The sequence below is a fragment of the Rhodanobacter sp. FW021-MT20 genome (assembly GCF_041107475.1).
In the GTDB taxonomy this organism is placed as follows: domain Bacteria; phylum Pseudomonadota; class Gammaproteobacteria; order Xanthomonadales; family Rhodanobacteraceae; genus Rhodanobacter_A; species Rhodanobacter_A glycinis.
In genome coordinates this window covers 1-49,540 of record NZ_JBGBPX010000025.1, presented here as the reverse complement: position 1 = coordinate 49,540, position 49,540 = coordinate 1, and the positions used below count along the sequence as shown (strand labels likewise).

Annotated in this window: 47 protein-coding genes; 14 read left to right on the top strand and 33 right to left on the bottom strand. The window is 63.8% G+C overall.

The window, feature by feature from the left end; translation table 11 throughout:
• Nucleotides 1-360 (top strand): hypothetical protein (locus AB7849_RS18180; RefSeq protein ID WP_369501493.1); only part of this gene is annotated, 360 nt, incomplete at its 5' end.
• 611 nt (nt 361-971) lie between these two features.
• Here the strand turns inward: AB7849_RS18180 and AB7849_RS18175 are convergent.
• The 23 genes from AB7849_RS18175 to AB7849_RS18065 form a co-directional block, all read right to left on the bottom strand.
• Entirely contained in the window at nt 972-2,129 is a 1,158-nt protein-coding gene (locus AB7849_RS18175) for an isovaleryl-CoA dehydrogenase (RefSeq protein WP_147626808.1), read from the bottom strand.
• A 256-nt stretch (nt 2,130-2,385) separates the two neighbouring features.
• Nucleotides 2,386-3,114 carry a 3-oxoacyl-ACP reductase FabG gene (fabG, locus tag AB7849_RS18170; protein ID WP_008209185.1) on the bottom strand — a complete coding sequence of 243 codons (729 nt, stop codon included), beginning with the start codon at nt 3,112-3,114 and terminating at the stop codon, nt 2,386-2,388.
• Nucleotides 3,111-3,569 (bottom strand): ApeP family dehydratase, encoded by a 459-nt coding sequence (locus tag AB7849_RS18165; protein WP_008209183.1) that lies wholly within the window; start codon nt 3,567-3,569, stop codon nt 3,111-3,113. The genes fabG and AB7849_RS18165 overlap by 4 nt, the downstream gene beginning before the upstream one ends.
• Entirely contained in the window at nt 3,566-4,759 is a 1,194-nt protein-coding gene (locus tag AB7849_RS18160; RefSeq protein WP_369501492.1) for a beta-ketoacyl-[acyl-carrier-protein] synthase family protein, read from the bottom strand. The genes AB7849_RS18165 and AB7849_RS18160 overlap by 4 nt, the downstream gene beginning before the upstream one ends.
• Nucleotides 4,756-5,478, bottom strand: coding sequence for a class I SAM-dependent methyltransferase (locus AB7849_RS18155; RefSeq protein WP_008209179.1), 723 nt, complete (start codon nt 5,476-5,478; stop codon nt 4,756-4,758). The genes AB7849_RS18160 and AB7849_RS18155 overlap by 4 nt, the downstream gene beginning before the upstream one ends.
• Nucleotides 5,479-5,595: 117 nt before the next feature.
• Nucleotides 5,596-6,072 (bottom strand): acyl-CoA thioesterase, encoded by a 477-nt coding sequence (locus tag AB7849_RS18150; RefSeq protein ID WP_008209177.1) that lies wholly within the window; start codon nt 6,070-6,072, stop codon nt 5,596-5,598.
• Complete coding sequence (locus AB7849_RS18145) at nt 6,065-7,030, bottom strand: LpxL/LpxP family acyltransferase (RefSeq protein WP_008209174.1); 966 nt, start codon at nt 7,028-7,030, stop codon at nt 6,065-6,067. Before AB7849_RS18145 ends, AB7849_RS18150 begins: the two co-directional genes overlap by 8 nt.
• Nucleotides 7,027-7,383, bottom strand: coding sequence for a 3-hydroxyacyl-ACP dehydratase FabZ family protein (locus AB7849_RS18140; protein WP_008209171.1), 357 nt, complete (start codon nt 7,381-7,383; stop codon nt 7,027-7,029). Before AB7849_RS18140 ends, AB7849_RS18145 begins: the two co-directional genes overlap by 4 nt.
• On the bottom strand, nt 7,380-7,946 hold the full coding sequence (locus AB7849_RS18135; RefSeq protein ID WP_008209168.1) for a membrane protein: 567 nt from the start codon (nt 7,944-7,946) through the stop codon (nt 7,380-7,382). The genes AB7849_RS18140 and AB7849_RS18135 overlap by 4 nt, the downstream gene beginning before the upstream one ends.
• Before the next feature lie 30 nt (nt 7,947-7,976).
• Nucleotides 7,977-8,267, bottom strand: coding sequence for a phosphopantetheine-binding protein (locus AB7849_RS18130; protein WP_008209166.1), 291 nt, complete (start codon nt 8,265-8,267; stop codon nt 7,977-7,979).
• Nucleotides 8,264-9,070, bottom strand: coding sequence for a lysophospholipid acyltransferase family protein (locus AB7849_RS18125; RefSeq protein ID WP_369501490.1), 807 nt, complete (start codon nt 9,068-9,070; stop codon nt 8,264-8,266). Before AB7849_RS18125 ends, AB7849_RS18130 begins: the two co-directional genes overlap by 4 nt.
• The gene (locus tag AB7849_RS18120) at nt 9,031-9,780 is read right to left on the bottom strand and encodes a beta-ketoacyl synthase chain length factor (RefSeq protein WP_092703210.1); all 750 of its coding nucleotides are present in this window, start codon (nt 9,778-9,780) and stop codon (nt 9,031-9,033) included. Before AB7849_RS18120 ends, AB7849_RS18125 begins: the two co-directional genes overlap by 40 nt.
• 130 nt (nt 9,781-9,910) lie before the next feature.
• On the bottom strand, nt 9,911-11,158 hold the full coding sequence (locus AB7849_RS18115) for a beta-ketoacyl-[acyl-carrier-protein] synthase family protein (RefSeq protein ID WP_008209162.1): 1,248 nt from the start codon (nt 11,156-11,158) through the stop codon (nt 9,911-9,913).
• Between the two features lie 19 nt (nt 11,159-11,177).
• On the bottom strand, nt 11,178-12,401 hold the full coding sequence (locus AB7849_RS18110; RefSeq protein ID WP_008209161.1) for a beta-ketoacyl-ACP synthase: 1,224 nt from the start codon (nt 12,399-12,401) through the stop codon (nt 11,178-11,180).
• A gap of 295 nt (nt 12,402-12,696) precedes the next feature.
• Nucleotides 12,697-15,060, bottom strand: a complete 2,364-nt coding sequence (locus AB7849_RS18105) for an MMPL family transporter (protein ID WP_157618024.1) — start codon at nt 15,058-15,060, stop codon at nt 12,697-12,699.
• A 14-nt stretch (nt 15,061-15,074) separates the two neighbouring features.
• The gene (locus AB7849_RS18100; RefSeq protein WP_008209159.1) at nt 15,075-15,719 is read right to left on the bottom strand and encodes a LolA family protein; all 645 of its coding nucleotides are present in this window, start codon (nt 15,717-15,719) and stop codon (nt 15,075-15,077) included.
• Nucleotides 15,707-16,480 (bottom strand): glycosyltransferase family 2 protein, encoded by a 774-nt coding sequence (locus AB7849_RS18095; RefSeq protein WP_037098749.1) that lies wholly within the window; start codon nt 16,478-16,480, stop codon nt 15,707-15,709. Before AB7849_RS18095 ends, AB7849_RS18100 begins: the two co-directional genes overlap by 13 nt.
• Before the next feature lie 16 nt (nt 16,481-16,496).
• Nucleotides 16,497-16,766 carry an acyl carrier protein gene (locus AB7849_RS18090; protein ID WP_008209157.1) on the bottom strand — a complete coding sequence of 90 codons (270 nt, stop codon included), beginning with the start codon at nt 16,764-16,766 and terminating at the stop codon, nt 16,497-16,499.
• 483 nt (nt 16,767-17,249) lie between these two features.
• Nucleotides 17,250-20,465, bottom strand: a complete 3,216-nt coding sequence (locus AB7849_RS18085; RefSeq protein ID WP_008209156.1) for an autotransporter outer membrane beta-barrel domain-containing protein — start codon at nt 20,463-20,465, stop codon at nt 17,250-17,252.
• Between the two features lie 332 nt (nt 20,466-20,797).
• The gene (locus tag AB7849_RS18080) at nt 20,798-21,898 is read right to left on the bottom strand and encodes a Glu/Leu/Phe/Val dehydrogenase dimerization domain-containing protein (protein WP_092703201.1); all 1,101 of its coding nucleotides are present in this window, start codon (nt 21,896-21,898) and stop codon (nt 20,798-20,800) included.
• Between the two features lie 536 nt (nt 21,899-22,434).
• Nucleotides 22,435-22,803 (bottom strand): YXWGXW repeat-containing protein, encoded by a 369-nt coding sequence (locus tag AB7849_RS18075; RefSeq protein WP_008210595.1) that lies wholly within the window; start codon nt 22,801-22,803, stop codon nt 22,435-22,437.
• Between the two features lie 110 nt (nt 22,804-22,913).
• Nucleotides 22,914-23,246: a YXWGXW repeat-containing protein gene (locus tag AB7849_RS18070; RefSeq protein WP_008210596.1), complete on the bottom strand. Its 333-nt coding sequence runs from the start codon at nt 23,244-23,246 to the stop codon at nt 22,914-22,916.
• A 609-nt stretch (nt 23,247-23,855) separates the two neighbouring features.
• Nucleotides 23,856-24,653: a M48 family metallopeptidase gene (locus tag AB7849_RS18065; protein ID WP_008207651.1), complete on the bottom strand. Its 798-nt coding sequence runs from the start codon at nt 24,651-24,653 to the stop codon at nt 23,856-23,858.
• Nucleotides 24,654-24,807: 154 nt separating this feature from the next.
• Here AB7849_RS18065 and AB7849_RS18060 point away from each other — a divergent pair, with 154 nt between their 5' ends.
• The 4 genes from AB7849_RS18060 to AB7849_RS18045 all read left to right on the top strand — a co-directional run bounded on the left by AB7849_RS18060 (nt 24,808) and on the right by AB7849_RS18045 (nt 31,570).
• Nucleotides 24,808-25,035: a ChaB family protein gene (locus tag AB7849_RS18060; protein ID WP_008207654.1), complete on the top strand. Its 228-nt coding sequence runs from the start codon at nt 24,808-24,810 to the stop codon at nt 25,033-25,035.
• A 439-nt stretch (nt 25,036-25,474) separates the two neighbouring features.
• Nucleotides 25,475-29,149 (top strand): methylmalonyl-CoA mutase family protein, encoded by a 3,675-nt coding sequence (locus AB7849_RS18055; RefSeq protein WP_369501489.1) that lies wholly within the window; start codon nt 25,475-25,477, stop codon nt 29,147-29,149.
• A gap of 42 nt (nt 29,150-29,191) precedes the next feature.
• Complete coding sequence (locus AB7849_RS18050) at nt 29,192-30,466, top strand: hypothetical protein (protein WP_157617974.1); 1,275 nt, start codon at nt 29,192-29,194, stop codon at nt 30,464-30,466.
• A 3-nt stretch (nt 30,467-30,469) separates the two neighbouring features.
• Entirely contained in the window at nt 30,470-31,570 is a 1,101-nt protein-coding gene (locus AB7849_RS18045; RefSeq protein ID WP_369501488.1) for a hypothetical protein, read from the top strand.
• 79 nt (nt 31,571-31,649) lie between these two features.
• Here AB7849_RS18045 and AB7849_RS18040 read toward each other — a convergent pair whose 3' ends face one another.
• Nucleotides 31,650-32,855, bottom strand: coding sequence for an IS4 family transposase (locus tag AB7849_RS18040; protein WP_369501487.1), 1,206 nt, complete (start codon nt 32,853-32,855; stop codon nt 31,650-31,652).
• 176 nt (nt 32,856-33,031) lie between these two features.
• Between AB7849_RS18040 and AB7849_RS18035 the strand changes: the two genes are divergently transcribed.
• Nucleotides 33,032-33,754: an rRNA pseudouridine synthase gene (locus tag AB7849_RS18035; RefSeq protein WP_008207665.1), complete on the top strand. Its 723-nt coding sequence runs from the start codon at nt 33,032-33,034 to the stop codon at nt 33,752-33,754.
• A 223-nt stretch (nt 33,755-33,977) separates the two neighbouring features.
• Here AB7849_RS18035 and AB7849_RS18030 read toward each other — a convergent pair whose 3' ends face one another.
• Nucleotides 33,978-34,994, bottom strand: a complete 1,017-nt coding sequence (locus tag AB7849_RS18030; RefSeq protein ID WP_369501494.1) for an alpha/beta fold hydrolase — start codon at nt 34,992-34,994, stop codon at nt 33,978-33,980.
• A 293-nt stretch (nt 34,995-35,287) separates the two neighbouring features.
• Between AB7849_RS18030 and AB7849_RS18025 the strand changes: the two genes are divergently transcribed.
• Complete coding sequence (locus AB7849_RS18025; RefSeq protein ID WP_008207670.1) at nt 35,288-35,632, top strand: YciI family protein; 345 nt, start codon at nt 35,288-35,290, stop codon at nt 35,630-35,632.
• A 126-nt stretch (nt 35,633-35,758) separates the two neighbouring features.
• Here AB7849_RS18025 and AB7849_RS18020 read toward each other — a convergent pair whose 3' ends face one another.
• The 5 genes from AB7849_RS18020 to AB7849_RS18000 form a co-directional block, all read right to left on the bottom strand.
• The gene (locus AB7849_RS18020; protein ID WP_008207672.1) at nt 35,759-36,268 is read right to left on the bottom strand and encodes an SRPBCC family protein; all 510 of its coding nucleotides are present in this window, start codon (nt 36,266-36,268) and stop codon (nt 35,759-35,761) included.
• A gap of 54 nt (nt 36,269-36,322) precedes the next feature.
• A complete protein-coding gene (locus AB7849_RS18015; protein ID WP_008207674.1) occupies nt 36,323-36,679 on the bottom strand; it encodes an ArsR/SmtB family transcription factor in 357 nt (118 codons plus the stop codon).
• 355 nt (nt 36,680-37,034) lie between these two features.
• Complete coding sequence (locus tag AB7849_RS18010; RefSeq protein WP_008207677.1) at nt 37,035-37,439, bottom strand: GFA family protein; 405 nt, start codon at nt 37,437-37,439, stop codon at nt 37,035-37,037.
• A 115-nt stretch (nt 37,440-37,554) separates the two neighbouring features.
• Nucleotides 37,555-38,436 (bottom strand): DUF929 family protein, encoded by an 882-nt coding sequence (locus tag AB7849_RS18005; RefSeq protein ID WP_192810799.1) that lies wholly within the window; start codon nt 38,434-38,436, stop codon nt 37,555-37,557.
• 47 nt (nt 38,437-38,483) lie between these two features.
• Nucleotides 38,484-38,921, bottom strand: coding sequence for a DUF2231 domain-containing protein (locus AB7849_RS18000; RefSeq protein ID WP_008207680.1), 438 nt, complete (start codon nt 38,919-38,921; stop codon nt 38,484-38,486).
• A gap of 331 nt (nt 38,922-39,252) precedes the next feature.
• On the opposite strand from AB7849_RS18000, the gene AB7849_RS17995 reads away from it, so the two are divergent.
• From AB7849_RS17995 to AB7849_RS17985, 3 genes are all read left to right on the top strand, one after another.
• Nucleotides 39,253-39,738: a DUF3761 domain-containing protein gene (locus AB7849_RS17995; protein WP_369501486.1), complete on the top strand. Its 486-nt coding sequence runs from the start codon at nt 39,253-39,255 to the stop codon at nt 39,736-39,738.
• Nucleotides 39,739-40,022: 284 nt separating this feature from the next.
• A complete protein-coding gene (locus AB7849_RS17990; RefSeq protein ID WP_008208280.1) occupies nt 40,023-40,865 on the top strand; it encodes a class I SAM-dependent methyltransferase in 843 nt (280 codons plus the stop codon).
• Nucleotides 40,866-40,968: 103 nt separating this feature from the next.
• Nucleotides 40,969-41,193 carry a hypothetical protein gene (locus tag AB7849_RS17985; protein ID WP_008208276.1) on the top strand — a complete coding sequence of 75 codons (225 nt, stop codon included), beginning with the start codon at nt 40,969-40,971 and terminating at the stop codon, nt 41,191-41,193.
• Between the two features lie 49 nt (nt 41,194-41,242).
• Here the strand turns inward: AB7849_RS17985 and AB7849_RS17980 are convergent, their stop codons facing one another.
• Complete coding sequence (locus tag AB7849_RS17980) at nt 41,243-42,130, bottom strand: hypothetical protein (RefSeq protein ID WP_237711752.1); 888 nt, start codon at nt 42,128-42,130, stop codon at nt 41,243-41,245.
• Nucleotides 42,131-42,535: 405 nt separating this feature from the next.
• Between AB7849_RS17980 and AB7849_RS17975 the strand changes: the two genes are divergently transcribed.
• From AB7849_RS17975 to AB7849_RS17960, 4 genes are all read left to right on the top strand, one after another.
• Nucleotides 42,536-43,732 (top strand): RDD family protein, encoded by a 1,197-nt coding sequence (locus tag AB7849_RS17975; RefSeq protein ID WP_369501485.1) that lies wholly within the window; start codon nt 42,536-42,538, stop codon nt 43,730-43,732.
• Nucleotides 43,733-43,856: 124 nt separating this feature from the next.
• Complete coding sequence (locus tag AB7849_RS17970; RefSeq protein ID WP_081491691.1) at nt 43,857-44,621, top strand: dienelactone hydrolase family protein; 765 nt, start codon at nt 43,857-43,859, stop codon at nt 44,619-44,621.
• Nucleotides 44,622-44,881: 260 nt separating this feature from the next.
• Nucleotides 44,882-45,541 carry an NAD-dependent epimerase/dehydratase family protein gene (locus AB7849_RS17965; protein ID WP_008208269.1) on the top strand — a complete coding sequence of 220 codons (660 nt, stop codon included), beginning with the start codon at nt 44,882-44,884 and terminating at the stop codon, nt 45,539-45,541.
• A gap of 151 nt (nt 45,542-45,692) precedes the next feature.
• Nucleotides 45,693-46,832, top strand: a complete 1,140-nt coding sequence (locus AB7849_RS17960) for an aminotransferase class V-fold PLP-dependent enzyme (RefSeq protein WP_008208267.1) — start codon at nt 45,693-45,695, stop codon at nt 46,830-46,832.
• Between the two features lie 54 nt (nt 46,833-46,886).
• Here AB7849_RS17960 and AB7849_RS17955 read toward each other — a convergent pair whose 3' ends face one another.
• Nucleotides 46,887-47,684, bottom strand: a complete 798-nt coding sequence (locus tag AB7849_RS17955) for a MipA/OmpV family protein (protein ID WP_008208266.1) — start codon at nt 47,682-47,684, stop codon at nt 46,887-46,889.
• 1,020 nt (nt 47,685-48,704) lie between these two features.
• Nucleotides 48,705-49,391 carry a hypothetical protein gene (locus AB7849_RS17950; protein ID WP_008214073.1) on the bottom strand — a complete coding sequence of 229 codons (687 nt, stop codon included), beginning with the start codon at nt 49,389-49,391 and terminating at the stop codon, nt 48,705-48,707.
• Between the last annotated feature and the right edge of the window lie 149 nt (nt 49,392-49,540).

Here is a 49,540-nt window from a genome sequence, read left to right as displayed (position 1 = left end):
GCCGAAAAACCCGTGGACGCATGCGGCTCAACAGGTGGTCGGGTAAAGGTCAACCACACGAATCGAGAGAGAGCCCACTTTTATAGAAACGGTCTTGCTGGCATGGGAATGCTGGCTGGGTTTGCTATTGGAACTACCGCAGTAGTGGCTTTAATGACTACACCTGAAACAGGAGGTGCGTCCGATTTGGCTGCTGAAAACGTTATCAAATGGTTAATAACTGAGGCGCCTGAACCCTACGCTACCGCCTCCATTGTAGGCGGTAGCCGTGGTGCCGCAATAGGTGGAATACTCGGCGGAGTTGGTGGCGCCATGTTAGACAGCCCCAATGTTGGCGGCAAATCGTGTGAGTGTAAATGATAAATAATGGCGAGCATAGACATGAAACTTTTCGGACAGAATTCCTATAAAACCAGATCGTCAGCCTTGATCAGGATTCTTGTGGTTTCACAATTATTTATGGCCACTCCAATGTTTTTATTTTTTATAGTCACTCAAGTATTTCGCCAACAACTAACTACTACATCAGCAATTTACGCAGCCTTCACCTGTGCTTCGATTGGGGTTGTTTTTGCATCATTATTCTGGCTCATCTTTCTATTGCCATTAATGGGGGTTGCGGCAACGAAAAAAAGGTGGCGTCATAGCCTAAAGAAGTAATTATATTATTTTCTAATTGGTGGCATTAAAGAGCGCAAAAAACGGTTCCAGGTTCACTTGCGGTCGTTTGAATCGTGTTCGGTCAACCGGTCTTCTGTGCGGAACGGGGGGCTCAGCTCAAAGCGAGTGACCGTTTCTGGCTGATTCCTATCCGTGACGGACGGACAGTAAGCCATCAATCGTGATCGCGGCAGCATGCTGACCGCAGTTTGCTCGAACGGTGATGATGTTCGACGGAATGTGCACTTGCTGCGCTTCCTGTGAAAACGGCCCGCATGGCGGGCCGTTTTCAATTCAGTGGTGCGTATCGCTTACGCCTTGCCGTGGAACAGCTCGCGGCCGATCAGCATGCGGCGGATCTCGTTAGTGCCGGCGCCGATCTCGTACAGCTTTGCATCGCGCAGCAGGCGGCCGGCGGGGAATTCGTTGATGTAGCCGTTGCCGCCCAGCGACTGGATCGCCTCCAGCGCCACTTTCACCGCATTGGTCGAGGCGTTGAGCAGGCAGGCGGCCGGGTCCACGCGCGACTTCACGCCGTTGTCGAACTGCTGCGCCACCATGTAGGCGAAGCCGCGCGAGCTCTGCAGTGCGGTATACATGTCGGCCACCTTGGCCTGCATGATCTCGAAGGTGCCGATCGGTGCGTTGAACTGCTTGCGCTCGCGCACGTAGGGCAGGGTGAGGTCCATCGCCGACTGCATCAGGCCGATCGGGCCGCCGGAGAGCACCAGCCGCTCGGTATCCAGGCCGCTCATCAGCACGCGCACGCCTTCGTTCACTTCGCCGACGATGTTCTCGGCGGGGATCTCGCAATCCTCGAACACCAGCTCGCAGGTGTTGGAACCGCGCATGCCCAGTTTGTCCAGCTTCTGCGCGGTGCTGAAGCCCTTCATGCCCTTTTCGACGATGAAGGCGGTCATGCAGCGGCTGCCGGCGGCACGCGGCGCGGTGCGCATGTAGACCAGCAGCACGTCGGCGTCGGGGCCGTTGGTGATCCACATCTTGGTGCCGTTGGCGACCCACACGTCGCCCTTCTTCTCGGCCTTGCAGCTCATCGAGCCGACCACGTCGGAACCGGCGCCCGGCTCGCTCATGGCCAGCGCGCCGATGTATTCGCCCGAGCACAGCTTGGGGATGTATTTCTTGCGCTGCGCTTCGTTGCCGTTGTGGAAGATGTTGTTGACGCACAGGTTGGAATGCGCGCCGTAGGACAGGCCCACCGAACCGGAGGCGCGGGAGATTTCCTCCATCGCCACCATGTGCGCGAGATAGCCCATGCCGGTGCCGCCGTACTCGGTCGGAATGGTCATGCCGAGCAGGCCCATCTCGCCGAATTTCTTCCATAGGTCGGCCGGGAACAGGTTGTCGTGATCGATCTGGGTCGCGCGCGGGGCAATCTCCTTTTCCGCGAAGGCGTGCACGGTGTCGCGCAGCAGGTCGATGTCTTCTCCGAGCGGGAACGGGCGCATCACGAACTCCTTGGGGACTTAGCCGGGCAATGGTAACCGAGTGGCGCCGGCTTGCCCTGACGCGCCGCACCAGTGCGATGGCCGTCGTCGGTTGTGGCATGGCAGGCCCGGGGTTGGTGTAGGAGCGCACCCTGTGCGCGAATGCTCTAATGCCGGTCCTCGGCGAAAAGCATTCGCGCACAGGGTGCGCTCCTACGGTAGCACCGGGATCAATGCACCTTGACGAGCTTCGCCATCAGGTCCACGTCGGACATCGTCAGCACAGCCCGCCATTCACCGCCAGCACCTGGCGGGTGATGTAGCCGGCGTCGGGGCCGAGCAGGAATTGCACGGCGGCGGCGACTTCCTCCGGCGTGCCCATGCGTTGTGCGGGGATGGCCTTGAGGATTTCCTCGACCGGCACGTCCTCGTCCAGCATGTCGGTGTCGATCAGCCCCGGCGCCACGCAGTTCACCGTGATCTTGCGCTTGGCCAGTTCCACCGCCAGCGCCTTGGCGGCGCCGATCACGCCGGCCTTGGAGGCGCTGTAGTTGACCTGGCCGCGGTTGCCGATCAGGCCCGAGACGGAGGCGATGCAGACGATGCGGCCCGGCTGGCGGCGACGGATCATCGGCATCACCAGCGGGTGCAGCACGTTGTAGAAGCCGTCGAGATTGGTGCGCAGCACACTGTCCCAGTCGTCGTCGGACAAGGCCGGGAAGGCGCCATCGCGGGTCAGCCCGGCATTGCAGACCACTCCGTAGGGTGCGCCGTGTTCGGCCACGTCAGCTTCCAGTGCGGCGCGACAGGCGGCGCGATCGGAAATGTCGAATTGCAGGATGCGTGCGTGGCGGCCCAGCGCTTCGATTTCAGCGGCGACGGCTTCGGCCTCGTCACGGCGCGAACGGCAATGCAGCACTAGGTCGTAGCCGGTTTGCGCCAGTCGCACGGCGATGGCGCGGCCGATGCCGCGGCTGGAGCCGGTGACCAGGATGGTGTCCGTCATGTGGGTTCTCCCGCGGAGGCCGTGAAAAACACCTCCGCGTCGGTTGGGCTGAAAACGTTGAGCAAGGCCTCGGCGCTGCCGATGGCCGATTCGATGTGGCAGGCGAACACGGCCATGCCGCTGTCGTCGTGGAAACTGCGTGTTGCTTCCACGCGCAATTCGGTGCCTGGCGGAAAGCTGTCCACGTCGCAGCGATAGTGCCGGGTGCCCAGCAGAAAGCCCAGGCGCACCGGTTGCCGTTCCTGCCGGGCCTGGTGGCCGGCCCAGGCGGCGACGGCCTGGGCCATCAGTTCCACGCCGGCCCAGGCGGGCAAGCCGTTGGCATCTTCGAACAGGCCTTCGCTGCGTACGCGGCGACGGCAGGCGATGCATTCGTCCCCGGCTTCGACCACGCCGTCGAGCAGGATCATCTCGCCGGCGTGTGGCAGCAGTTCGGCGATCGGTCGCGCTGTCATCGCGGGTCCCCGAGAATCAGGCAGGCATTGTTGCCGCCGAAGGCGAAGGAATTGCTCATCAAACGGCACGGGCGGCTGGCCGGTAGATGCTCGCCGACGCGGACGAAGCACAGCGGAGGCAGTTCCGGATCGGCTGCGCCATCCCATGCCTGTGGTGGCAGGCGGCGTGCGATGCGGTCGTCGGTCAGGCTCAGCCAGCAGAACGCCGCTTCCAGCGCGCCGGCGGCGGCCAGCGTGTGGCCGGTGAGCGACTTGGTCGATGCGCACGGCACGCCATCGGCGAACACCTCGGCCACCGCGCGGCTTTCCATGCAGTCGTTGTGTTCGGTGGCGGTGCCGTGCAGGTTGAGGTAGTCGATCTGCGCCGGTTGCAGCCCGGCATCGGCCAGTGCAGCACGCATCGCCTGCATCGCGCCGCGACCATCCGGATCGGGCGCCGACATGTGGTGGGCATCCGAACTGGCGCCACTGCCCAGCAGCTGTACCGGACCGCGCTCGCGGGTCATCAGGAACAGTGCGGCGGCCTCGCCGATATTGATGCCGTGGCGATGCCGCGAGAACGGATTGCAGCGCGCCGGGTCCAGCGCTTCCAGCGCATGGAAGCCGTTGATCGGCAGCCGCGCCAGCGTGTCCACGCCGCCGCATAGCACGGCATCGCAGACGCCGGCCTGCAACAGTCGTTGCGCGCTGATCAGCGCGCGTGCGCCGGAGGTGCAGGCGGTGGAGATGACGTAGCAGGGACCGGCCAGCCCCAGCCATTCGGCGAGACATTCGGCCGGGCCAGCCAGTTCCTGGTGGGCGTATCGATATTCAGACGGCCATGTGCCATCGCGACGCCAGGCGGCGAGGCCATCGGTGGCTTCCTCGATACCGCCGGTGCTGGTGCCGAGCACGATGCCGATGCGCTCGCTGCCGTAGTGTGCGATGGCGGTGCGAATATCGCCCTCGATCTCCATCGCGGCGGCCAGCAGCAGGCGATTGCAGCGGTTGTCGCGGCTGGCCGCCAGGGATTCGGGCATGGCCGGCAACGGCGTGCGCACCGCACCGAGTGACGGCGCATGGCCGGGAATCCAGCCGGACTCGGGTTGCAGGCAGCGATCGTCGCCGGCAAACAACGCCTCGGCCACCGCGGCCTTGCCGCTGCCGAGCGTGCAGGTCACGCCAAGTGCGTTGAGGTAGGCGTGGCTCATGCGCGTTCCATCGGTTTGCGCGCGGCCACGTTCACCAGGGTTTCCTCGCGCTGGCCCGGCGGTGGCGGCGCTCGCAGCCCCCAGCGTTCAAGCAGGCCGAAATCCTTCGAACGGCTCCACCACAGATAGGGCAGCGAAACGTGGGCGTCATCGAACACGAAACCCTGTGTGCGCAGCATGGCGAGATAGCCGTCGGCACTTTTCTGCACGTGCATCGGGTGACGAAAGAACCAGCGGATCACCCACGTGTCGATATACGCCTTGGTCGATTCGGCGAACAGCAGCCGGCCGCCGGGTTTCAACACGCGCCAGAACTCGGCCAGCGCCTGTTCCTGTTCCACCAGGTGATGGAACGTCTGGTGGCAGAACACGATGTCCACGCTGGCATCAGGCAACTCGATGCGGGCGCAGTCGGCAACGTGCAGCTCCACGTCGATGCCCTCGCGCTGCGCTTCGATGCGCGACAACTCGACGCTGTGCGGGTCGGCATCCAGCCCGATCAATCGGCGGGGCGCGAAGGCCTCACGCAGCAGCCGGAACGAGCGCCCCTGGCCGCAACCGACGTCAAGCAGCACGCCGCCTTGCGGCAGCGAGTCGCCGATCAGGCGCTTGAGGTCATTGATCGCCACGCGCAGCACATGGTGCTGCCAGGTGTGGGTGGCGAGGAAGCGGAAACCGATGCGGGTTTCCTCGACGTAGGTAGGGCTGGCGTAGGTCATGGTCAATAGGTTCTTTGTTCGTCATTCCTGCGCAAGCAGGAATCCAGTGTCTTTTGTTCAATGGCTCGGAGGCACTGGATCCCAGCTTGCGCTGGGATGACGAGCAGAATCCGGATGCTAGGAGCGGTCATGAGCGCTCACTTGTTCATGTGCTCGGTCAGCATGACCAATGGAAATACTTTGCTCCACGGCATCAATAAAAATCTGCGGCGAAACCAGCTGCATCTCGCCATCGGTCAAGCACACGGCCACCTGCACGGTGCTGGCGCGGGTCATGCGCTCGCCGCTGGCGGCATCGCTGACGAGGTAGTGGACCTTCAGCCGGTTCTGCCATTCCACCAGCTCGGCGCGCACGCGCAGGCGCTGGCCGAAACGAGCCGGGCGCACGTAGCGCAACTGCACGTCGATCACCGGCCAGACGTAGCCGGCGGCCTTCATCTGCGTGTAGTTGTGACCGATCTGGTCGAGCAGCGCGCAGCGCGCCACTTCCAGGTATTTCACGTAGTGACCATGCCAGACCACGTCCATTGAATCGACGTCGTAGAACGGCACCACGATTTCGCTGTCAACGTGCATCACGCCGCGGCTACGCATCGGTTTCTCCCTGATGGATGGATGGCCAGTAGGCGTAGAAATTGAACCATTGTTGCGGCGCCAGCAGGCATAGCTGGGCGAGGCGGTCGGCGTAGCGTTGCGTCCATTGGGCAATGGTTTGCTCACGTCGCCCGCGCTCCCACGTCGGCAAGTCGAGGAATGGCTCCAGCCGGATCTGGTAGCGGCCATCGATCTTCAGGCAGCACATCAGGTTCACCGGGCAGCGCAGTAGGCCGGCCATCAGCCACGGACCTTGCGGAAACGGCGCGACATGGCCGAGGAAATCCACGTTGACACGACGGCCATCGTTGAGCGGCACGCGGTCGCCGGCAATCGCCAGCCATTCGCCGCGGTCCAGCCGTTGCGACAGGTCGAGCATCAGCGCCGCGTCCATCTCGCTGACCTGCAGCATGCGCAGCTGGCGATCACCGGCCTCACTCTGCAACTGGTTGAAATGGGCGACGTGACGGTTGTGCACCAGCACGTTCAGCGGTACCTGTTCTCCCATCTCCGCCAGCGCGCGGCAGACGTCGAGGTTGCCCAGGTGGGTGCAGACCAGAATCTGTCCGCGTCCGCCATGCAGGCATTGGCGCAGCTGGTCGCGCACGCCGGCCGGGTCGTGCAGCTCGACCTGCGCCGGGCCGAGCCGCCCATGCCACACGTCGAGGCGATCAAGCAGGCTCTCGCCGAAAGCCATGAACTGGCCGAACACGCGGCGCGTGGTGGGGCGCAGTTCGTCGCGTCCACTCCAGTCGGCGAGGTAGGTCTGGTACTGGCGTATGTTGCGCCGCGCGCGACGGCCGAACACGAAGAAGTACAGCACGATCAGGTACAGCACCGGCGTCATCGGGCGTCGGCCGAGGTGGCGCAACGCCAGCGCGGTGAGTTTCATCAGGGCGAAGCTGCCGCGCTCCTTCTGTGCGGCCCAATGCGGCTCCTGCACGCCTGCGTCGCTCATGCCGCCGGCTCCACGCGCAGGCGGCCGGACGAGCAATGCGCACCGTCGATCCGATAGGCGAAGTGCAGCTTGCCGCGCGTGGCGTCCAGTCGCAGTTCCAGTTCCACCTCGTCGCCCGGGCGCAACAGGCGCTGGAATTTCAGCGCCTCCATCTCGCGGCAGCGCGGAGTGATGCCCAGTCGCGGCGCCGCCAGCGCCAGCGCCCATTGCACCTGCAGTACGCCGGGCAACACCGGGGCACCGGGAAAGTGCCCGGCAAAATGCGCCAGCTCCGGCGGCAGGCGCAGGCGCAGCGTCCAGACGCCATCGATTTCGCGTTCGTCGAGCAACTCGGCGGTGCGCGGCGCATTCATGCGTAGCGCTTCCGCATGCGCTGGCGCAGCAGCCATTCGCCGACAAACAGCACGGCCATGATGAAGTACACGATCAGGCCGTTGTACAGCGTCCACCACTTCAGCGGCGCCCACAGCGTGAGCGCCGCCGACATCAGTCCGTTGAACACGAAGAAGCCTACCCACACCCAGGTGACCTTGCGCGTGTAAGGCACGGCCTCCGGGGGCAGGTCGGGTTCACGCAGGCGCGCTATTCGCTCGACGAGAGGCGGCCCGAAGACCAGGCTCAGGCCAAACGTGGCGAGCAGGAACACACTGATCAGGGTGGGATACCAGCGCAGCAATTGCTCCTCGCCGCTCACGGCCAGCAGCACGCAATACGCCAACGCCACGGCGACCATCCAGCGTCCGCCGGGCTCGCGCAGCAGTGTCGGTGCGCGGATCAGCCAGATCGCGCCCAGCACCAGCGCGAATACCGGCGGCGCCACCTTTTCCATGCCGTAGTAGACGACGAACGGATACAGCACGCCGGCCAGCGGCAGCAGCAGGCGGGTCAACTTGGGTCGCGGCGATCCGTTCGGCATGGTGTTCATCGATGCGCAGGGCAGGCGTCGTCAGTGTGCGCCATCGCCGGCGCCTTGCTGCGAGGCGACATAGGCGGCGAGGTTGGCGACGGTGGCGAAGTGCTCGCGCGCGTTCTTCGCATCGGATTCCACGCGAATGCCGTAACGCTTCTGCAGCGCCAGCGCCAGTTCCAGTGCGTCCACCGAGTCCAGCCCCAGGCCTTCGCCGAACAGCGGTTGCGCCGGCGGAATGTCGGAGGCCTGGAGGTCTTCCAGGTTCAGCGTGTCGATGATGAGCTGGGCGATGGCCTGCTCGAGTGCGGTCTGGGTCGGTGCGTTCACGAGGTGGCGAGTTCCCTGAGAAAGAGTTGATGCAAATGGTCGTTGAGCCGGCGCGAGGCGACCGGCAGCGGTGCGTGGGTGTTGAAGTCGGCCGGGTCGATGTCCGCGCCCACGCGCAGGCGCACCTGCACGCGGCGGTCGGGGATGCGGTACCACGGCTCGGCCTTGGTCAGCGTGGTGGGTTCGACGGTGATGAACACCGGCGTGACGCAACGCGCGCCACGCAAGGCGATGGCCGCCGCACCGCGATGGAACACCGGCGCGCAGCCCGGCGTGGTGCGCGTGCCTTCGGGAAACACCAGCAGCGATTGCCCTTCGCGCAGCACGTCGGCGGCGCGCTCCAGCATGGTCATGCTGCCATCGTTGCTGATGTATTGCGCCGCGCGCACCGGCCCGCGCATGCACGGGTTGCGAAACAGGCCGGCCTTGACGATGCAGTTGGTGTCGCGCAACTGGCCGATCAGAAACACCACGTCGATCAGCGAGGGATGGTTGGCCACGATCATCTGGCCGGGTTGTCCCAGTCGCTGCACGCCATCGATATGCAAGGTGAGGACGCCGCTGCGTCGCATGAACCAGGCGTGCAGGCGGAACGCGCGACTGATCGCGGCGCGTGCGCGCCGGCGTCGTGCCATCACTCCACCGGGCAGGCAGGCCAGCACCGGCAGCAGGAATATCCACAGCAGCAGGCCGCCCAATCCGAACAGCACGAAGCTGGCGCCGGTGGCGACCAGCCGCACGGCCCATGCGTCGGTGCGCCGGTTCAGCGGCTGCGTTGCCAGTTCCAGCGGCGTGCTTTCCATACGTGTTCCAGTGACGGTTCATGAACGAGCAGAGCGCGCAGGAAATCCAGCGCGTGCGGCCATGCGCAAGGTGTGCCACGGTCGTCGTGCCGGCCTGGCTGCAGTTGCCAGTCGGTGGTGGTCGGCGCTTCGCCGGTGGCTGTGGTTTTCCCCAAACGCAGCGCGACAGCATAGGAGAACGGCACGTCGTCGATCCACTCGGCATAGGCCGGCGGCGGCAGTTCCTCGGCGACCACCACCAGCACGGATGGGGCGCCGGCGGCCAGTTGCAGCGTGCCTTCCAGCATGGCGTGCTCGAAGGCATCGGCCTCGCCGGCAAGCGCCACCGACTCGCCGCGCTGTTCGCGCAGGATCGACCATTGGCCGGCGATGGCGTTATGCACCGACAGGCCGAACTGGGTCGGCGACAGCGGCTGCTCATCGACCAGGTCGCCAAGCAGGGCGAGGGTGCGCGTGGTTTCGCCATGACGCGAGGCGAACACGAACGGCAGTTGCTCGCCGTCGTCGCACAGCGGCCACGCGGCTTCCAGAGTCATGCGCGCCAGCCGGCTCAGGCGGCGGCGTTGCATCGCCGGCAGGAAGGCACACGCTGGTTGCAGCTTGCCGTCGTCGGACACGGCGTGTGGCGCTTGTGCCCAGGCTTGCCACGCCGCGGCGTTGTCCAGGCCGGGCGCCCATGCCTGCCAGCGTTCGATGCGCAGGTCGATCATGGACACCTCGAAAAGCTGCGGTAGGTGCGCACCCTGTGCGCGAACGCTTCTGGCTTCGATCGGTGCAAAAGCCATCGCGCACAGGGTGCGCTCCTACCCATGGATGCCGTGCGGGTTTCCCGTGAGGCCCTCATGCGGCGTCCTCCGTGTAGCGGCGGAACAGCAGCGAGGCGCAACTGCCGCCGAAGCCGAAGCTGTTGGACAGCATGCTGTCGATGCGTTGCGCGCGGTTGGCGTTGAGCAGCGGCGCATCGACAAAGTCGGGATCGGGTGTGTCGACCATCCGGCCGGCCACGAGCAGGTCGTGCTGCATCATCAACAGTCCGGCGATGGCATCCAGCGCACCGGCGGCGCCGGGGGCGTGACCAGTCAGGCCCTTGATCGAGGACAGCGGCGGCACCGCCGCGCCGCGCTCGCCAAACACCGTGCGGATGGCCTGCCATTCGGCCAGGTCGCCCTGCGGCGTGGAGCAGGCGTGGGTGTTGATGTAGTCGGGCAGGGTGCCGGCGCGGTCCAGCGCCTGGCGCATCGCGCGGGCGATGCCGTCGGTACCGGGGCCGACCATGCTGGCGGCATCGGTGCAGTTGCCGTAGCCGGCGAGTTCGGCCAGCACGGTGGCACCACGCGTCTTCGCGTGTTCCAGCGATTCCAGCACCAGCACGCCGGCGCCGGCGGCCAGCACGAAGCCGTCGCGGTCGCGGTCGCAGGGACGCGAGGCCAGCGCGGGATCATGCTGTGGCGACAACGCACCCATCGCGTCGAACCACATCGCCGTGCTGTCGTGCAGTTCTTCCGCGCCGCCGGTGACCACCATCTGTTGGCGACCAAGCTGGATCAGTTCCATCGCGTGCCCAATCGCGTGGGTGGCGCTGGTGCAGGCCGAGCTGAGAGTGAGGCTGGTGCCGCCGATGTCGAACGCATGCGCCAGGCTGGCGGACAGCGCGCTGCTCATGCCGCGTGGCACCCAGAACGGCGACAGCTTGGCGATGCCTTTGGCGCGATGACTGGCCAGTCCCGCTTCGTGTTCGCTCAGCGCGGCGCCGCCACCGAATACCAGTCCGCAGTCATCAGCACGCAGGTGTTCCGGCGTCACGCCCGCTTGCGCGAACGCCTCGTTCGCGGCATGCCACGCGTACAGGCCGGGCGGGGCGAAAAAACGGCGCAGCTTGCGCGGTGCTTCGGGCATACCGGTGAGGTCGACCGGGCCGCCCACACGAGCGCGCAGGCCCAGCGCAGCGAACCCCGCCATCGGGCGCAAGCCACCACGGCCCGCGCGCAAGGCATCGAAGAACGCCACGTTGCCGTGACCCAGGCAGGACAGCGAACCGCTGCCGGTCACCACCACGCGCGGCAGGCCGTTGGCGTCGCGCAGGCGCATCAGTTGCACGCTCCGCACGTCATGCGCAGGCCCCGAGGATCAGCGAGGTATTGATGCCGCCGAAGGCGAAGTTGTTGCTCATCACGTGCTCGGTGGCGAGCTGGCGAGCACTGCCGATGATGTAATCCAGCTCGGCGCATTCCGGATCGATCTCGCTCAGGTTGATCGTGGGCGCAAACCAGCCCTCGCGCATCATCGCCACCGTCCACCACGCTTCCAGCGCGCCGCAGGCGCCCAGCGTGTGGCCGACGTAACTCTTCATCGAGCTGATCGGCACGCGCGCACCGAATACGTCGTGGGTGGCGTGGCTTTCGGCCACGTCGCCACGGTCGGTGGCGGTGCCGTGGGCGCTGATGTAGCCGATCGCGTCCGCCGGCAGTTGCGCGTCATCCAGCGCCAGCCGCATCGCCACCGCCATGGTCTCGGCGGTGGGCTGGGTGATGTGCGCGCCGTCGGAATTGCAACCGAAGCCCAGCACTTCCGCATGGATCGTCGCGCCGCGCGCCCTGGCGTGTTCGTATTCCTCCAGCACCAGCGTGCTGGCGCCTTCGCCCACCACCAGCCCGTCGCGATGGCGGTCGAACGGACGTGGCGTGAGCTGCGCTTCGTCGTTGCGCGTGCTGGTGGCGAACAGCGTGTCGAACACCGCCGCGCCGGGGCCGGAAAGTTCTTCCGCACCACCGCACAACATGAGCTTCTGCTTGCCGTGCTGGATCGCCTCGTAGCCGTAACCGATCGCCTGGCTGCCGGAGGTACATGCGCTGGAGGTGGGAATGATCCGCCCTTTCAGCCCGAAGAACACGCCGACGTTCACCGCGGTGGTGTGCGCCATCATCTGGATATAACTGGTGGCGGTGACGCCCTGCATCGAACCGGTGTCGAGCATGCGACCCATCACCCGTACCGGCTCGATGCTGCCGCCGGACGAACCATAAGCCACACCCATGCGGCCGTCGCGAATCGTCGCGTCGTCATGCAGCCCGGCATCGCGCAAGGCATGTTCGCTGGCGGCCACGGCCAACTGCGCCACGCGCCCCATCGAGCGCAGTTTCTGGCGCGGCCAGCGCGGCACGTCGAAATCGTCGACGGGACAACCGAGGCGGCTGTTCAGGCCATCGAAGTAGTCCCATTCGGGCATGCGCCGCACCGCGTTGCGGCCTTCACGCAGGCGCGTTGCGATGGTGTCCCAGTCGTGGCCCAGCGCGGTGATCCCGCCCATGCCGGTAATGACGACGCGCTTCATGCTGGCGGCATCCTTGTCGATGGTTTCGTGGTCACGAATCGTGCGCGCTCCGCTCCCTCTCCCCGTGGGCGACCGAAGGAAGTCCCCTTGCGGGTGGAGGAGGGTTGGGGTGAGGGGTGGGTGCTCGCGAAGTCGCTGGGTTTTCTGCTCGTCATTCCGGCGCAGGCCGGAATCCAGTCGGATATCTCGCGCGAAGCGCACAAAGCCCGTTTCGAGTGCTGCGCACGACATGTTTCACTGGATTCCGGCCTGCGCCGGAATGACGTTGAGGGCGTGCGATGGACGGGGACTGTTTTCACGGCGCCGCATCCATCGTGCCGGCCCGACTCGCCGGCACCAGCAATGCGGTAAACCCGATGCCCAGCAACAACGTGAGCCCGAAGTCCCGCAGCGCCGGCATCGAACTGAGCGAGAGCAGCCCGAATGAAAGCAAAGCGGTGATCGCCGACAGCAACACGCTGGCATACATCGCGCCGGGGCGGTGCGCGGCGTGCGGCTCGCCTTCGTGCAGAAATACGGCGTAATTGGCGCCGACGCCGAGCACCAGCATCAAGGCCATCCAGTGGAACAGCGTCAGCGGCTGATGCAGATAGCCCAGGGTTGCCAGGGTCAGTGCGATCCCCAGCACCGGTGGCGTCATCACGCGCGGCATGCGGCGCCAGCCGTAGCGCCAGCCGAACACCGGCACGATCAGCAGAATCGCCGCCAGCAGCCACACGCTGGCGTAGCGGCGGTAACGGCCGAACAGTTGCGACACGCTGGCCGGTTTGTCGACCAGGCTCACGCCGGGCAGACCATCGGCGGCACGTTGCAGCGTGGCGTCGTCGTCGGTGCCTTGCGGCAGCACGATGGTGCCGCAGCCTTGCGCGCTGCAGCCCATCCACAGATAGCGGAATGGCGTGGCCAGTGGCGTCTTCAGCCAGGCATCCAGCGTCAACGGCGTGCCGGGCCACGCCGCCAGCCACGCGTCGATGGCGTTGGCGCGGAAGCCGGCACCGGCAAGCAAGGCGCGCACGCGCTCGGGATGACTCATCAACGGCGCCAGCAAGGCATGGTCAGCCTGTTGGCGTTGTTGCGATGGCACCATGCTGGCCAGTCCGATCCAGGCTTGCAACTGCTGATGGTCGACCATCGATTGCAGGCGCCGGTCGAGCGCTTCCTCGCGCTGCAGCGTCTGTTCGGTATTGGCGCCTTGCACCAGGTAGAACTGGCTGCCGTTGCCGAGTCCGGTGATGTCGCGGATCTGTGCTTCCTGCGCCAGCAGGCCGGCGGGTTGGGCGATCAGCAGGTGCACGTCGTCGTTGTGGCTCAGTTGCCACCAACCGGGTAGCGCGACCAACAGCAACAACAGCGCCACACCCGCGCCGCGCGCACCGCGACCGAAGCGGTTGACCGTGCGTTGCAAGGCCAGCGCCCAGCGCACCGGCCGCGCCGACAAGGGTCGGGCCGGACGTTGCAGCAAGGCCGGCAGCAGGCCGAACACGCTGAGGCAGGCGGCGAGCATGCCGCTCATCGCGAACACCGACATCTGTCGCAGCGCGGGGAACGGCACCAGGCCGAGCAGCGCGTAGCCAAGCAACGAGGTGGCCAGCGCCAGCAGCAGGGCCGGGCGCACCTGGCGCAGGCCGGTCGAGGCGTGCCAGTTCGCGCCGGCATTCGCACGCGCGGTGAGGTACTGGATCGAATAGTCCACCGCCTCACCCAAGAGTGCCGCGCCGAACACCAGAGTCAGCAGGTAGATCTGGCCGAATACCAGCAAGCTCACCGTGGTGGCCGCGATCACGCCGACGGCGGTGGACAGGAAGGCCAGCAGCAGCGGGCCGGGCGAGCGGAACATGCCGATCAGCAGCAAGGCAATGCCGATGCTGGAGATCCAGCCGACCATGTGCACGTCGTGTTCCGCGCCGGCTCGCGCGGCGGCGGCGTAGAACACCGCACCGGTGCGCGACAGGTGCGTGCCCGGGTAGTCGTGCCTGATGCGTTGCTCGGCGCTGGCCAGTGCAGCCAGTGCACGTTGCTGCACGCTGTCGTCGTAGGACGAACCGGCCAGCGTGGCCGTCACCAGCACGTAGGTCTTGTCGCCGCGATGCGCGACCAGCAGGTCGTCTTCGGGCAGCAGTGGCGAGCGGCTCCACGGTTGCTGGTCCAGCCAGTGCTGCAGCCAGCCGAACGGGTCGTCCTGCAGGCTCGTGCCTACGCCGTCGAGGAACGGCGCATTCAAACGACGGGCCAATGCCTGCGCGGGATCGTGGCCGGGCGCGGCGAGTGCGGCGCGGTCGGCATCGGTGAGCAGCCAGAAACGATGCGCGAGATACGGCGCCACCATCTGTTTGAGGTCGAACGGTGGCAGCTCGGCCATGACCGAGTCGAACACCTTGTGCTGTGCCAGCGCCTTGCCCAGCTCGCGTGCGGCCGCCTTGGCGCGGTCATCGTCGGCGTTCTCCACCAGCAGCACCATGCGGTCGCCGTTGGCGTGTGCCAGCCGCTGCACGGCAGCTTCGGCCATCGGGTTCTGCTCGGTGGTTGGCAGCATCGCCAGCAGGTCGGTCTGGATCGCCACCTGGCCGCGCCCGAACAGCAGATACGCGCCCAGCGCGGCGACCAGCAGCGTGCCGATGGCGAACAGGCCGGCGCGCAGCTTCAGTGTTCGCGATGGCATGTTATGCGGCAGCGTCATGGCAGGCCGAGCGCGCGCCGCTCCAGCGCACTGAGCGGGCCGGCATCGCGCGTGTGTGCGAAGCGGATGTCGGTGCTGCCGCCGTCATGCATGGCGATGCGGATGCCTTCGAGGAACGCGTCACCACTGAGCGTGATGCTGCCCAGCACGCGTGCCATGCGCTCCTGCTTCGGGGTGAAGCGCAGCGTCCAGTTGGCCGTCGTGCCGCTGGCCACCACGTTGAACTGGCGCAGTACCTCGTCGAGTTTGCCGGCGAGCATCGATTGCAGCATCTGCGAAATGCGGTCCATGCCGCGCGCGTCGCGCATCGGGTGCGCGTGGCCTTGCGCGTCGACGCGCGCGGCATGCCTGCCGGTGAGCGCCAGTGTTTCGGCGTACGGCGATTGCGTCTGCCACAGCATGCCGTGGTTGAGCACGAACAGCAGCTGGCCGCGACTCACCTGCGGTTGGGTCAGCGCGGGATTCGCCCGGGTCTGCACGAAGTCGGCGCGCACGGCCTGATGCTGGCCCAGTTCGGCCAGCACGTGTTGCAACAGCGCATCGTCAGGCGCGGTGGCTTGGGGCGCGGTGGTTTGCGCGGCAACGCTCGCAACGCACAGCAGCAGGCAGCTCAGGAACAGGGGGGCGATCAGGCGACGCATGCATTTTCTCCACGGAATCGGCGCCACAACAGGCGCGGAGCCCGAGGCAGCATGCCCAGCAACAGACGCGTATGCATCGCGCTGATGCGCAGGTTGTCCTGCAGCATACGGAAATGTGACAAGCCGTTCTCGGGGTAGATCACCCGCGTAGGCAGGTTGCGTACAGCTACGCCGCGCCAGACCAGCCGCACGGCGGCCTCGGTGTCGAAGTCCATGCGTGCCGGCAGCGGCGCCCGGGCGATCTCGGCGCAGGTGGCGTCCAGCGGGTACAGCCGGTAGCCGCACATGGAATCGCGGATCGCCAGCGACAGCGTTTCCAGCCACACGCAGACATGGGTGACGTAGCGTCCGTACAAGCGTCCGCGCGGCACGCTGTCGTCGTAGATCGGGCAACCGCAGACCAGCGCGCGCGGATGGGCGCGCGCCTCGTTCAGGAAGCGCGGCACGTCGTCGGTGTCGTGCTGGCCGTCGGCGTCGATCTGCAGCGCATGGCTGTAACCCGCCTTGTGCGCGGCCAGCAGGCCGGCGGAAAGTGCGCGGCCCTTGCCCTGGTTGTACGGCAGGCGCAGCAGTTGCACGCCTGCCTCGTCGCGCGCCAGCGCATCGAGCACGTCGCGGGTGGCTGCATCGCTGCCGTCATCCACGATCAGCACTGGCAAGCCATGTGCACGCAAGGCGTGCACCGTGCGCGCAATGGTGCTGCCGTGGTTGTAGATCGGGATCAGCGCGCAGGGCGCGAAACCGTCGCTGGCGTCCGGCATGAGGCGCGCGGCGGGCTCAGCGGCCGAGCAGGGCATGGACCGTGGCGATCACGTCGCCGACGGTGCGCACGTTCTTGAAGTCTTCCGGCTTGATCCGCATGCCGGTCATTTCCTGCACCTGGATCGCCAGGTCCACCGCGTCGATGGAGTCCAGCTCCAGGTCGGTGAACAAGTGGGCCGAAGGCGTGACCCGGGCCGGGGCGATCTCGAAGGTCTCGTGCAGCACTTCGCGGAGTCTGCCCAGAATCTCCGCGTCGCTGATCCCTGCTGCCAAAATGGTGCTCATAACGGTTCCGCCTGTTCCTGCTTTTCGTGAATGCGTCGGTAGCGCGAGGTCGAAGGCGGAAGGACGTGCCGGGCATGACAACCCATCCAGCGGAGGTGGTCCTCCGTTCCGGTTCCGTTGCATGAAAATCGGCATGAGCCGATTGTTCCCCGGTGCAAGCCCCTGTTCGACCGCTTTGCCTTTGCAGGCAAAGCCTTGCACATGACGCGATGGGCGAAGTCTAGCAGGATCGTGGCATGGGTTGGCCGGCCCCGCCGCCCCGGGCCGTGGCGAAAGCGCGCTTTGTGGCGAGGCGGGGTGATGGCGGGGGCCGGGCCCGCAAATGCAAACAGCCGCCGGTGGGCGACTGTTCGGACTCTCCACAAGAAGGTGGGGCGGCCAGCAAGGAGTCGGGGGGACCACCTTGCCGGCCTCGGTCATGAACGACCGCCCATAAAGAAAGGTTTCAGGAAATCGCCATCCAGGGCGTTTGTGTGATGGTTTTCAGAACGTCCAGTTGAAGCCGACATGGAAACCGCTATCCAGCGCATGGCTGGCCACCTGGCCCTGGTAGGACAGGTCGAACGAGGCCGACGTCGACACTTGCGCCGTCAGGCCCGCTTCCACCGCCAGCGCGTTGCGGGCAATCGGCGCGCCGGTAGTGGTGAAGCTGTTGCCGCCGTCGAAGGCCAGCGCGTCTTGCGGCCTGACGTAGTCGGACGCATGGCGCCAGCCGAGCATGCCGTGCGCGGTGATGCGGTTGTTGTTGGCAATGAACCAGGTGGCGGCGCGGGCGCCCAGCGTGGTGAAGAAGGTGCGGTGCTGGTCGTTGTGGCCGGTCAGCGTTTCGATGCCTCCTTGCTCGCGGACGGTGCCGGTATAGGTGCGCACGCCGGCCGCCTGCACAAACGGTTCCAGCACCGAGCGCTTGAAGTGGTAGGTGTAGCTGGCTTCGCCGAACGCCTGCGAGGTATGGGCGGTGTAGTCGCCGCGCGCCTCGTCGAACAGGTAGGGCATGGCGATGAGGCGGCGCGTCTTGATCTCATGCCGGGTCCAGGCCACGCCCATGCCCAGGTTGAAGTTGCCGAGCTGGCTGCCGACGTACGCGCCCAGGTGCAGATCGTCGCTGTTGGCGGACGATTGGCGCCCGTCGACATTGACCGCGGTCTGGGTGTAGCCGGCGGTGATGCCGAAGCGGCTGGCCTGGCCCATGGCGATGTCGTGTCCGACCAGGAAACCGCCCAGGTTCTGTCGACTGCGAGCCGCGTTGCCGTCGCCATCGTTATGGCCCCAGGCGCCGATGAACTGGCCCCACCACGCCTGTCCGTTGGCGCCGGCCTGCACCGAAGGGCCGGCCGCGGTGGCGTCGTCGTTGCCCTGGCGCAGGCGGGCACTCACGGCATCGCGCAGGTAGTGGCTGTCGGACAGGAAGGCGCTTTGCACACTGGCGTGGATTTCGCCGGAGAGCTGGTCGGCGGCGCTGCGAATGGCAGCATCGCTGGGCTGGTTGGCGAGCACGGTGAACAGCGCGCTGGTCGGTGCCAGGCTCTGCACGCCGCCCAGTGCGGCCACCTGGTTCGGCGTGCCGCCGACGGCAGTCAGCGGGCGCGACTGCACCACGTCCAGGTACACGTGCCGTGCATCGTAGGCCGTGGCCAGACCCAGGATCGGGCTGATCGCCATGTCGCCGGCCAGCGCATAGGTGCCGCTCACGCCCTTCGCGGCATCGAGCACGGTGTAGCGCGAACCGACGCTGTACAAGGTACCCGGCTTGGCCGTGACGGCCAGGCTGGCACCGCTGAGCAGGCTGGCGTGGCCGCCTACGTCGATCAGGCTCGATGTGCCGGGATGACCGAGATCGACCTGCGCCAGATAGCGGGACGTCGCCGATTGCACGTAGTTGCCCGCCACCGCCAGCGTCTGGAAGCTGCCGGCGCCCTGGCCGGGGGCCACCATGCCATCGACCTGCAGCGCGCCGCCGATGCGACCGTTGCCGAGCAACAGACCGTTGTTCAGCACCGAGCCACGGATCAGGCCGTTGTCCACCAGCAAGCCGAGGTTGATCGCGTTGCCGGTCAACGCGCCGGTGAGCACCAGCGCGCCGTTCGCGCCGATGCCGGTGGGGCCGGTGAAGCTGTTGTCGCCGGTCAGCAGTTCGCTGCCGCCGGACACGATCAGGTGACCGCCCACGCCACCGCTAAGCCCGCCGTCGACCAGGCTGCCGTCGAAGCGGCCATTGGCCGCGGTGAGGTTCAGCGTGGCATCGCCCAGGGCAACGTAGCCGCTGCCGGACAGCGAGCGGATGTCGGTGGTGTGGCTGGTGCGCGAGATGTCGAACACGCCGTCCACCTGCACGTTCGAGGAATCCGCGATGCTGCCGGGACCGGCCAATCCCAGCCAGCCATTGGCGGCCACGCGGGTGGCGCCGGTATAGGTGTTGGTGCCGCTGAGGTTGGCCACGCCGTTGGCTTCCACCTGCAGCGTGCCGGTGCCGGAAATGTTGCCGGCCAGTCCGAGCAGGCCCATGGCAGGGGTCACGTCCAGGCTGCTGGTGATCGGTGCCTCGGTGACGAAGAACGGGGTGTAGGCAGTTTGCTGGTTTTCCAGGTCGTACATCACCGCGTTGTGGAAGAAGAACGAGATGCCGTAGATCGCGCTGTCCGGGAAACCGCCGTAGGGGCCGATACCCACCACGTTGCTGTAGTCGCCGCTGTTGGGGTCGCCCGAGACGATGGACGAACCCTGTGCGCCGGCTACCGCGCCGGTGGCGGTCAGGGTGATGCCCGGGTTCAACGCTGAGCCCGGCGGAAAGCCATCATCGTTGTCGATCAGCATGATGTCCGGCGTGCCGGTATCAAACAACGTTGGGTAGGTCGCACTCCATAGCGTCTGGCCACCCTGCGACAAGGTGTAGGTGAACTCGGTGTCGAACTGGCTGGCGGAATTGGCACCGGACAGCGCGAACGAGCCCTGCGCACCGCCGATCCACGGCACCGCGGTGAGAAATTGTGCGCGCAGTGCCGGCGTCAGGCCCTCGATCAGGCAGGCTGGACCGCAGTTGCCCGGTCCCACGCCGGTGCCGTTGGCCTCGACGATGTAACCGCTCTTGCTCAGCATGCCGGGCACGCCGTTGCCGAAATCGCCGGCGCCGAAGATGCCGTAGAACACGCCTTCTTCCGGGGCGATGCCCTTGGCCAGGTTGTTCTGGAAATCCTCGTCGATCTTCAGCGTGGTGCCGTCGGGGAAGGTGCCCACCACCGGACCGGTGGAGGTGGTGGTGACGTAGGCGTAGTTGATTGCCACCGGCGCACCGGCCGCGGTGCCGTAGCCGGCCACCTGGGCACCCGTGGTGGAGTTGTAGAACTGCATGCTGGCCACGGTGGTGGACGACTGCAGGTAGCCGTAGGTGCCGTCGCCATACAGGTAGAACTGCAGCGGGCCGGTGGCCGTACCGGGCTGGGTGGGGAACCAGGCCGGGCCGCTGCCACCGAGTGCGGTCAGGCCCACGTCGATGTTGAACGAATCCGAGCCGGTGTCGAACAGGTATTCCTCGGGCTTGGCGCCGTTCACGCCGACATTGATACCGAGCCGGTAGAAGTATTGCGGGCCGAAATTCTCCTGGACGATGTCCAGCGGAATGCTGTCGGCCCATGCCTGGGCGCAGGGAGCAAGCAGGCAGGCCAAAGCCAGCGCCAGCGGTCGGTACGGAATCTTGCGCACGTATTTCCCCATGATGAAAGACGACAGACCCGCCGATCGGGTCGCCTTCGATGTAACGGAGCGCGCGCAAAAATCCCCCACCTGTCGGCGAAGCTTCAGGTGGTCCATTGGCGGGTGTCGCTCCGGCGGGGCGATTTCAAAACCTCGCCGGATTCGCGTGTAGGAGCGCACCCTGTGCGCGATGGCTCTTGCTTCGAGCGGACGCCAGAGCATTCGCGCACAGGGTGCGCTCCTACAAAACCGGCCATGCGGAGCCCGTAAACGAACAAGCCCGGCGCAAGGCCGGGCTCGTCGATGGCGGAACCGGGTGGTTCCACGATGTACGCGGCGGTTTACTGCCCGCGCATGCGACCCTGGAAGCGGGTGCCGTTGCCCATGTGCGGCAGCTTGATCTTGCCGATCGCGCTGATGCGCTCCTCGGCCAGGCGATCGGCGGCCTTGTAGGTCGGGATGCCTTCGTTCTTGCTGATCTCGAAGATGCGGCTCAGGTTGTAGTAGATCGTGCGCATCATGCGCATCGCGCGCTCGCGGTTGTAGCCGTCGATTTCCAGCGACACGTTCATCACGCCGCCGGCGTTCACCGCGTAGTCCGGCGCGTACAGCACGCCGCGCTTCTGCAGCTCGTCGCCAATCGCGTCGGTGGCCAGCTGGTTGTTGGCCGGGCCGCAGATGATCTTCGCCTTGATGCGATCGATGGTCTGCTCGTTCACCGTGCCGCCCAGCGCGCACGGGCTGTACACGTCGGCGTCGACGTCGTAGATCTCGTCCAGGCCCACCGCTTCGCAGCCCAGTTCGTCCACGCAGCGCTGCACCGCTTCCTTGTTGATGTCGGTGACGAACACCTTGGCGCCCTGTTCGCGCAGCAGCTTGATGTACTCGCCGCCGACGTGGCCGCAGCCCTGCACGGCATAGCTGTACTTGCCCACGTCCTCGTTGCCGAACTTGGCCTGCAGCGAGGCCATCAGGCCCTGCAGCGAACCGTAGGCGGTGAACGGCGACGGATCGCCCGAGCCGCCGTGCACCTGGTGCACGCCGGTGACGTATTCGGTTTCACGGAACACGTATTCCATGTCGTTGACGTCGATGCCGACGTCTTCGGCGGTGATGTAGCGACCATTCAACGAGTTGACGAAGCGGCCGAACGCGCGGAACAGCGCCTCGGACTTGTCCTTGCTCGGATCGCCGATGATGACGGCCTTGCCGCCGCCCAGGTTCAGGCCGGCCACGGCGTTCTTGTAGGTCATGCCGCGCGACAGGCGCAGCACGTCGTTCACCGCATCCTGCTCGGTCTTGTAAGGCCACATGCGCAGACCGCCGAGCGCAGGGCCCAGCACCGTGTTGTGAACCGCGATGATGGCCTTCAGGCCGGCGTCCCGGTTCTGGCAGAAAACGACCTGCTCATGATCGGTTTGGGCGATGGTTTCGAAAATCATTGGAACGTTGACTCCACGTTATGCAGCACTGCAAACAGCGACTGCGGAAGGCGGCGAAGGTCGATCCAGTGCGGCCCCGCCAGGGCATTGCCTGAAACTCAAAGCCCCAGGCGTAGGAGCCTGGGCGGGAGAAATCTTCCGGACGGCAAAAGCGTCTGCGTGGTCCATATTCCCGTCGCTTCTTGGCCCATAGAACCACTATGGGCCGGCGAATCGTCGAAAATCTGTCCTCACGCAGCCACTTTTTCGCCTCGAAAGTTTCTACCGCCCAGGCCCCTAGAGGCCGGGGCGATGAGTTTATCCAGTCAATTTTAGTCCCTTGCCGAGGCCACTGCTTTCGCGGCGCAGCATGACAAGCGTGCGCAGATGTGGGTGGCGCGTCACCACGCGGCTGACATCGGTGTCAGCCGCGTGGGGCGAACGGGAGTCGGCAGCTTCGGGGCCGTGGTTGAGGTGCAGTGTTCGCGCGGCCCCGTGGCCGGCGGGCGCGATATGGCCAGGGTGCGGCCATATCGGCGTTTGTACAGGCTTGGCGATCAGCCCGAGACCCACGCGCCGACGTGGAAATGCCAGCCATCGTTGCGCTGTTCCCAGTGCGGGCGCACATAGCGGTAGCCGGGGCGGGCCGGGCGCCAGTGGCCATGCACGGCCACGTAGCGTCGGCCATTCCAGCGCCAGTAGCCATGCACCCAGATATAGCCGGGGTTGGGGCGTGGTTCGATTTCCACGATGCGCGGCGGTGGCGGCTGCGGTGCGATCACCTCCACCACCTGGGGCGCCGGGCGTTCGACGATCACCTCGCGCTGCACCGGGCGCGGGCGGTATACGGGACGTTCCTCGACACAGCCGGAAGCGAGCACGACCACGCCGACGAGGCCGGCCAGAGCGACAAGACGCAGGGACATGAAAATTCCTGGATTGGGAGCGGGAAGGATGAAGCGCGCGCAGTGTAGGGATGCAGCCCATGGCGGAGGTGTGCCGCATGGCACACCTCCGCTCGCAGGTTGTTGCGGGTTCAGCGGTCCCAGCGGCCGGGGTGGAAATGCCAGTGTCCGCGCGGCCCGCGCACCCAGCGGGCGGGGCGATAGCGATAGCCCGGGTGCACGCGCATCCAGCGACCGGCGACCCACACATGGCGGTGCCAGCCCGGGTTCCACTGCCAGTAGCCGGGGGCCCACACATAGCCGCGACGTGGCGGCGGCATGCGCTCGAAACGCGGCGCCGGCGGCGCCACATTGATACCGATGCCAACGCTGACCTGGGCCGCGGCAGGCAGTGCGTAAACCGTGCCGCCGAAGGCGAATGCCAGTCCGGCGATCAAGGCAAACTTGCGGGGGAAGCGCATCATATGGTGTGTTCTCCGTCATGGCCGCCATCGGCGGCGTGCAAGACGGAAAACGCCGTACCGGCGCCTGTGTTGACGTGTGTGCGTAGCCTTGTTCAGCTTGTACTGGGAATGACTCGGTTTCGGCGGCTACGCTTGCCCAGGCCATACGGCCACTGGATCCCGGCCTGCGCCCACTGCTGTCCGGAATAATCCTGGGATGTCCTTCGAGAGTGAATACCCGCGCCGCTTGCGCGAGATGCAACAAGGGGGGGGCGACTCCATTTCTGGCAGCGACCACCTCTCCGGCTCGTCATCCCGGCGCAGGCCGGGATCCAGTAGCGATCACGCCTGTCCAAGCCATACGGCTACTGGATGACCAGACAGCCGTCTGTTGAAGGGCGCCTCCGGCCTGCGCCGGAATGACGAACAAAGCGTGATGTCGATGCGTCGCGCGTGGGGCCGCGTCCCAGGAGCGTGGGCGGTAGAAACTTTCGAGGCGAAAAAGTGGCTGCGTGAGGACAGATTTTCGACGATTTGCCGGCCCATAGTGGTTCTATGGGCCAAAAAGCGATGGAAATATGGACCACGCAGACGCTTTTGCAGCCCGGAAGATTTCTGCCACCCACGCTGCTACATCCGGCAGTTCGGCGCATGCCCGCTGGCGCGTGCCTGCTGGTACACCGGCATCAGCTGCTGCGCCTCCTGTCCCAGCACCGCTTCGCGATGCGCCGACGAGGGATGGGTGGACAGGAAGGCCGGGGTCTTGCTGCCGCCTTGCTGCGCCATCTTCTGCCACAGCGCCGGGGCGGCACGCGGGTCGAAGCCGGCACGCGCCATGTAGCGCAGGCCCAGTTCGTCCGCCTCGCTTTCCTGGGTGCGCGAGAACGGCAGCAACAGGCCGACCTCCGCGCCAAGCCCCAATGCGGCGGCGGCATAGCCGGTATTGGTGCCGCGCGTGCCGGCGTAGATGGTGCCGGCGGCTACCGCGGCTTCTGCTGCCAGGTGATCGGACATGCGTTCGGCACCGTGCCGCGCCACCACGTGCGACAGCTCGTGCCCCAGCACCACCGCCAACTGGTTCTGGTCGGTGGCCACCTTGAACATGCCCATGTTCACGCCGATGCGGCCACCGGGCAGGGCAAACGCATTGGCGCTGTCGTCGCCGATGATCTGCACCTCCCACGATTGCGTGTTCCACGGCGGCGGCAGCACCGCGATCAGCGCATTGGCAACGCAGGTGGCGTAGGCCCGCTGGCGTGGCGCGTCCACGAACTTGCCTTGTTTGCGCATGCTGTTGAAGGCAGTCAGGCCCATCTGGCTCATCTGCGCATCGGACACCATCATCAATTGCGAGCGGCCCGTGGGCGAGGTGGCGCAGGCGCCCAGCAGCAGGGTGGCCAGGGCAAGGGTCAGTGATCGCGCTTTCATGCAACATCCTCCGTGTGTGGCGACAGGCCAAGCATAACGTGAGGCAGCACGGGGTCGCCGCGCAGGCCTTCCACGCAGGGCATGCACGCGTTTGACGGCGACGTGATGCCAGCGCGTCCATACTGGTTCCATCGATGCTGCCGAGTCCGTCGCCATGCCGTACAAACACACCAGCGAGTTGCCCGATGCCGTGCGCGACCATCTGCCCGATCACGCGCAGGCGATCTACAAGGAGGCCTACAACCACGCCTGGGATGAATACGCCGACAAGGACAAGCGCGACGGCGACGATTCCCGCGAGGAAGTGGCGCACAAGGTCGCCTGGTCCGCCGTGAAAAAGGACTACGCCAAGGGCGACGACGGCGACTGGCACCGCAAGTGATGCGCTGACATGGAGGGCCCTGTTGGGAACCTCGAATAACGCCATCATTCCGGCGTAGACCGGGCCTGATGGGCGACAAGGTTCAGCCGAGACCTCGCCGTTCGCCCTGAGCGTAGGCCCGCAGGGCCGGAGTCGAAGGGAGCGCCTGTGCTTGCCAACGCAAGCTTCGCTCGGTTCGAACGGTCTTTTGGGTTGAGCGTCATCGCCAATCAGGAAGCCGAAATCCAGCGACTTCAAGTCTTTTGAAAAGCAAAGGCACTGGATTTCAGCTTTCGCTGAAATGACGTGTCCGGCGAAGTTTTTCGAGACAGCCCCTGTTTCCGTGGCGATTTTCCACGCACCGACGCACGCCTTCGCTTATGCGGCAGTGCGTCAGCGGATGACAGCCCCCAGCCACTAGAATCACGGGGCTGATCACCAAGGTTTTACGGAGTCCCCCATGAGCTCGCCCGCCAAGCACGTCCCCGCAAGCACCCACCAGCGCGAGACTCATCCGCTGCGTTTCGTCACTGCCGCCAGCCTGTTCGACGGCCATGACGCGGCCATCAACATCATGCGCCGCATCATCCAGAGCCAGGGCGCGGAAGTGATCCACCTGGGCCACAACCGCTCGGTGGAAGACGTGGTGCGCGCGGCGCTGCAGGAAGACGCCGACGCCATCGCCATGTCGTCCTACCAGGGCGGCCACGTCGAGTACTTCAAGTACATGGTCGACATGCTGAAAGAGAAGGGCGCCGGTCACATCCGCGTGTTCGGCGGCGGTGGCGGCACCATCACGCCGGAGGAAATCCGCGAGCTGCAGGCCTACGGCGTCGAGCGCATCTACCACCCCAACGACGGCATGAAGCTGGGCCTGGTCGAGATGATCGAAGACGTGATGACGCGCGCCCGTGGCGCCGCCGGCAAGCGCGCCGAAGCCGAGCCGTCCGGCGTGCCCGCCCGCGTCGATATCAGCGACGAGATCAGCATCGGCCACATGCTCACCGCCATCGAGGAAGGTCATCTCGACGATGCCGAGCTGACCCGCCTGCGCAAGGAATGGGCGCTGGCCGGCAAACAGACCCCGGTGCTCGGCCTTACCGGCACCGGCGGCGCCGGCAAGTCGTCCGTGGTGGACGAGCTGCTGTTGCGCTTCCTGCATGCCTTCCCCGAGATGCGCATCGCCGTGCTGGCGGTCGATCCCACCCGCCGCCGTTCCGGTGGCGCGCTGCTCGGCGACCGCATCCGCATGAATTCCCTGCGCAGCCATCGCGTCTTCATGCGCTCCATGGCCACCCGCCGCCAGCACGCCGCCACCAGCATCGTGCTGCACGACTGCATCGGCTTCCTGAAGAGCCAGCCGTACGACCTGGTCATCGTGGAAACCGCCGGCATCGGCCAGAGCGATTCGGAAATCGTCGACCTGGTCGACTTCCCCACCTACGTGATGACCAGCGACTACGGCGCCGCCAGCCAGCTGGAGAAGATCGACATGATCGACTTCGCCGAGCTCATCGTGCTGAACAAGTTCGACAAGCGTGGCGCCGAAGACGCGCTGCGCGACATCCGCAAGCAGTGGAAACGCAACCGCACCGCGTTCAACGTCAAGGACGAGGACGTGCCGGTCTATCCCACCATCGCCAGCCAGTTCAACGATCCGGGCGTGACCTGGATGTTCACCAACCTGTGTCGCCTGATGCGCGAGAAATTGAATCTCGGCGCCGAAGCTGTAGGAGCGCACCCTGTGCGCGATCCCGCCGCCTCGAACGCCGAAGGTGAAGCGATCGCCCACAGGGTGGGCTCCTACAAAGCCGGCTGCAACTGGCAGCCGCAACTTGACACCAGCCTCAAATCCCCCCGCGCCACCGTCCTCATCCCCGGCGCCCGCGTGCGCTACCTCGCCGAAATCGCCGAGCAGGGCCGCGCCATCAACCAGGGCATCGAGACCCAGGCCGAGTTCGCCAGCAAGGCGCAGCACTACTACGAAGCGCTGAAGGAGCTGGGCGACGACAAATTGCCCAAGCCGCTGGAGTTGTACCGCAACGCCGAGCTGCACGAGCCCTTCGACTCCGACGCTGCGCGTCTACGCTCAGGGCGAACGGATGGGTCGGCTGGTAACGAACATGAAACCGTTCGCGCTGAGCGTAGCCCGCAGGGCGAAGTCGAAGCGTCCCCTCACGTCGACCGCTCCATGCTCCTCCTGCGCCAGCGCTACAACGCCGCGCTGAAGGAACTCAGTCACGAAGCCATCGAACAACTGCGCCACTGGCCCACACTGTTCGAATCGGTCACCGCCGAATTCAACGAATACAAAGTCCGCGACAAGGTCATCAAGGTCGACAACTACCGCGAATCCCTCAGCCATCAGAAAATCCCGAAAGTCGCCCCACCCAAGTCCAAGGATTGGGGCGACCTGCTCACCTTCCTCGGCAAGGAAAACCTGCCCGGCCACTACCCGTACACCGGCGGCGTCTACCCATACCGCCGCAGCGGCGAAGATCCCACCCGCATGTTCGCCGGCGAAGGCACGCCCGAGCGCACCAACCGCCGCTTCCATTACCTGAGCCAGGGCGGCGCCGCCACGCGCCTGTCCACCGCGTTCGACTCGGTCACCCTGTACGGTGAGGATCCGGCCCCGCGCCCGGACATTTACGGCAAGATCGGCAACTCCGGCGTCAACATCGCCACCCTGGACGACATGAAGAAGCTGTACTCCGGCTTCGACCTCAGCGCGCCCAGCACCTCGGTGTCGATGACCATCAACGGCCCCGCGCCGATGACCCTGGCGATGTTCATGAACACGGCCATCGACCAAAATGTTGAAAAGTACCTGCGCGAAGACGCCGCCCGCTGGGCCGCCGCGCAGAAGAAGATCGACAAACTCTACGAAGGCCGCCAGCGCCCGCAATACCTGGGCGACCTGCCCACCGGCAACGACGGTTTGGGCCTGGGCCTGCTCGGCGTCTGCGGCGACGACCTGGTCGACGCGGAAACCTACGCCCGCATCAAGACCGACACCCTGACCAAGGTGCGCGGCACCGTGCAGGCCGACATCTTCAAGGAAGACCAGGCGCAAAACACCTGCATCTTCAGCACCGAATTCGCCCTGCGCATGATGGGCGACATCCAGCAGTACTTCGTCGACCACAAGGTGCGCAACTTCTACTCGGTGTCGATCAGCGGTTACCACATCGCCGAAGCCGGCGCCAACCCGATCAGCCAGCTCGCCTTCACCTTGAGCAATGGCTTCACCATCGTCGAGTACTACCTCGCCCGCGGCATGAAGGTGGACGACTTCGCGCCCAACCTGAGCTTCTTCTTCTCCAACGGCATGGACCCGGAATACACCGTCATCGGCCGCGTCGCCCGCCGCATCTGGGCCCGCGCCATGCGCGAGCGCTATGGCGCCAGCAGCCGCAGCCAGATGATGAAGTACCACATCCAGACCAGCGGTCGGTCACTGCACGCCCAGGAGATCCAGTTCAACGACATCCGCACCACGCTGCAGGCGATGTACGCACTGTTCGACAACTGCAATTCGCTGCATACCAACGCCTACGACGAAGCCATCACCACGCCCACCGAGGAAAGCGTGCGGCGGGCGGTGGCGATCCAGATGATCATCAACAAGGAGCTTGGGCTGAACTTCAACGAGAATCCGTGGCAGGGGAGTTATGTGGTCGACACGCTGACCGATCTGGTCGAGGAGGCGGTGTACAAGGAGTTCGAGGCGATCAGCGAGCGGGGCGGGGTGCTTGGGGCGATGGATACGATGTACCAGCGCGGCAAGATCCAGGACGAGTCGATGTATTACGAGCACAAGAAGCATGATGGGTCGTTGCCGTTGATTGGCGTCAATACGTTCTTGCCGAAGGATCATGCGGGGGAGATTGCCACGGAGATCGAGTTGATTCGGTCCACCCCTGAGGAGAAGGGGGCGCAGATTGCCAATGTGCGGAGTTATGGGGAGGCGCGGAACTCGCTGGCCTCCGACAGTCTCAAGGTGCTACAAACGACGGCGCGGGAGCGACGGAATGTGTTTGAGCAGTTGATTGAGGCGGTTAAGTACAACTCGTTGGGGCAGATCAGTCATGCGTTGTATGAGGTGGGGGGGGAGTATCGGAGGAATATGTGATTCCTTTAGATATTTGGGTGAAATAAATAAGGAGAATCAGGGGTGGATAGTAAAATAGCGGTCGCACGGTGCCACGAAATTCAACTTGCGACCAGAGATAAGGATATTTCCCGATTTGAGTCCATCCCTGAGATTGGTATGGCAGTGCAATTTGCACTACATATTCGTGGGTTGGCTGCTATTGACTATGATCAGGCGAAGTTTGTCGCAGCAGCGCTTCTGGGGATTCCTAGACTGGCATTCGATAGGATAGCCAGCCTGCTTGCGGAAATCGAGTTCATTAGGATAGGTGGTGGTCATACAGTACCAAGAATAATACTGCCTACAGTGCCATTCTTTGACGACCTTTACGAAGGTCTTGGCGGCTATTTCGATACTCTAAAACTCGACGAGTTTGAAGGGCTCACCCTTGAAATTGTTGACCGCCTTGCATCGTCACCATACAACGCCGATGCATTGGCTGGCCAACTGGGTGCAGAACGAAAAGCGTTTGACGATAGCGTGGAAATAGGCACCAAAGGCGGCTTCTTGGTGTCTAGACGGGCCCGTGCGAAAAGCGTTTTATTGAATCCATCATATTTCTCGGAAAATGCGGAACTTTTCGCAGATCACGTTGCCAGCGTTGGAGCTAAAAGCGTTAATGCGACTCTCAAGCTGCTAAGGCGCGCGCAGGGTTGGCCAGTGCAGCTTATCGAAAAAACAGGGGAAATTGCCGGTACGCGCGTCGATGCGGATGGGATAAAACTGCTGAAGCGTTTGGCGCAGGACGGAATGGTCAAGCCTCCAAGTATCACCACCACTCATGCCGGTACGTCCGTATTTCTTTTTACGCCAACTCCCGGTGTTGCCAATATAACTCCGTTTAAGCGGGAGATTTATGAAAGGGCTCTTGCAGTCGTCTCGGCAGTGCGCCAAGGGCAGCTCCTACCGAATAACTTTAGAATCAGAAGTCCGGGCGCGGTTCTCTATACATTGAGCAGAGATTTGCAGCTTCGTCCGACCTCCGATTACTCCGAGCAATATCAGGGACTGGTTCACTATCGTGTGGCACGTCTCGAAAAATTAGCGAATGGCTATTTTCAACTGAAAGTTATTGATACTCCGGAGAACAGGGAAGCTTTGAAGATTGCCTATGACCTAGTTACGGGTGGTAGTGCACCTGATTTGTCAGTCGACAACGAGGCTGTTAGTGCAATGTCTGGATCTCGAGAGTATGTGGAATCTCTGTTGAGCTCGAAGTTGTTGCGTGAGAAGGAGTTGGTGAAACTTTCCTCCGACGATGCGTTCGAGATTGAGCAACTAATTCTTGGATTCTAAAATATGATCAAGGATCGCGCACAGAAGTCGCTTGCTCTTCGACTCGCCGTCTCAAAGAAGTGGCTGCCTCAGTTGGAAGTTGAGATTGAGGCAGCCCAACGGTTGGACAGGTCTAGAAGCTTATTGACAGACGTGGATGTTCTAGCCATAGCTCAATCTTCCATTGCCCTTCATGAAAGATATGCGTTTGACTGCAAAAGCGGAGCCAAGGAGTCTGGGATAGGTAGGTCTTTCTGGCTTCGGGGAGTTATGACTAGGATTGGTGCTTCGTATGGCTTTGTTGTTCTGCCAGAGAAGATTAAAATTCTGCATGACCACCGAATTAGCGCCTCGGATATGTCAATATCGTTGCTACATGATGCTGAGCTTGTCGAGTTTGCTAAAAGCATTGGTGGCGGGACTGATAGTGCTGGATCAAAAGTCGGTGAGTTAGAGGCCTGGGAGAGCTTCCTTTCTGTTGGGTCAAAGTATCCGGCGCTGAACGAATACCTGTTGTTTGCACGGTCCGCATTTTGGTTGCTAAAGGACCCTGGCGAGCGATGCAGGCGTGTGGTCTCTCGTCTGCGTTCGATTCGCTCGGAGCTTGACCCGACCAAGCCTGAGCATATGAGCGTGTTCGGCGACGCCGTTTGCCTTTTCTTGGTCGCGGTTTCCGAACTTGCGGTGAGAGCCCTTCTTATTCTTCTCAAGCCGGTGTCGAAGGATGAATTTTCCTCCACCGTTCTTGCGATCTTGTACGGTGGCTATGAGAACTTGGACGCCGCTTTGAAGTTGCGACGTTTAACTACTGGGGCATCAGAAGGTGAGGAAGTGAGCATGTTCCCAGAGTTGAATCGGTTTGAGCAACTCGTGAGGGAGGTTATGCTCGCACCTCTTGACTCTCTGCCAGCTGCGCTACTTGCTCGTGATTTCTCGTTTTGCGAGTTGCTTTCGGACAAAAAGATTTCAGAATTCCAGATCAAGATCGCTTCGGATTCCCGGTTCAGTTTTAAGTTTGTGCTTCTCGCAGCGGAGTATTTACAACGGGCTGCGCGATTACCTACTGAATTTGGCACTTGTTATACGGATAGATCCTTGTCCTTACTTTCCTTGCTACCTAGATAAATATTGCGCGTTGGACTGCGAAAAGGTGTCAGGGACAATTTCCAAAACAGGGGTCAGAGTCTGAGGTTTCCCCACGTTTTCATGCTGGTACGCCCAGTTGATCAATCAAGGATGTAGCGGGTTGTCGTAGCTGATCAAGAAGGCGCGAGACCGAGATCGGCAACCATCGTCGCACGAGCGCTTCGCGGCCCAGTCGCATCACCGAGTACAGCCGGCGCTTGCTGCGATAGGGCGTCAACCACGTATCGATGCCAGCGGCTTCGCAGGCCATGCCCGCCAGCCATGTAGCAAACGCCGCCAGGGTACTGAGCAGCAGAAGCACCTCGATGCGCTGTCCCTTGCGGGTCAAGCTGTCTTCAAAGCCCTGGCCGTAACGATGGGATTTCAGGTCACGAAAGGACAGTTCGATCTGCATGCGGCGTGCGTAGAGCGCCACCACCTGCCGCATGCTCAGCTTGAGTTCGGGCGAGGCGATGAGTATCCATGGCTCACTTTCGCGCTTTGCGCTTTTGCGACTGTTGGAGTTGCGGGCCGGCACGCCCAGACGGTTACGGTCCTTGCGTCCTTTGGGTGGCTTGCCGTGCAGCACCACACGCGCCGTGAAAGGCGCGCTGCGCGTGATGTTCATCAGTCCGAAATCGCGTGTTCTGCCCATGTACTGTTCGTACATCGCCTTGCAAGGGACCCACTGTCCGGGGGCATCTTCCGCATCAGCCGGCTTGAGCTGTGTCGTGTTTCGCAGACGTCCCAACCAGTGCCACCCCATCGCCTCGACGGCTCGAAACCATGGGCCGCGAAAGCCTGCGTCAGTCACCAGGATGGGCGTGACGTTCTTCGGCAGTACGGCAGCGAGGCGCCGCAAAAACTGCTTCTCGGCTTTGGGCGAGGCTTGCTGGCCGGACGGAAAGACCATGTCCAGCACGGTCAGCGTTCGGCCGCCCACTGGGATCGCTGCGCGCAACAGATGCCAGCTGCGATCGGCCTTCAAATCCGACCAGTCGACGATGATCACCGGCTGTTCGCTACGCACCAACCAGCGCACCATCGCGGCATGGATGTGCTCGCGCTCGGCATGCAGATGACGGTTGCCGAGCAGACGATCCAACGCCTTAAGTGGCGCGCGAACGCGTTGTGCATCCGGCCAAGAGCGAGCCAAGTCGATCAGGGTCAGATGACAACCGGCGATCGTGGCTTCGACCGCCCGCATCAGGACACGGGAGCGCAGCGCATGGATCGCTTGAAGTGATTCTCCCAGACACTTTTGCAATACTTCTGTGGCGTGCATGCGGCGGTCCCCTCCGGCTTCGATACCCGTGAGGAATGACCGCTTCATGCGCGCACCGTTCCCTCAAGCGATGCGCAACCTATTGATTGAACGGGAAGATTTGTGGGGAAACCTCAGACTCTGACCCCGGTTTGGACCCCGTACAATGGCCCCACTGACCACCCGAGGCTCACCCGATGACCGAACCGCTACGCCTCGACAAATATCTCACCGCGCTCACCGGTTGCTCGCGACGCGAGGCCCAGCAGTACATCGAAGGCGGCTGGGTGAAGGTCGACGGTAGCGTCGTGGAAGAGCCGCAGTTCATGGTTGACACACAAGTCATCGAACTCGATCCCGCGGCCCAGTTGGCTCCCGCTGAACCGATTACCCTGGTGCTGCACAAGCCCGCTGGATACGACAGCAGTGACGGCGCAAACCCGGCCAGTGCGCTGGTCACTGCACTGACACGCACGCCTGACGATGCCTCCGGCGTGCGCCCGTTGCGGCGACACCTGCATCGATTGACCTCGCCGCTTTCGCTTCCGACAGATGCCAGCGGCCTGTTGATCTTCACCCAGGACTGGCGCGTCGTGCGCAAGCTGACCGAAGACATCCATCGCGTCGAACAGGAATTTGTCGTCGATGTGGAAGGCACGCTGATTCCGAACGGGCTGGCGCTGCTCAATCACGGCCTGCGCTTCAACAACTATGCGATGCCGCCGATCAAGGTCAGCTGGCAGAGTGAACAACGGCTGCGCTTCGCGTTCAAGGTATTGCGGCCGACCCAGATCGAACCGATGTGCAACGCGGTCGGACTCACCGTGCTGGGAATGAAATGTCTTCGCGTGGGGCGCATTCCGCTGGCGAAGCTGCCACCGGGACAATGGCGTTACCTGGCACCGCATGAACGCATCTGAGGGGCATTGGAAGTCGGTTCACCGATGAGGTTTTCCTCCGCATCCCCGCGTTTGATCGAGTCATTCCGCCGTCTCTTGCCGGAAAGTACACTCCACTCTGAAAGTGCACTCTGACCCCGGTTCCCCGGGCAGGGCGCCGATAGATGCCTGCCCTGGAAGGCCGCTTCACTTTTGGAAAGTGAGCCAGACCCCCCGGTCTTGCGCTGCAGAGCCGGGCTGTCCGTCAACCCCGGCGCGGCTCACTTCGTCCTCGTTGCCGCCCATTGGCGTCCCCTTTGGCCATCTTCAGAGCCTGCATGACCGCCTTGGCCACCGCGTTCGGCTGATCGATCTGGATGTCATGCGAGGTATCCGCAACGTGCACCAGCGTGCCGCGGGAGGAGGTGGCGACGATCTGCGCCTGCGTGCGGGCCCGGGCTTCTTCCAGCCCTTTGCGGTCACGCGGCAGCGCATCGGCATAGGTGTTGGCGGCGGACAGCACGATCAGGGGCGTTGCGCCGTGGGTCTCCTGCTTTGACACGGGCGGCTTGAATATCGCGGGATTGTTCTGGAGCACCGACAACACGGTGTGCCAGTACGCAGGCTTCGACATCAAGGCCAGGTTCACCGCGTTGAGCTTGGCGCTGGCGTGTGGATCGGGTCCGCCGAGACACTGGCTCAGTTCCTTGTTGGTGAACGTCAGCTCGTGCTTTTCGGCGGCCGCCTCGCATTGCCGAAGAAACGCGAACCGCTGCACCGAGAGAGTGTCCTCGTCCTTCTGCCAGCCGGGAGCAAACCGGCCGATGTCCTGCGCGGGCGGATCGAGCAGCACCATCGCGCTCACGTCCTCCGGATAGCGGCTCGCGTACTGCCGAACGATGTTGCTGCCCAGCGAATGCCCCACCATCACCAGCGGGGTCGCAAGGCCGGCGCGCTGGATCAGCGCGTGCAGATTGGATACGTCGGCGTCGAGGTTCCGCGGCAACGGCCCCTCGCTGCTGAAGCCGAAGCCGGCTCGGTCGTACGCGCAAACCCGGGCGTGGGCGGCCAGCAGCGGTTGTACCTTGAACCACGTGGAAGAATCGGCGAGCGCGCCGGCCTCCAGCAGGACGGTCTGCGGCCCGCTGCCCGAGCAGCGCAGGTTGAGATGGCGGCCATGGCCAAGGTCGATCAGCTTCGCCGCCTGCGCATAGCTGTCCGGCATGCGTTGCGGTGCGGTGGCGTGGCTGGCTTCGGTGGCCTGGGCCTGGCAGAACGCCATGACCAGCAAAAGGGCGCTACCCGCTTTCAGGTGCATCTTGTTCATGGCATGTCTCCCATTGATGACCCGGACAGGCGCGCCGGGCAGGCTCTTTCATCGACTTGAGGCGGTGCAGGAAGTTCAGCAAGTTCAGCAAGTTCCGAAGCGTATAAACGGGGTAGGGTTCACTGACAAACCGCCTTCAGCGCTTGTCGGAAACGGAGTCTTGCCCCGCCCGCTTGTCGAAACAGCCTGCGCCCGTTCGTCGACAGGAGGAAGCCAGCCGCTGGGGCTGCGCGGCCTTGAAGCATGCCATGAGCGAGTATCTGATCTATTTCAATCAGCCGTGGGTCGGCGAGCATTCCGAAACATGGTTCGAAGCGCGCGGCCCGCTGGCCAGGGCGGTTGTGGAAGAAATGAAGGCGGCCGGCATCCATGTGTTTGCCGGAGGCCTGGAGGAAGACCCGGCTGCCGCCTTCTGTGCGGACGCCACCAGCGGCACGCTGGTTTTCACTGACGGGCCGTACGTCTCGAACCCCCAGTTCCTGGGCGGATTCAGCGTGATCGACGTAGCCGACGAACAGGCAGCAAGACATTGGGCCGGCAAGCTGGCCGTGGCATGCGGCTGGCCACAGGAGGTTCGCCGGATCAAGTCGTAGCCGAAATCGAACGCGGGCCCGTATGTGTTGCATCCCTGCGTACGCGTGCGGTCTGTCGTAAAAGAGGATGCAGGGAGCTTGAAACAACGGCCTCCATCCACTTTGTGGTGCCGCGTGCCTGCTTCTTTACTCCGCAGCTTTGAGCATGTCGTCGAGGCGGGTGTAGCTGTGCTCCATGCCGTCGGTCATGCCGGTGGAGACTGCGTCTTCACGCGCTTGCTTCGACGCGAACGTCAGATTGCAGACGAGCGTGGTGACGCCGTCCTGCTCGCTGAGTTCAAGTGACACGATGCATGGATCGCCCGTTGGCATGGCGAAATCCATGTCGCCCGGGTCGAAGTATTGTTCGTGGGCCAGCCTGGATGGGGCGTCGACTTCGGTGAACGTACCGAGGAAGCCGAATCCGTTGCCGTCTTCGCGGTTTTTCCACTGCCATCGGTATTTGCCGCCAACGCGGACATCCATGTCGCACACCGGCATGTCCCAGCCGTCGTAACCCTGCCATTTCCGCACGAGTTCGGGGCGGGTATGTGCATCCCACACCAGTTGGCGGGGTGCGTTGAAGCTGCGTGTGACGCGGACTTCGCGATCGCTGGGAAGTGTCACTTGTGCGGGCTTGGGCATGGTCTTCTCCATGATGGTTCATCGTGGTTGCGCGCCGCCATGAGGATGAAGGGCGGCATGTTGGCGCTATTTTTTTGCCTGTTTGCGCCTGGACGGTTTGGCCTGGAGTTCATCGAGCAAGGCATCGAGGCGCTGGTAGTTCTGTTCAAAAATTTCGCGGTAACGTTCGATCCAATCCACGGCCTCTTGCAGTCGCTTCGGTTCCAGTTTGCGTGGGCGTCGTTGCGCATCGACATCCATCGAGATGAGGCCGGCGCGCTCCAGCACTTTCAGGTGCTTGGAGATCGCTGGCTGGCTCATTTCGAACGGCTCGGCGAGCTCCGTCACCGTGGCCTCTCCGGTAGCCAGCCGCGCCAGGATGGCGCGACGGGTAGGGTCGGCCAGCGCGGCGAAGGTGAGGTTGAGGCGTTCCGATATTTGCATAGCTGTTTAGTTTAATAACTGATAGGTAATATACGTGGGCGGAGTGGGGCGGTCAAGACCCTCGGGTCATGATGGGAAAGGAGGCTTAGTGGCACCCGGGCGCGGTCATCTCGCTGTTGCAGGGACGAAGCCATAGGCACCCGTGGGTGGCTGCGTGCAGTTGATCAGTGCGTCGCGCGCGCCGGTAACCCGACTCGCCATGCGGTCCAGGGAAAATCTGATTTTGCCCGTCATCCAGGCAAAAGCTGGAGGCGCTTTTCAACAGACGGATGCCTGATCATCCAGTGCCTTGCCCTTGATTCCGCCGCTTGCACGCTTCCACGTGATGGAGCAGGGAATGAGGGCATGTGCGGCGTCAGTTCGTATCTTTTGCGTAGTGGGCGATTCCCTCGGGCAATTGAACCCATGAGTGCTTGCGGCACTCATAGACGGAGTCTTGCGGGGCAGGGAAATCCGGGTCGGCAAATGCGCCGACTGCCACCATCACGTACGTGTCGTTCCCTTCTTCCGTGTGAAAAACCGTGCTTCCGCAAACAGGGCAAAACCTGAAGCGGAATTTTGCTCCCTGGTCGCCGGTGCGGACGTATTCGGTAGCGGTACCGGTAACGGCAAAAGGGGCGGCGTAAGCAGCCAGCGCCGCGAAAACGCTGCCGGTGCGCTGCTGGCACGCGAGGCAGTGGCAAATGCCGGCACCCAGCGAATCGCCTTGAACGTCGATGCTGAGTTGTCCGCAGCAACATGAAGCCGTTTTATGAGACATGGGCACCTCGACCGGAAATGGGTGATGGCATGCGTGTCACGCTGGCACGATTCCCATTGCGACCTGGACGCCTCCGTCGGGCCAGGTGGCGAGGGAGGTCAAGCGCCCTCCGTTTTCACTTGGCCAGAACGCTCTTGGCCGCCGCCACGCCGGATGCGGTGCAGACGTCGACCGGCCTGCCGCCGTCAAGATGGCAGATGGCTGCAGTCAGCAGGTTGACCCGGGGCATCACGCTTCGAAAGAGCGCACTTTTCGGGTCGGCCAGCGCGGTCGCGATTTGCTGCCAGTTCTGGTCCTTGAGCTGGTCCGGTGTCACCAGCAACTGGCCCAGTTCGTATTTGCCGTCGAGGTAGACAAAGGGGATGGATCCGGCGAAGTGCACGTACGGCGGTGCGTCGAAGGTGTTCAGGATCCGCATCTGCAACTTGTTCGGGATCATCAGCGGCTGCTCATCACGGTCCGCGGTTTCCACTGCCTGAAAGTCGAGATACGGGCTTTGATAGCTTGCGTGCTGGAAGGTCACCGTGACTGTGTTTGGATACACGTCGCTGGCGGTGGAGAGCATGTAACGCAGCCCGCCGAGCTTGCCGAAACGCAACAGCGTCAACATCACGCCCCAACGTTGGCTGGCGCAGTACGGACAGAAGTCGGCGCCGACGTACAGCAGTCCCACCTTGCCATCGGTGGTGAGGCGTGTGCCCGGGATGGCCTTGAGGACGGTCGCGTCCGGTTTGGTGCGGAAGGCGAGGCCGCGATGGCTGGCCTGCTCGAGAGTGGCCAGCAGTCGGGGTGCTACCGGCTGGTCGAGTTTCTGGTGCAGCGCCACCGGCGTCTTGGGTGCACTTATCCCGAAGAAACTGGATTGCGCCGACGCTGCGGGCGTGAAGGCAGCCGTGGCTGCGGCGGTCAGCATGGCCGCGATGACGATAAGACGGGGCATGGGTATCTCTTGGCGGATCGGCGAGCAGGAATCGTATGCCAAAAGCGCTGGCGGCAATCAGAAATCGCGCCATTTCACCCCAGGGCTCAAGCCCGCGTTGCCGCTCAGGCGGATGTTTCGCCATCCTTGTGGTCGCCACCCGCACCGTGGCCGTAGACCAGGGTGCCGCCCAGCCAGCCGCCGACCAGCAGAAAGACGAAGCCCGCCACGCTGAACGCTCGCGCCACGGTATCGGGGTGGATGAACTGACCTTCGTGATCGCGCAGCAGCAGGCTCACGAGGTAGAGGATGAAAGCCATGAACATGATGCCCATGTGCGTGAAGCCGGCACGTACCGACGCAGGTTCTTTCGGAATCGCGGTCAGCTCGAAGATGCCGACGATGATGGTCGGTATCGCGGCGAGTGCTCCGATCCAAAGCAACACATCGGCCAGGTGCCAGGCAGAAGGCCCGTAGTGCGGCGTGGCAAAGTCCGTGATGGTGGCGATTGACCAGCAGGCCACCGGGAAGTGGGCCAGCGTGGGATGCAGGGGATGGCGCATGACGGGGTGCCCATAAGAAGCCCGGGCTCACTTTTCCGGCACACGAACATGCCGAACCCGGCCCGAACAAACAGTCCTCGATTGTACGCTCCCGCGCCAAAGGCAGCGGGAAAGGCATCAGCCGCCTTCATCGCGTCGCGCTCACGGCATTTGGGCGCATAGTCGCGCGGCAGGCGTGGGGATCATCGGCGCTTGGGCTGCCATGGGACATGCGTCCGGTTCCGCCAAAGGGGATACGGACGGCGCACATGGCGCGACGGCATGGCGCCTCGTCCGGTGGGCGGACGTCGATCGTCGCAATAATCAATATCGCGCGGGAAGGAGTCTGAAGATGAAAGCGTCCATCGTGTTCGCCATGGCGTTCGGCTGCCTGTTGGCCATGCCTGCGGTGCAGGCCCAACAGGCGTCTGCACCGGCCGGGTCCACCGGTCAGTGCAAGGACGGCAGCTACACCAGCATTGCCAAAAAGCGCAGCTCGTGCCGGGGCCACAAGGGTGTGAAGGAGTGGTACGCGGCGAGCGGCAAGGCGAAGGCCAAGGCGTCGAAAAAGGCGACCAGGGCCGAAGCCGCCGCACCGGCGGCTGCACCGGCGACGGCTGCCGCCGCTGCCCCGAAGAAATCGATGGGCTGGACCAAGCCCGCCGCCACGGCTGCACCGGGCGGCGGCGCGGGGATGGTCTGGGTCAATGACAGCAGCAAGGTCTACCACTGCCAGGGCGACAAGTGGTACGGCAAGACCAAGCACGGCGAGTACATGAGCGAGGCGGCCGCCAAGGCCAAGGGTGATCATGCCGAGCACGGCAAGGCCTGTTCGTAATCATCTGGGCGACGGCATGGCCGTCGATCAGATGGGTGTAATGCGAAGGCCGGCGCAAGCCGGCTTTCGTTTATGCCGGCGACAGGGAGCCGAATGGGATCGTTGTCTCCTGCCTGGTTCGGGAACGAGGGCATTCGTGGGAAAATTCCTGCCTTGCCCCTTGAGCGCAGGGTCGCCCCCGCGATCGTCATCCGCCTCCGAAGAGGACCTTGGCGACACGGCTGATCAGGCAGGCTTCCGCGGCGGGGTATCCCCTCGCATCATTTCATTCCCGAGAGTTCCGCATGCCCCGTTACATTGGTCCCCTGTTCGTGCGCGCAACCACCCAAGCCCTGTTGGCCGCCCGCGATGCTGGTGCGGGCGAATGGAGCGGTTCGCTCGATCTGGGCCTGTCGCAGGGCACGGCATTGCTGCAGTCAGAAGCCTGGCAATGGCGGGGCGTGCGTTATCCGTATCCGCCGTCGCTGAAGGATCGGACGATCTACTACTGGGACGGTGACGAGTTCGTATCGGCGGCGCGTTTCTCCAGTTCGCTGATCAAACTGGTGCCGACCGAATGGGGCGCGCCGACGTTCGAGATCGATGGCATCAAGATGCTGCCCACCTCGAAGCAATCGCCGTTCGAGGATGCGCGCCACAAGGTGGCGCTGATCGAACCGCGCGGCAAGCGCGTGCTCGATACCTGTGGTGGCCTTGGCTACTTTGCGGCCCGCTGTCTGCAGGCGGGTGCGGCGCGCATCGATTCGTTCGAGAAGAATGCCGACGTGTTGTGGCTGCGCACGCTCAACCCGTGGTCACCGGACGCTGAAGACCCGGCCAATGAAGGGCGCCTGCAGTTGCGCCACGCCGATGTATCGCTGGCGATCAGCCAGGTCGCGGATGCCTCGATCGACGCTGCGCTGCACGATCCGCCGCGTTTTGGTATTGCCGGCGAACTGTATTCGCAGGTGTTCTACGACCACCTCGCGCGCGTGCTGCGTCGTGGCGGGAAACTGTTCCACTACACCGGGAGCCCGAACAAGCTCACCACCGGTCGGGATGTGCCGCGTGAAGTGGCCAAGCGGCTGGAGAAGGCCGGATTCAAGCTGCAGCTCGCGCTGGATGGCGTGCTCGCGTTGCGGCGTTGAACCAAACCTCTGGCTTGGAACGCACTTTTTCAGAAAAGCCAGCGCCGTTCCGTGTCTTGCTGGCCGTCGATTCCCGCATACTTGCCGTCCCACAGGAGGGCATATGGAAACGATCCACGTAGTGCAGCCGTTCGACCACGCGAAGCAGGGTTTGAAAGCAGGCCAGGTGTTGCAGTTCAAGACGGCCGACGAGGCTGCACGCAGGGCCGCGCTGATGGCCGACAAGCATGCCGGCGTGATTGCCTACAGCATGGATGTGGACGAAGAAGGCGGGGATTACGGTACGCCGCGCGTGCTGTTCCAGTCCGGCGAAGTACCGGAGTTCTGATCTCGCAAGCCACACAGCGTCGGGATGGAGAACGCTGAACGGGGTTCGCTCAGTGGCCTCCATCCGGCTTCTTCGATTCGGCAGCCGCGCGTTTGGGTGTATCAGGCGGGCACCATGTCTTGAGGCGTTTGCCGGCGCGGAACAGGTCGATGCATACCTGCATCTCGGCCTTGAAGGCCAGGTCAGGCGTGTTGATCGGGCAGCCGTATGGCAACGGTCCGCTCGCCTTGTAGATGGCGATGCAGGTTGCCAGTGGCAACGGCTTGGCCGGATGCGGATTGCCGGCCAGTGGCGCGGACGGCAGGCTGATGCGTTCGTCGCGATCCTTGGACGACGGGGGCAGGGGTGGTGCGGCGCACAGCATGTTGGTAGCCATGCTGCTCTTCTTGGGATTGCAGATGCTTTTGGCGATCTTCTTGAGCGCATCACCCATATGGCGACCCAGCGCGCCACCGGCGGTCTCGTTCGGCGGCGGGAAATATTTTTCGAACCGGGTTTGTGTGGTGTGCAGCCGGTTCAGGTCGTGCTGCATGATCCGGCGATCGTCCGCGGGCTTGGGCTGCTTGGCCTTGGCGCTTTGGGGCGCCCAATGGTTGGTCGGGGGCGGTAGTCGTACCGAGCCATCTTTCGCGAACACACTGTTGTCCGCCGCCGTGGCTACGGAAGCCGCTTGTGCTGGCGCTGTTTCATGATCCTGCACGACCATCGCGCCACGGCGTGGTTTCTCGTGCGTGACGGGGCGGGCGTGTGGCGTCGCTCCCTGCGGCGACGCGGTCAATTGGGGCGGCGCGGGTGGCTGCGCGGCGGATGGCGTGCTGGTCTGGTCCAGCAGGCGCACCACCAGCACTTGGTTGATATCCGCGTGCACCCGCGTCGAGTGCGCCGGACTGGACCGCATCTCGTTCCACAGCACCAGCGCGAACAGCGCGTGCAGCACCAGGGTCAACGTCAGCGCGAGCGCCCACTCCCGGCGTGTCAGCGACGGTGGCTGTCGCCAACGCCGGCGCCGCAGGGTCTCGCGTGTACCGATGTCGAGAGATGCCAGACCGCGTGCGCGATCCTCCTCGGAGGGATGTCGGACCTGCCCGGAACGTTCGATGAGACGGCCTCATTCAAGCGAAATACCCAAACGAAGCTTGCGCATGCCGGCGGCATGGCTGTGTTTCGGGCGATCCCGGTAGACAGATTCTCTCGCGCAGGGTTCCCGCGATGGCAAAAATGGAGGCTTGCCTTGTCTGTCTCGATCGTCCTGCCCAGACCGCCGAGCGCACCACGCCACCGTCCACGCGCGTCGCCGCACGGCCCACAATCCGCTCACGGCCTTGATCGCTGCGAGGGTTGAGTGGCCCCTGTTCGGGCAGGTCTCGCCAGCAGCCTCGCGTTTACGGCAAGATGCTCCCTTCAGGGAATCTCGAAAAACCTTTCAATTTGCGTCATTCCGGCGAAAGCCGGAATCCAGTGCCTTTGTACTTCAGGCGTTTTAAAGTCGCTGGATCCCGGCTTTCGCCGGGATGACGAGCAAATAAAGCGGTTGTTCGAGACTCCCTTCAGGGAAGGAGGGGACATCATGAACACCACGACTGCGGCCCAACCGCCAATGCTGCCTGCGGCACCACTCGTCATCGCCGGTTTCTGGCGTCGGTTGTTTGCGCTCATTATCGATCTGCTGATGCTGGGTGCGCTCGGCATGATTATCGGCACGCTGTTTTTCGGTCCGCTGGCACGCATGGGGGATGCGGCGAAGCTGATCGGTTTCGTGATCGCGCTGGCGTACTTTGGTCTGTGCAACAGCCGTGTGTTCGGCGGGCAGACTCTGGCCATGCGCTGGCTGGGCTTGCGTGTGGTCGATGCGCAGGGCGGGGTGCTGTCGTTGCCGCGCTCCATGTTGCGTTACGTGGTGCTGGGCGTGCCTTTTTTTGCCAATGGCACCGCGTTCAATTCGCAATGGATGCTGACGTCCGCGCTCGGCTATGTGCTTGGCTGTGTGCTGGCGCTGATGGTCTTCGGTGGCATCTTGTCGATCATCTATCTCTATGTTTTCAACCGCCGCACGCGGCAGTCCCTGCACGATCTGGTGGTAGGTTCGTACGTGGTACAGGCGGTTCCTGCGGCGGCGCGTGCGAACTTCCCGTCGATCTGGCGAGTGCATCTGGTGGCCGTGGCGGTGCTGGCGTTGTTGGCGCTGGGTGCGCCAGCAGTGGCGAAACGACTGGCTGCGACCACCAGCTTTGCCGGCATGCTTCCGATGTATCAGACACTGTCGATGCAGCCTCATGTCATGTCGGCGCAGGTGGGGCGCACGCGGCTCAACTTCAACGGCAGCGTGACCTGCTCCATGCAGGCGACGCTACGGCTGGATGCGCCGCTGTCGGATGACAGCGCCATGGCGAAGCGCATCGCCCAGTTGGTTGCCAGGGCGGACCACGGCATCGCCCGCGAGGACACCGTGCGAATCACGCTTGTGTACGGCTACGACATGGGTATCGCGTCGGGGTGGAAGTCACATGGATACTCCTTCAAGCCAGCAGAACTGAAGTAGACGGACAGCGGGAAAATGCCGGCGCGCTATCATGCTTCGATGCCTGTGCGCCGGCATGTCGCGGTGCGATGCCTGTCGTGCGCCACGAGGCGATCGGCGCATGCCTTCCACTGCGAGCAAAAACATGATCAAGCACGAAACAATCAATATCCGTACCCCGGACGGGCAATGCGCGACGCATGTGTTTGCGCCTGAAGGGGCGGGACCCTGGCCGGCGGTAATCGTCTACATGGATGCGTTCGGTATTCGTCCGGGATTGATGGAGGTGGGCGAGCACATCGCCGCCGGTGGCTACGTGGTGCTGGTGTCGGATCTGTTCTACCGGTACGGCGCCTATGGTCCGCTTGATCCAAAGGAAGTGTTCGCCAGCGGCGGCTTCCGGGCCGTAGTCGGGCCGCTGATGGCGAGCACAGACAACGTCAAGGCGGCGCAGGATACCGAAGCGCTGCTGGCGTATCTCGACACACGCAAGGACGTGGCCGGCGCCGCGATCGGCACGGTCGGTTTCTGCATGGGCGGCGGCATGGCAATCGCCGCGGCAGGGACGTATCCCGATCGCGTGGCGGCTGCCGTCAGCTTCCACGGTGGCCGGCTGGCCACTGACGACCCAAGCAGCCCGCACTTGCTGGCGCCGAAGATCCGCGCCGAGTTGTACGTTGCGGTGGCCGACAACGATGGCAGTAGCCCGCCGGACATGGTCGAGCGCTTCGAGCAGGCGCTGGACGATGCGGGCGTGCGCTACCGCTGCGAACTGTATCGCGGCGCTTCGCACGGCTGGATGAAGCCGGACTTCCCGGTTTACGACGAGGCGGCGGCCAAGCGCGGCTGGTCCGAGATGTTCGCGCTGTTCGACCGCGTGCTGAAACAGGAGCGGCCGGACGCGGCATGAAACGGTGTCGCGAGCGGATGGAGATGGACTGGAATCACCCGACGGTCAACCGTTCGCGCTGAGCGTAGCCCGTGCAACGGGCGGAGTCGAAGCGTCACCGAGCGTGGGCAGCCCATCGCCGACATGTCCTTCGACTTCGGCCCGCGGCCTGCGCCCAGGGCGAACAGAGTCCGGGCAAGCGCCATGCGTGCCGGAGACAACTCTCCCTGATCGTGGCGCACAATGGCGCGTCGCCCATCCTTGAGCTTCGAGCTGCCACCATGAAGAAAGCACTCGTTTTCGGCGCCACCGGATTCATTGGTTCGCAGTTGCTGCCGATGCTGTTGGCAAGCGCCGATTACGACCGCGTCACCATCGTCGTGCGGCGTGACCCGGGCGTGACGCACGCGAAGCTGGTGACGCTCGTTGGTGATATCGATGCACTACCCGCGCTGGCCGACAGGATCGACGCGGATGACGTCTTCATCGCACTCGGCACGACCAAGGCCAAGGTGCCCGACGAGGCGGCCTATTACCGTATCGATCACGACTACCCGGTGCGCGCCGCCGCCGTGGCACAGGCGCGTGGCGCCACCGGTGTCTTCCTGGTCTCGGCAGTGGGTGCGAATGCGGGCTCGTCGCTTTTCTACATTCGTACGAAGGGCGCGACGGAGCGCGACGTGATCGCGTTGGGTATCGCACGCACGCATATCTTCCGGCCGTCGCAGTTGCTTGGTCATCGCGAAGAGCGTCGGCCACTTGAGCGACTCAGTATCGCGGTGTGGCCGGCGATCGACTGGCTGTTCGTGGGTGGCGCACGCAAGTACCGCGGCATCGCGGGTGTGGATGTCGCGCGCGCGATGGTGCGGGCCGCAAGCGACGGCGCCATCGGTGTGAACATCCACGAGTGGGCCGACATGAAAGCGCTGGCGTCGCGCTGAACGGATGGGACGAGCCATGCGCAATGGGGCAACACGGGCCCGGCTTCGGCACGGCAGGGCGCGCGCGTTTTCTGGCCTCGCCCTTGGGTGTGTTTGGTAGTCTTTTCGTCAGGCAAACGTACCCGACTTCTTTGAAACCAAGGTGGAAACCATGCATGCACCCCAGTCACCCGGTGTCGACCCGAATGGCCTGCAGGAATATTCGGTGGTGTTCACTGATCGCGCGCTCAACCACATGTCGCAGCGCTTCCAGCAGGTCATGCACGACCTCTCGAGAAACCTGAAGACGGTTTATCACGCGCACGCGGTGGCGCTTGTCCCGGGTGGCGGTACGACGGGCATGGAATCCGTGGCGCGGCAATTTGCGCATGGCAAGAACGTGCTGATCATCCGCAATGGCTGGTTCAGTTATCGCTGGAGCCAGATCTTCGAGGTCGGCCGGATTCCTTCGCACACTACGGTGCTCAAGGCCCGTCCGACCGGTACCGCGCACCAGGCCCCGTTTGCGCCGCCCCCGATCGACGACGTCATCGCCAGCATTGCCGAGCACAAGCCCGACCTGGTGTTCGCGCCGCACGTGGAAACCTCGTCTGGCATGCTGTTGCCCGATGACTACTTGCAGCGCGTGGCGACGGCCGTGCACGCACATGGCGGCATGTTCGTGCTGGATTGCATCGCCAGCGGCACACTGTGGGTCGACATGGAAAAAGTGGGCGTGGACGTCTTGCTGAGCGCCCCGCAAAAAACCTGGAGCGCAAGCCCTTGCGCGGCTTTGGTGATGCTTTCAGCCGAGGCGGAGGCACGGCTCAAGGCCACGCAAAGTTCCAGCTTCACCCTGGATCTGGCCAAATGGCGCGCGGTGATGACGGCGTACGAAAACGGCGGTCACGCCTATCACTCGACCATGCCCACCGACGCGCTGGTGACACTGCGTGATGCCATGGACGAAACCGTGGCGATGGGCCTGGAACACGCCCGCAACGCGCAACTGGAGTTGGGTCGCAAGGTGCGGGCCTTGCTGGCGCACCGTAATCTTCCCAGCGTGGCTACCGAAGGCTTCCAGGCACCCGGCGTGGTGGTGAGCTACACCGATGACGATGCTATCCACAATGGCAGTGCATTCGCCAAACGCGGCCTGCAGATTGCCGCCGGTACGCCGCTGGCCTGCGACGAGCCTGCCGATTTCAAGACATTCCGCCTCGGCCTGTTCGGTATCGACAAGCTCAGGGATGTCGACGGCACGGCGCAACGACTGGACGATGCACTGAACGACATGCAGGCGGGTACCTGAGTGCCAGTCACGCGTGACTCGAATGGCCTTCCATACCTATGGCAGGCCAGCGCCTCAACGGTGATAAATGAAGGCGAGTGATTCGTTCCACTGACTGCGTGAGCCGAACCGGGTCACCAGCGGACTGTCGCCGGCCGCACCGAGCAGTTGTCCATAGGCCAGTGCCAGCGCGAAACCGGTGTGTGGGCTGGTCGGCATGAACAGATCGTACTCCAGCGTGGCAAGCTGACTGCCGGCGCCCGGTTGCCAGGCGCGCACTCCCAGGGCGTCGGCCTGTTCCGTGGTAACGCCGAAGAAGCGATTCATCGCGGCGTGATTCATCGCCTGCCAGCTCAGTTGCAGCGAGTGATGTAGCAGCCCAACCGATGGCAGGTCCCATTCGGCATACAGCCTGAGATAGGCGCCCGCGCCTTGGGTGTCGTGACTGAGGTCGACGCCCGCATCCATTTGCTTGCTCAGCTGCCATTCGAGGTAGCCACCCAGGGTCAGCCGTGGCGATAGCGTATTGATCTTGCTGCGCAGTGCACCGAGGTCATCACCATCGCGGCCCCATTGGTAATCGCCATAAACGCCGCCATGCAGCACCGGGCCACCGATCAGATCGAACTGCAGGCCGTCCATGGTGGACAGGCTGAGGTGTCCGGGGATCTCGATGTCGACATAGGGGACCGGTTGGTTGCGCGCTTTCCTGGCGCCGGGCCACGCTGGCATGCGTTCCACGCCGATGCCGCCGGCAAACGTCGGCTGGACGTCGGAATCGGCAAGGCAGACTTGCGTCGACAACAGGCAGGCCAGCAGGCCCGCCGGGAGCCATTGTCGCCAGATTCGCGAGAGTGGATGTGCGTGGTTCATGGGGAGGCCAGCATAGCGGCTGGATCCATGATTGGAGGTCAACGCACCACGCGGCTGCTCAGCCTGCGTTTGGTTGGCGCGTGATGGCGAGCAGGTGGCAGGGAGGGGGCGTGGACTCGTCGAGTGGGCACATCCCCTGCCAAAGGCTTCAATAGCTTGAGCGCGAAGCTCACACGCCTTGTTCGGGCCGGATCGCCCTGGTACCTCGGCAAGCTGGATGTTTCGAGCAACCCCAGGGAATATCGAATAACCTTATTTTGCTCGTCATTCCTGCGAAAGCACATTGCTGTCCGGAATAATTTCGAATACCCGCAGTCGTGCGGTGGCATATGCCGAAATCGGTTTTTGCCCGTCATTCCGGCGAAGGCCGGAATCCAGTAGCCATATGGCTTGGACAGGCGTGATCGCTACTGGATCCCGGCCTGCGCCGGGATGACGAGCCGGAGAGGTGGTCGCTGCCAGAAATGGAGTCGCCCCCTTGTTGCATCTCGCGCAAGCGGCGCGGGTATTCACTCTCGAAGGACATCCCAGGATTATTCCGGACAGCAGTGTGCGAAAGCAGGAATCCAGCGCCTTTGCTTTTCAATGGGTGGACGGCACTGGACCCCAGCTTGACCAGCCCTTCGGCTGTTGAGAGCCGCTGGGGTGACAGAGGGTCTTCGATGCCCCCCAAAGTGCGTTTGAGCAAAAGCCATGGCTCCGGAATAAATCCATGCCGTGACGTCGAGCCCGTCGTGGTGCAAGGCAGGGCGATCGAAGGCCATGATCCCGGCACGAATTCGCGACCCATGGTCGTAGGAGCCCGCTGGCGGGCGATGCTCCCGCTTCTATTTCATCCAGAAAAGCATCGCCCGCGAGCGGGCTCCTACGGAGCGGCGACTACGGTGCCGGCGTCAGACGTCAGCCCTGTCACACCGGAAGCAGTGGTGTGATCGAACGGATTTATTCCTGACAGAAGGCGGCAGGATGACGACGGTTGTTCGAAGATCCCTGTCGGGTTTCCAGACGGCGCGCTGCTTCCTACGAGGCCGGCGGCGTGGCGCCGGTGAACTTCACGGCCTGGGCGCCGCTGATGGGCCCGGCAACCTTGGCCTGGTCGTTGATGTAGAGCTTGACCGGCCTTTCGAAGACCAGCGGACCATTCACGGTTGCGCCTGCATCGATCACGATTCGCGGCACATGGTTGCTGCCGAAGTGGATGCCGAAGAACTCGTTGCCGTTGCCGTTGCCATCGGTTTTTTCCACCTTGATGCCACCGTCGACCACGGCATTGCCGGTGATGTGGATGTCGCCGTTCGCCGTGGTGATGCCATGGCCAACGTGGGCACCATCGATCTCGATTCGATCGTTGACGTTGCCCAACGAGCCATTCACGGCCGACCCTGCGGCAAGGTCGAGCTCGCCGTTGACGGTCTCGGCGTCGCCCAGGACCTTGGCGTCCTTGGCGAGGGTGATGTCGCCATTGACCGTATGGACGGCTCCGGCCTGCGCGCCTTCGGCGAGGTGAATCGAGCCGTTGACGGTAGCGGCCTTGTCGGCCTTGGCATGGGCCTGCAGGCTTATCGCCCCGTTCACGGTGGTTGCATCGGAAACGGTGGTGCCAGCCGGAACATCAACGGAACCATTGACGCCGTTCACGCATGCAGCGGTGGCGAGCGGCAACACCAGCAGGGCGATGACGTAGGTGCAAAGACGTGCGTGTGGCATGGCGGCCTCGTGCGCGTAGTGGAGGGAAGCGTCGATCGAAGGGATCGTGCAGCAACGTCGGTGGTTTGCCAATAGCAGGCTGTTGAGAATGCCTCTTCCGAGGGCATCGCGATAGGGTATTTCTATCGTCGGGGGTTCATGTCGGCTTC

What these genes read in the sequence shown, in the direction of transcription:
- AB7849_RS18040 (WP_369501487.1), bottom strand. Translation starts at nt 32,855, where the DNA reads ATGCACGCCACAGAAGTATTGCAAAAGTGTCTGGGAGAATCACTTCAA.
- AB7849_RS17985 (WP_008208276.1), top strand. Translation starts at nt 40,969, where the DNA reads ATGGAAACGATCCACGTAGTGCAGCCGTTCGACCACGCGAAGCAGGGT.
- AB7849_RS18025 (WP_008207670.1), top strand. Translation starts at nt 35,288, where the DNA reads ATGAGCGAGTATCTGATCTATTTCAATCAGCCGTGGGTCGGCGAGCAT.
- AB7849_RS17970 (WP_081491691.1), top strand. Translation starts at nt 43,857, where the DNA reads ATGATCAAGCACGAAACAATCAATATCCGTACCCCGGACGGGCAATGC.
- AB7849_RS18165 (WP_008209183.1), bottom strand. Translation starts at nt 3,569, where the DNA reads ATGACAGCGCGACCGATCGCCGAACTGCTGCCACACGCCGGCGAGATG.
- AB7849_RS18000 (WP_008207680.1), bottom strand. Translation starts at nt 38,921, where the DNA reads ATGCGCCATCCCCTGCATCCCACGCTGGCCCACTTCCCGGTGGCCTGC.
- AB7849_RS18015 (WP_008207674.1), bottom strand. Translation starts at nt 36,679, where the DNA reads ATGCAAATATCGGAACGCCTCAACCTCACCTTCGCCGCGCTGGCCGAC.
- AB7849_RS18140 (WP_008209171.1), bottom strand. Translation starts at nt 7,383, where the DNA reads ATGAATGCGCCGCGCACCGCCGAGTTGCTCGACGAACGCGAAATCGAT.
- AB7849_RS18030 (WP_369501494.1), bottom strand. Translation starts at nt 34,994, where the DNA reads ATGGCGTTCTGCCAGGCCCAGGCCACCGAAGCCAGCCACGCCACCGCA.
- AB7849_RS18065 (WP_008207651.1), bottom strand. Translation starts at nt 24,653, where the DNA reads ATGAAAGCGCGATCACTGACCCTTGCCCTGGCCACCCTGCTGCTGGGC.
- AB7849_RS18160 (WP_369501492.1), bottom strand. Translation starts at nt 4,759, where the DNA reads ATGAGCCACGCCTACCTCAACGCACTTGGCGTGACCTGCACGCTCGGC.
- AB7849_RS17990 (WP_008208280.1), top strand. Translation starts at nt 40,023, where the DNA reads ATGCCCCGTTACATTGGTCCCCTGTTCGTGCGCGCAACCACCCAAGCC.
- AB7849_RS18155 (WP_008209179.1), bottom strand. Translation starts at nt 5,478, where the DNA reads ATGACCTACGCCAGCCCTACCTACGTCGAGGAAACCCGCATCGGTTTC.
- AB7849_RS18115 (WP_008209162.1), bottom strand. Translation starts at nt 11,158, where the DNA reads ATGCGCCTGCGCGACGCCAACGGCCTGCCGCGCGTGGTGGTGACCGGC.
- AB7849_RS17955 (WP_008208266.1), bottom strand. Translation starts at nt 47,684, where the DNA reads ATGAACCACGCACATCCACTCTCGCGAATCTGGCGACAATGGCTCCCG.
- AB7849_RS18035 (WP_008207665.1), top strand. Translation starts at nt 33,032, where the DNA reads ATGACCGAACCGCTACGCCTCGACAAATATCTCACCGCGCTCACCGGT.
- AB7849_RS18120 (WP_092703210.1), bottom strand. Translation starts at nt 9,780, where the DNA reads ATGATCGACCTGCGCATCGAACGCTGGCAGGCATGGGCGCCCGGCCTG.
- AB7849_RS18090 (WP_008209157.1), bottom strand. Translation starts at nt 16,766, where the DNA reads ATGAGCACCATTTTGGCAGCAGGGATCAGCGACGCGGAGATTCTGGGC.
- AB7849_RS18045 (WP_369501488.1), top strand. Translation starts at nt 30,470, where the DNA reads ATGATCAAGGATCGCGCACAGAAGTCGCTTGCTCTTCGACTCGCCGTC.
- AB7849_RS18100 (WP_008209159.1), bottom strand. Translation starts at nt 15,719, where the DNA reads ATGCGTCGCCTGATCGCCCCCCTGTTCCTGAGCTGCCTGCTGCTGTGC.
- AB7849_RS18150 (WP_008209177.1), bottom strand. Translation starts at nt 6,072, where the DNA reads ATGCGTAGCCGCGGCGTGATGCACGTTGACAGCGAAATCGTGGTGCCG.
- AB7849_RS18080 (WP_092703201.1), bottom strand. Translation starts at nt 21,898, where the DNA reads ATGATTTTCGAAACCATCGCCCAAACCGATCATGAGCAGGTCGTTTTC.
- AB7849_RS18145 (WP_008209174.1), bottom strand. Translation starts at nt 7,030, where the DNA reads ATGAGCGACGCAGGCGTGCAGGAGCCGCATTGGGCCGCACAGAAGGAG.
- AB7849_RS18075 (WP_008210595.1), bottom strand. Translation starts at nt 22,803, where the DNA reads ATGTCCCTGCGTCTTGTCGCTCTGGCCGGCCTCGTCGGCGTGGTCGTG.
- AB7849_RS18055 (WP_369501489.1), top strand. Translation starts at nt 25,475, where the DNA reads ATGAGCTCGCCCGCCAAGCACGTCCCCGCAAGCACCCACCAGCGCGAG.
- AB7849_RS18110 (WP_008209161.1), bottom strand. Translation starts at nt 12,401, where the DNA reads ATGAAGCGCGTCGTCATTACCGGCATGGGCGGGATCACCGCGCTGGGC.
- AB7849_RS18125 (WP_369501490.1), bottom strand. Translation starts at nt 9,070, where the DNA reads ATGGAAAGCACGCCGCTGGAACTGGCAACGCAGCCGCTGAACCGGCGC.
- AB7849_RS18135 (WP_008209168.1), bottom strand. Translation starts at nt 7,946, where the DNA reads ATGCCGAACGGATCGCCGCGACCCAAGTTGACCCGCCTGCTGCTGCCG.
- AB7849_RS18095 (WP_037098749.1), bottom strand. Translation starts at nt 16,480, where the DNA reads ATGCCGGACGCCAGCGACGGTTTCGCGCCCTGCGCGCTGATCCCGATC.
- fabG (WP_008209185.1), bottom strand. Translation starts at nt 3,114, where the DNA reads ATGACGGACACCATCCTGGTCACCGGCTCCAGCCGCGGCATCGGCCGC.
- AB7849_RS18175 (WP_147626808.1), bottom strand. Translation starts at nt 2,129, where the DNA reads ATGCGCCCGTTCCCGCTCGGAGAAGACATCGACCTGCTGCGCGACACC.
- AB7849_RS18070 (WP_008210596.1), bottom strand. Translation starts at nt 23,246, where the DNA reads ATGATGCGCTTCCCCCGCAAGTTTGCCTTGATCGCCGGACTGGCATTC.
- AB7849_RS18010 (WP_008207677.1), bottom strand. Translation starts at nt 37,439, where the DNA reads ATGTCTCATAAAACGGCTTCATGTTGCTGCGGACAACTCAGCATCGAC.
- AB7849_RS17950 (WP_008214073.1), bottom strand. Translation starts at nt 49,391, where the DNA reads ATGCCACACGCACGTCTTTGCACCTACGTCATCGCCCTGCTGGTGTTG.
- AB7849_RS17965 (WP_008208269.1), top strand. Translation starts at nt 44,882, where the DNA reads ATGAAGAAAGCACTCGTTTTCGGCGCCACCGGATTCATTGGTTCGCAG.
- AB7849_RS17995 (WP_369501486.1), top strand. Translation starts at nt 39,253, where the DNA reads ATGAAAGCGTCCATCGTGTTCGCCATGGCGTTCGGCTGCCTGTTGGCC.
- AB7849_RS18020 (WP_008207672.1), bottom strand. Translation starts at nt 36,268, where the DNA reads ATGGAGAAGACCATGCCCAAGCCCGCACAAGTGACACTTCCCAGCGAT.
- AB7849_RS18060 (WP_008207654.1), top strand. Translation starts at nt 24,808, where the DNA reads ATGCCGTACAAACACACCAGCGAGTTGCCCGATGCCGTGCGCGACCAT.
- AB7849_RS17960 (WP_008208267.1), top strand. Translation starts at nt 45,693, where the DNA reads ATGCATGCACCCCAGTCACCCGGTGTCGACCCGAATGGCCTGCAGGAA.
- AB7849_RS18105 (WP_157618024.1), bottom strand. Translation starts at nt 15,060, where the DNA reads ATGCCATCGCGAACACTGAAGCTGCGCGCCGGCCTGTTCGCCATCGGC.